Below are 54,947 nucleotides of genomic sequence, written 5' to 3'. Positions count from 1 at the left end.
CATTCGGTGCGCTCCTTGACATTTGTATTTTTAGAATTACAAATGATCGTAGGACGAAAAAGTTTGATGTCAAGTGCGCTACCGTTAATGAATCGGTTTGTGTACCTGGGCGCTGACTGTAGCGTGGCTTGTCCCGCGATCGACCGGGTACCGGTCGTAAAACCTGGCATCTCGGTACATCTGAAACACCGTGTTCACCGGTGTACTGGCGCTTCGCACCAGATCGCGGGACAAGCCGCGCTCCTACAGGATTTGCTTACGGTCATCCAACAACAATAATTTCAGGGGACACGATTTTGACTGAGCTCAGTTTGAGTGGCGTCGAGAAAGCCTACGGCGATATCAAGGTGTTGCATGACATCCACCTGAGCATCGAAAGCCGCGAATTCGTGGTGTTCGTCGGGCCTTCCGGGTGCGGCAAGTCGACCTTGCTGCGCTGCATCGCCGGTCTTGAAAGCATCACACAAGGGCAGATTCGCATCGGCGCGCGTGACGTCACGTTTCTGGAACCGGCCGATCGTGGTGTGGCGATGGTCTTCCAGTCCTATGCGCTGTACCCGCATATGTCGGTCTACGACAACATCGCCTTCGGCCTCAAGATGCAGAAACTCCCCAAGGATCAGATCGAAGCCAAGGTGCGTAATGCCGCGCGCATCCTGCAACTCGACCCCTTGCTCGATCGCAAACCCAAGGCGCTCTCCGGCGGGCAGCGGCAACGCGTGGCCATCGGCCGAGCGATCGTCCATGAGCCGGAGGTCTTTCTGTTCGACGAGCCGCTCTCCAATCTCGACGCCTCATTGCGGGTGCAGATGCGCATCGAGATCGCCAAACTGCACGCTGACCTGCAAGCGACCATGGTCTACGTGACCCATGACCAGGTCGAGGCCATGACCCTGGCCGACAAGATTGTGGTGCTCAACAAGGGCTGCATCGAGCAGGTCGGCTCGCCGCTGGAGTTATATCACCATCCGCGTAACCGCTTTGTGGCTGGCTTCATTGGCTCGCCGCAGATGAGCTTCTTGCAGGTCACAGCGGCTGCGGTCAGCGCGCAAGGTGTCGACGTCGTGCTGCCTGGTGGCGGGCGACTGTCGGTCCCGGTGCAGGGCGAGGGTGTCAAGGCAGGTGATTCGCTCACGCTGGGGTTGCGTCCTGAGCACCTGTCCGAACGTGGGCAGGGCGACGCGCAGATTCCGGCGAAGGCGTTGGTGGTGGAGCACCTGGGTGGGGAGACGTTTACCCACGCTGAGACCGCTGACGGCAGCGATCTGATGATCAAGGGCGACGGGCTGTCCCCCATCAAGGCCGGCCAGCAGCTGGCGATTGGGGTGTCGGGAGAACGATGCCATTTGTTCGATGCGCAAGGGCAGGCGTTGCCGCACCGGGTGCACTACACCGCGCGGCCGATTGAAGACTTCCTTCAAACACCCGGTTCAACTGCGGTGGCAGGATAGCGGGTACGCGCTCGGGACAGCTGAAAGCACCTGCGAACCCTGCAGGCCGTGGACGGGCCGTAACCTGCTGGTCAGGGAGGAGTCCTGACCGGCAGGTCACAAGGCTTCCCCCGGCAGACAATCCTGTGGCCACCGGTAGCCGCGCGACTCAAAGGCGTTTACTGCGCTTGAACCTGCGCCAGAGCCCCCAGTTGATCAGGCTTGCCCGCGACCACCACCAGGTAACGACGTTGCTCCGGCGTATCGCCCTGCACAATCTGGCGGATCGGGCCGATGGTGTTGACGATGGCCGAACCCGCCGGGTTGGTCATGAATGCCGACAACGGCTGCAGGTTGCCACTGCCATCCGGTTTGTCGGCCAGTGCCAGGGTGTAGGGCTGTTTGGGTTCAAGCCCTGTGACCGCCGCCTGTAAAACTTGAGTCAGCCCCTGGTTGAACAGCGTGACGCTGGTAGGGGACTGATCCGCCGGCTTGCCGACGGCATTCAGACTCAGGTGCGCGGCTTGCCCGGCCACGCCGAGCGGCTTGAGGTTATCGGTGCCTGCACCTTTCTCCACGGCATTGGGCACATAGGCGATGGCTTGCGGTGCCTGGCCAATCGGGATGTTGGCGATGACCTTGTTGCTCAACGTGTCGATCACCGCGAAAGCGTCCGCATTTTCCAGACCCACGTAGATGCGGCTGCCGTCACCCGACGGCCAGATGCCGTGAGGCAGATTGCCGACCGGAATCGTTGCGATTTTCTCGAACGTATCGGTGCGATAAACCTGAACCTGATTCAGTCCCCCCACGGTGATGTAGGCGAACGAGCCGTTGGCGTTGTTGACCAGGTTGACGTGGTTGGCGATGGGCCCGACGTCCAGCGTCTTGAGCAGCTTGAACGGCGGGGTGGCTTCAAATACCTGGGCCTTGCCGACATCCTTGAGGGTGAACCAGACCTGCTTGCCATCGGCTGACGCGGCGATATTCGGGCAGAACGGGCTGGCCTGTTGGACATGGCCAACGATCTTGTGATCGGCGACCGACACCACCACCGTGTCCGGGTTGAAAGACGAGCAGACGTAACCGTATTTGCCGTCCGGCGAGAAGATCTGCATGCCAGGACCTGCCGGTGTCTTGATGCGGGTCTTTTCCTTGAAGGTCTTGGCGTCGATCACCGACACATAATCCTCACCGCGCACCGTCACCCATACCTCTTTGCCGTTGGGCGTGAAGAACGCTTCATGGGGCGCCCGTCCAACGTAGGTCTTGTGCTTGACGGTATTGGTTTCCGTGTCGATGAACGACACCGAGTTGGTGCCGATGGACACCACCGCCAGGGTTTTGTGATCCGGTGAAAAGCCCAGTCCGTGCACCAGCACTTCGCCCTTGTACAGCGGACTCAGGTTACCGGGTTGCGGGTCGCCGAGGCTGATTACCCCGAGCAGCTTATTGTCGACCGGATCAGTGACCGAGACGGTGTTGGAGAATTGCTCGGCCGCGTACACGCGATCCTGGTGGGAGACAGGAATGTCCTTGGCGGACGCCTTGCCGGGAATCTGCCCGGCGAAGCTGGACATCGAAGCGGTCAGCAAGGCACAGCTCAGCAGCGTCATGGGAATGCGAGGGAGGTGCATGGGATTTCCTTCTTTTAGTGAAGTCAGGGATGGACGATCAGGGCTGTGTCACCCGCGGCGTCTGAGTTGGTGAGGCGACGGAGGGAGGCAAGGGATCGCCGATGGCCAGGCGCATCGCGGCAATTTCCTGTTGCTGTTCGACGATGATTTCCTGGGCCATGCGTTTGAGCTGTTCGTTGTGGCCGTACTTGAGCAAGGTGACGGCCATATCGATGGCGCCTTGGTGGTGCGCGCTCATCATCGCCACGAAGTCCCGGTCGATATCGCCGGTGGGTTTGCTGTCCATGCCGGCCATCATCGTTTCCATGGCCGCAGCGTTTTCCTGGATGAAGGGGGCTTCAGCGCTGACGGGGTCGGGGCTGTTCCCATGCTCATGACCTTCATGGGCAGAGGCGGCGGAGACCGCACTTGCCAGAAGCAGCGCAACGCCGAAGCGAAATGAAGAGCGGGTGAGAGGTGACATGTGCGTTTCTTCCTGTCTGAAGCGTTCAGAGGCAGGACGCATGGCGTGGCGGATTATTCCCTGTGCGAATGAATTATTCGTTTTCCAGCGCCATTAAACGCGCTGAAGAACGACGGTGCGCCCCAGGCCTAGCGCAGCGCCGTCCCCGGCGTGCAGTGGATGAACCTCGATGACCGCAGCCACTGCGTGTCCGGGTAGTAAATGAACACCAGTTGACCGTTCTTGAGCGTGTCGATCACCGGCCGCGCGGCCGCAGTCGGTACCGCTGGGCAGCCATGGCTTCGCCCGATTCGTCCGTTTGCACGGGCGAAGTCGTCGCTGACGTAGTCGGCACCATGGATAACCACATTACGCTCGAAGGCCCGGTCATTGACGTTCGGCTCCAGGCCGTCCATGCGCAATGAATAGCCGTTGCGTCCGACATAGGGCTCACGGGTGCTGTAGAGGCCAATGCTGGAGGCCAGGCTTTCGGGTTCGTTGGAAAACTGCGTTGCCAGGTTTTCACCGCTGTTGCGACCGTGGGCGACCAGCTCATGAAAGAGCAGGGTGCGGGTGGCGAGGTCGAATACCCACAGGCGCCGTTCGGTCGAGGGGCGGGAGTAATCGATGACGGCGAGTTTCGTGGCGGGCGTGACGGTCTTGGGCATCTGGCATTGCGCTGACTGAACCGCCAGTTCGATGACGTTGGGATTGGCATCCGGCGCAGCACGGCTCAACGCAGTGCTCAGCCCGTCGTCGCTTTCAGCGCAGGCCAGCGCCGGGCACAGCAACGCGATCATCATCCATACAATTCGCGGGGTGGTCATGTAACGCTCGCTGGGAAGGGGCATCGATACCCGTCAATATCGTTAACCGTGCGAGACGGCCGCAAGCACCATTCGTCCCGACGCTGAAACCATTGCAGAAAGTTAAAACGCCACTATGCTGCTTCCAGCGAGCAGTTCTCCACTCGCTGTTGTTCCGTGGTGGCTCGCAAAACACCCCAACCATGACCCGTCGACGACAGCTTGCGATGTCCCGATTCACCGCTGGGAAACACGCCCTGCCGTGGCGCGGATGCAGCCGTGATCGGCCTCGAACAGAAGGTTCGACGATGCGCCTTGTTGCCCTTTCAATCTGCCTGCTGATCACGGCGTTCGTTGTCCCGTCGCAGGCGGCCGACGCGACTCCTGAGCCGGAAGCCGTGGTCAGTAAAGCGCAATTGCTGGAGGAAAAAGCAGCTGACAAGGACGGTGCGACACCGGCCGTGCCCAAGAGCGAAATCATCACCCAGTCCGAAGCCCAGGCTGTGGACCCTGAGGGTGCGGCGTCGGTTGACGATGCCATCGTCTGCCTCTCGCGAACCCTCTACTGGGAAGCCAAGGGTGGCACCGATGCCGACATGACGGCAGTGGCCAACGTGGTGCTCAACCGGCTGGGCCATGAGGGATTTCCGGACACGATCTGTGGTGTGGTCAAGCAGGGCTCAGAGAAAAAAGCCTGTCAGTTTTCCTGGTGGTGCGATGGACGTTCCGATCAGGTAAAGGAGGACGAACGGTACGCCGCCTCCAAGGAAATCGCGCGCAAGGCCCTTAACCAGCAATTGGCAGACCGCACCAACGGCGCCATGTATTTCCACGACCGCAACGTCAAACCCGCCTGGGCCAGCGAGTACATCAAGACTGCCGAAACCGGGAAGTTTCTGTTCTACAAACCGAAGGCCGGGAAGCCGAAGTAGCGGCCGAGATCGCTGGCCAGTGCTTTTTTACGCTTGATAGTGATGTGGGTTGATCTGACGCCTCCGCGAGCAAGCGCGCGCCAGTATCCGCGTCGTGCTCAAATCCTTGGAACGACTCGGACTCTGTAGGAGACGTCCGAGGTTACGAGGGCCGCGAATGCGGTAGGTCATCCACCATCAATGCCGCTGACCCACCGCATTCGCGAGCAAGCTTGCTCCCACAGGTGTGTCACTCAATACCGTCAGCTCCAAGATGGCAGGGGGTGGTTACTGTTTCACCCCGAACATCGCGGTCCAGTAAATGCCAGCGTCGCTTTTGGGGTCGGTTGCGTAGGCGGCGCCCAGGTCGCGGAAGTCCGGGTTCATTATGTTGGCGCAGTGTCCAGGGCTGGCGAGCCAGCCTTCCACGACCTTGCGTGCGTTGTCTTGCCCGGCGGCGATGTTTTCGCCGATCTGCTGCCCGATATAACCTGCCAGCTCCGCACGGTCACCGGGCGTACCGCCGTTGCGGCCTTTGTGATCGAAGTAGTTGTTGTTGGCCATGGACCGCGCATGCCCTTCGGCAGCCGTGGCCAGGGCATCACTCCAGGCCAGCGGGGCAGTTGCCGGGAAGGATTGACCGCCACACTGATGCGGCACGCTGCGGGCGGCATTGATCAGCCCGAGTATTTTCTGCCCTTCGGCCTGAGAGTTGCCCAGCCCCCCGGCCAGCAGTGGCCGGGCCAGCACGATTCGCCAGTCACGATCATTGCGGCTGACTCCCACATCGACAAACTGTGGGTCCAGCACCACCTGACAAAAACTTTCCTGAATGGCCTTCATCGCCGAGGATGCGTCACGCGGCCCGGACAACGAGATCGCCTGTACGGTCACCATCGGGTATGACGCGCGGGCCAGCACCTGTTGCAGATCCACGCTGCCGGTGGGCGGCAGGTTAAGGCGCGGGTCGGCGGTCAGGGGAGGGAGTTCCTGAGAGACCACATTGGCGCAGGGCTGCGCCTGACTGCGAAAGGCGTTGATCGACTGCACCAGTTGCGTTTCTTCACTGGCCTGCGCGATGCCGGTGACCATCACCAGCGATGACAAGGCGGCGAGACCCATAAAAAATGATGTGAGGCGCATGAAGATCTCCCTTGAACTGATTGCGGCCATGATGCGCGATTTTGCCTGTATCGAAATAGTCTGAACGAAACATTCCATGGAGGTTGCAATCGAGTGTCCGCTTTTTGCAATCGTTGCGATGAAAATGGCGCCTGTACACCGCCAGGGCATGGAATCACATCAGCGCCTGAATCAGCCTGTTGAATGCGGGCAACGCCGGGTTGTCATTATCCCGCCGCGACACGCGGTATAACTCGGCATGTAATTGAGCGTCGCTGAGCGGACGGAACGTCAGGTTTTCGCTGTGCAGCCGGGTAGCGGAGGCGGGAACGATGGCCACCCCAAGTCCCGCCTTGACCATGCTGACCACGGTGTGGGTCTGGCCCAGATGATAGACGTAACGCGGGGTGACCCCGGTCATGGCGAATAACCCAGCGATGCAGTCGTAGAAATACCGACCTTCATCGGGCGCATACATCACGAACGGTTGCTGATCGAGGTCGCGTACAGCGATGGCGGCCTTTTGCGCAAGCGGGTGCTGCTGCGGCAGCGCAACCAGCAAGGGTTCACGACTGATCAATTGTGCGTCGAGGGCGTCGCGATCATTGACTTGCCGTACAAATCCGACATCGATGCGGTGGGCGGCCAACGCTTCGAGCTGTGCACCGGACACCATTTCCTTGAGCGTGAACTGCAGTTCCGGCAGTTCTTCGGCGGCGTGGGCCAGTAACGCCGGAATCATCTGGTAGGCGCTGACGGCCGTGAACCCCAGCGTCAGGTTGCCCGCTTCCCCACGTGCCAGACGCCGAGCGCCATCGGCCGCCTGATCGGAGAACGCCAGCAAGTGTCGCGCGTCCCGCAAGAACCCGTGACCGGCAGCCGTCAGTTTTACCGTGCGGTTATTGCGTTCCAGCAACCGGATTCCCAACCCGCGTTCAAGCAGTTGAACCTGTCGACTCAACGGCGGTTGAGTCATGTGCATCCGGGTGGCGGCCCGTCCGAAATGCAGCTCTTCGGCGACGGCGACAAAACAACGCAACTGGTGCAATTCCACGATTCAATATCCGCATCAATCCATTCAGTCTCTATGTTAGACCTGAATCGATGCGTGCTCCTATCATCGGCGCGAGAGTTGTACGACAACAAAAACAATATGCCCGCCAGAGCGGGTGGGAGGCACACCATGCTCAGTAAATCCCTTCCTGCGGATTTCGCCGAAGCGCAAGCAAAAGTCGGTCGCCACCGTTTTCTGATTCTTTCAATGATCTTCATCGTGACCGTGGTCAACTACGCCGACCGGGCAACCATGTCCATTGCCGGTACCGGCGTGGTCAAGGACCTCGGGCTGGACCCGATGATGCTCGGGATGATCTTTTCCGCCTTCGCCTGGGCGTATGCGCTTGGGCAGATTCCGGGCGGCTGGCTGCTCGATCGCTTTGGCGCACGCCGGGTGTATGGCTGGAGTCTGGTGCTGTGGTCCTGCTTCACCATGGCGCAGGGCACTGTCGGCTGGTTTGGGCTGATGGGCGCCTCCGCCGCGATGAGCCTGTTCGCCATGCGCTTCATGTTGGGACTGGTTGAATCACCCGCGTTTCCTGCCAACAACCGCATCGTGTCGTGCTGGTTCCCCACCAGTGAACGCGGCACCGCGTCAGCGTTGTTCAACTCAGCCCAGTACATGGCGGTGGTCCTGTTTACGCCGCTGATGGCCTGGCTGACCCACGCACTGGGTTGGGAGCATGTGTTTCTGTGGATGGGCGGATTGGGTCTGGTGCTGAGTCTGTTCTGGTTCGCGCTGTACCGCGAACCGCACAGCGACAAGCGCCTGAGTCGCAATGAGCTGGACTACATGCGCGAAGGCGGCGCCTTGGTGGATCTGGAGCTCAATCGCAAGGAGCAGAAGAACAAAGCGACTTTCAGGGAGATTAAACAACTGTTCACCCGTCGCACGCTGTGGGCCATTTATCTGGGGCAGTACTGCATCACGGCGCTGACGTATTTCTTCATCACCTGGTTTCCGATTTACCTGGTCAAAGGCCGCGGCATGACCATCATGGAAGCCGGCTGGGTCGCCGCACTTCCGGCGATCTGCGGTTTTTCAGGCGGCGTACTGGGCGGGATGTTCTCGGACATGCTGATTCGTCGCGGCGTGCACCCTTCGGTCGCACGCAAGACGCCGTTCCTGATCGGGATGGTGATGTCGACCGTGCTGGTGGTGGCCAACTTTGTCGACGCCAACTGGATCGTCATCGCGCTCATGGCCATCGCCTTCTTCGGCAAAGGCCTCGCTGCGGTGGGCTGGGCAGTGCTTTCGGACACCGCCCCCAAAAACATGGTCGGCCTGAGCGGCGGTGTGTTCAACGGCATCGGCAACATTGCCGGGATCATCACCCCCGTAGTGATCGGCTACATCGTGGCAACCACAGGGTCTTTCAACATCGCGCTGTGGTTCGTGGCGGCGCACGGGCTGCTGGGGGTGTTTGCGTACGGCGTGCTGGCGGGGCGGTTCGAGCGGGTCGAGTTGCACTGACCCTCGCTCGGCAAACACCTGCATCGCCGCGCCCGCTGCCGGAGGGGAAAGGGGAAACGGGACGGCGGCGTGCGGGGTCAGTCCTCGAAGACGTCATTGCCAACCGTGTGTTAGAGGCTTGAGGGTGAACAGGTCGCCGTCGAATGGCTCCAGAAGCGGGTATGATGCACGGGTTCGTCCCTCCACGTGATCGTCGCCGTGGAGCCTTTGCCCAGCGTCAGGATTCTCATGTACACCATTACCCGTCTTGAACATACACCGCCCGAATCGATCCAGAGTCAGATCATGCAGATGGTGGTCGATTACCTGACCGATATCAGCATGGTCGGCATCGTGGCGAGCAACCCGCTGTATCAGCTGTATCAGTACGGGGTCGGACACGAGGTCCATCAGTACCTGCAAGCGATGAATGGCTCCCGGGGTTTCCCGGTCGAGCTGATCGTTGCTCTGGATGACGAAGACCCCTCCGTGGTCGTTGGTTTTCTGCTTTACCTGCCGGTTCAGGACGACCCTGAGGCCTGCGCGGTGGCGTATATGGCGGTGCAGGCCAGCCAGCGTCGACGCGGAATCGCCCGAGCGATGCTGCACCAGATGGTCGAGCGCTACCCTCATGCCGAGCTGGCATGCTTCGCCGCCAAGGTGCCGTACTTCGAGGCCATGGGCTTTCAGGTTTTGGCGGCGCGCGGCCCGCAAGTCCTGATGAATACGCGCAATCGTCAGACGGAAGGTCTGCTTGCGGTGCTGGATGTAGCACCCATCTACAACTCGGTGGAAGTGCGCCAGATCCACGCGTATCTGCTTAAACAGCATGGGAAACGGGCCATGACCGATGCCGAAAAACAGCGGGATCGGCACCTCGATCAGATGACACGCCAGGCTCGGTTATTGGTACAAGACCGACTGGGCGAATGAGCTGGATGCCAGCGACGTTAATTTAAACACTCAGGTTCACATGTGCACTTCGACCGCCAAGGGCAAATGGTCGGACAAATGCGTCCACGGGCGGGTGCCAAGAATTTTCGGGTTGTGACTGGTGGCGTTGCGCAGGTAGACCCGATCAAGGCGCAGCAGCGGGAATCGCGCTGGGTACGTCTTTGCGAGGCGTCCATGACTGCGCTCAAAGGCCTCGTGCAGGTATTCACAACGCGCCAGGCGCTTGTTGCCGTGTAATTGCCAGTCGTTGAAGTCGCCCGCGATGACTACGGGCGCGTGTTCCGGCAACGAGTCGAGCAGCGCGCAAAGCAGGTCCAACTGCAGTTGCCGATGGCTTTCCAACAGGCTCAGATGGACGCAAATCGCATGCACTTCGTCATGCCCCGGGACCTGCAGGACGCAGTGCAACAGCCCGCGCCGCTCGGGTCCGGTGATCGACACGTCCAGATTGCGGTGATGCAGGATCGGGTATTTGGAGAGCAGGGCGTTACCGTGATGCCCGTCGGGGTACACCGCATTGCGGCCGTAAGCAAAATCGCTCCACATGCTGTCGGCGAGAAATTCGTATTGCGAAGTCACGGGCCAATCCGGGAACCGAGTGGCGTGCCGGTCGTGGCCGCCGAGCACTTCTTGCAGAAACACCAGGTCGGCCCCGGTACTGCGCACGGCCTCGCGCAGTTCCGGGAGGATGAAACGTCGGTTCAGCGCGGTGAAGCCCTTGTGCGTATTGACCGTCAGCACGCGAAGTCGGTGGACATCACGCATGCCAGCCGTAGGGACAACACGAGGGCCTGCAGGGTCGGGGTTCAAGCGCACGTTCCTGTTTCGGGGGATGTGCCAGTTCCGACCCGGCTGCGGCCCGGCAGTTCAGCTTTTTCCGCTGATGCCTGACCGGTGTGATTACACCCGGGTATCTACAGTGGGACGACGAGACAACAGCAACGTCAAGGCTAGCGCGAGGATCGACAGCAGGGCGGCGAAGAAGAAGATCCAGCCGTAACCCATGCCCAGCGCGATTGCTCCCATCAACGGACCGGCAATCGCCAACGCCAGGTCGAAAAACACCGCGTACGCACCCAACCCGGCACCGCGACTGCTGTTGGGCACCTGTTTGATCGCCTCGACACCGATGGCCGGGTACACCAGCGACAGGCCAAAGCCGGTAAGTCCCGCGCCGATCAGCGCCACGGTGGTGTTCGGCGAAAGCCACAACAACAGCAACCCGACGGTTTCAACGGACATGCAGGTAATGGCCGAGCTGAAGCCGCCAAACCGGCTGATCGCGTTGATGAAAAACAATCGGGCAACAATGAAGCAGATACCGAACACCGTCAGGCACCAGGCAGCGCCTTCCCAGCCTCGGTTCACGTAATACAGGGTGATGAAGGTGGTCAGGGTGCCGTAACCGATCGACGACAGGGTCAGGCTCAAACCATACGGTGCCACGCGGCCGAACACCGACCAGAACGCCATGCGCTCGCCTCGAACGACGGGCACTGGCGGCTTGTTGCGAATCAACAGCAGCGCGCCAGCGGCCAGCGCGGTAAGCACCAGGCCCAGGCTGACGAAGCCCAGTGCATCCACCATCACCACACCCAATGGCGCGCCAATCGCAATCGCACCGTAGGAGGCGATGCCGTTCCAGGAGATGGACCTCGCCGTATGCTCGGCCCCGACTTGTCCGATGCACCAACTGATGGTGCCGACCCCGATCAGCCCTTGAGACCCGCCGAGGATCAATCGGGCGATCACCAAGATGATCAGACTGACCTGCGCAAACGACGCCAGCAAGACTGCAACCAGCGTCAGCATGCCGCTTACGGCAATACCGGAAAGGCCATACACAATCGCCCGTTTGGTGCCGATGGTGTCGCAGACTCTGCCGGCCATTGGGCGACTGAGCAGGGTCGCCAGGTATTGCGAGCCAATCACCAGACCGGCCACCACCGCGCTGAATCCGAGCTGGTCATGCACGTAGCCCGGCATGACGGCGATGGGCAAGCCGATGCACAGGAAGGCGATGAACGTGTAAAGAACGATGGAGACGATTTGCAGCGTGATCGCCAGTGGGCTGGCGTTCTGAGCGGGGGTAGTGGGCGGCAGGGCTGCAGACATGGGACGCTTCGCTGGAGCGGTGGGAGTGCGTCATCATGGCGCGGGATGCGCGCAAATGAAAGCAGGCTAACGATTTAACCTCGTCTTGCCTTCGCGATGCTGTCGGAATGAGTGTGGGATGACGGGCATTTGCCGATCAGCAAATCGCTCACCCATAAAAAAGCCCCGTCGCGAGGACAGGGCTTCTGATCAAGCGTGCAGCTGTTTAGAGCACGACGCCCTGACTGCGCAGGTAGTCGTCGTAGGTGCCGCTGAAGTCGGTCACGCCATTTGGGCTCAGCTCGATGATGCGCGTGGCCAGCGACGATACGAACTCGCGGTCATGGCTGACGAAGATCAGCGTGCCTGGGTAGTTTTCCAGCGCCAGGTTCAGCGCTTCGATGGATTCCATGTCCAGGTGGTTGGTCGGTTCGTCCATGACCAGGACGTTCGGTTTCTGAAGGATCAGCTTGCCGAACAGCATGCGGCCTTGCTCACCACCGGAAATGACCTTCACTGATTTAAGGATTTCGTCGTTGGAGAACAGCATACGGCCCAGGGTGCCCCGGATGATCTGTTCGCCTTGCGTCCACTGGCCCATCCAGTCGAACAGGCTGACATCGTCTTCGAAGTCATGGGCGTGGTCCTGAGCGTAGTAGCCCAGTTCGGCGCTTTCTGTCCACTTCACTGAACCTGCATCCGGGGTCAGTTCGCCCATCAGCGTGCGCAGCAGCGTGGTCTTGCCGATACCGTTCGGACCGATGATCGCCACCCGCTCGCCGGCTTCAACCGTGAAGCTGAAGTTCTTGAACAGGGTCTTGCCGTCGAAGCCTTTGGACATGTGCTCGATCGTCACGGCCTGACGGTGCAGCTTTTTGGTCTGCTCGAAGCGGATGAACGGACTGACGCGGCTGGACGGTTTGACTTCGGCCAGCTGGATTTTGTCGATCTGCTTGGCGCGGGAAGTGGCCTGCTTGGCTTTCGAGGCGTTGGCCGAGAAACGGCTGACAAACGTCTGCAATTCGGCGATCTGGGCTTTCTTCTTGGCATTGTCCGACAGCAGTTGCTCACGCGACAGGGTCGCGGCGGTCATGTACTCGTCATAGTTGCCCGGGAACAGGCGGAGCTCGCCGTAATCCAGGTCAGCCATGTGGGTGCACACGCTGTTGAGAAAGTGACGGTCGTGGGAAATGATGATCATGGTGCTGTTACGCGCCGTGAGGACGGTTTCCAGCCAGCGAATTGTGTTGATGTCCAGGTGGTTGGTCGGCTCGTCGAGCAACAGCACTTCCGGATCGGAAAACAAGGCTTGGGCAAGCAACACACGAAGTTTCCAGCCTGGCGCCACTTCGGTCATCGGACCAAAGTGTTGTTCCAATGGAATGCCCAGACCCAGCAACAGCTCACCCGCGCGGGATTCTGCAGTGTAGCCATCCATCTCAGCGAACTCGGTTTCAAGCTCGGCCACGGCCATGCCGTCTTCTTCGCTCATTTCTGGCAGCGAATAGATGCGATCGCGCTCGGCTTTGACTTTCCACAGTTCTTCGTGGCCCATGATCACGGTATCGATCACGGTGAACTCTTCGTAGGCGAACTGATCCTGACGCAATTTACCCAGACGCACGTTCGGCTCGAGCATGACCTGGCCGCCAGACGGCTCCAGGTCACCGCCCAGAATCTTCATGAACGTGGATTTGCCACAGCCGTTGGCGCCGATGAGGCCGTAGCGATTGCCGTTGTTAAATTTGACCGAAACGTTCTCGAACAGCGGTTTGGCGCCGAACTGCATCGTGATATTTGCTGTGGAAATCAATTACCTTACCTTTCAATAGCTTGGAAGTGACCGAGCGCCGCGCGGGCACGCAAGGGCAGCGGATGGGCCGGTGAACGTGCGCCTGTCACGCTCTTTCAGTGAAGCCGGCAGGCAAAAAAACCACCTCAGCGTCGACCTTGTTCAGGGCGCTGGGCAGCTTGGATGCGGGATTCATGCCGGACAGTGGCGCGCATTGTCGCATAGCTGAGATGACAGATATACGGGGAGGGAGGTGGCTGACCCCACGAATTCAGGCCGAAGGCCTTTTCATCACGCCGATTTAATGCACAGCCGCTTCACGCAATCGCATCGTTCAGGAACGCCTTCACGATTGATTTGACGGAAGGGTTGACCTTCACGTCGCTCAGTTCTTTGGCCGTAAACCATTTGCAATCGGCAATTTCGTTTTTCGGTGAGGGCGTGACGATAAAATTGACGGAGACTTCGAACACATGATGCAGCACCGTCGCCGCTTCAAAGCGCGTGACATAGGACAAGTCTTCCAGGATCAGCCCCGTTTCTTCGCGTAATTCCCGCACTGCCGCTTGCGCAGGCGATTCTCCCGCCTCGACCTTCCCCCCTGGCAGATTCCAGCGTGCCTTCGGCTTGCGCACATACAGGATCTCGTTGTCCCGTCGGCAGATGACTGTGGCGCGTTCTTTCATCGAATATTCCCTCCACCGCGCAGCCAGTGAGATGCATCTGAGATGCGAATCGTCACGTAGCTGTCATAAAAGCTTCATAAATGCCTTAGAAGCATTAACGGTGCCAACGTTCCCTGTTTAATCGGCCTGTGCAGCCGATGCTTTAAAGCGTAGCAGTGCCGTGCATCACACGGCCCTACGCGCCTGCCCCTTGATTCATTCAGGCGCGGTAGCCGCTTTCTTCTGCGTCGAGTGCCTGCGGTCGGTCGTCGACGGTTTGGGGTGTTCGCCGGGCGACGGCGTGTCTGTCGCCTTTTTATGACTGCCTGTTGGTTCGGGGTTAACGGGCTTCTTCTCGTAGCCTTGCGCGTCACCGCCGTTGCCGCCTGCCGGTGAAGACGGGTTGACCCCGGGCGGTAACGCCGATCCTCCGGTTTGTGCGGACATCGCACTGGAAGCGAAGAGTGCACTGATACCCAGCGTAAAAAGCCCTGCCATTAGCAGATGTGACCGGTGCTGCGTGCTCATGGTGCATCTCCTGTCTGACTTTTTGGTGATTGACGGTTAGGCCTATTTGCCGCCACCAACGTGCGGTCAACACGACGAGCGGCCGTCAAATACGCGAGGGTGCACATTTGTAGCGCGCAGCGCACAACCTTGGGGCCTCGATACACACCGGGTAGGAAACCGTAGCAATGGCACCGGCTATGAACGCAACCAGGTAACCGAATTTTTACGGCTAGCTCATTGATATTGGGCATTTTTCCAGCGCAGTTGCTTCTTGTCGGTTCTGTGGCACACTTTCTGCTGTCTATTCCGCTGTTACATACCATGTTCCGCTATAGCGGAATAAACACCTTCTTGCGGAGTTCATCACATGCATCGCGGACCTTCTTTTTTGAAAGCTTGCGCATTTGTCCTGGCGGCTACGGCGACGCTGGTTACAACGGCTCAAGCGGCTGACAGCAAGCTCGACAGCGTGTTGCAACGCGGCCATCTGGTGGTGGGCACGGGCAGCACCAACGCTCCGTGGCACTTCCAGGGCGCCGACGGCAAATTGCAGGGTTTCGATATCGACATCGCGCGCATTGTTGCCAAAGGGCTGTTCAACGATCCGACGAAGGTCGAGTTTGTGGTGCAGTCGTCCGATGCACGGATTCCGAACCTGCTGACGGACAAGGTCGACATGAGCTGCCAGTTCATCACGGTCACCGCCAGCCGTGCACAGCAAGTCGCTTTCACCCTGCCGTACTACCGCGAAGGCGTGGCTTTGCTGCTGCCGGCCAACAGCAAGTACCAGGAGATCGACGATCTCAAGGCCGCCGGCGATGGCGTAACCGTGGCCGTGCTGCAAAACGTTTACGCAGAGGAACTGGTTCACCAGGCATTGCCCAAAGCCAAGGTGGACCAGTACGACAGCGTCGATCTGATGTACCAGGCCATCAACTCCGGCCGTGCCGATGCCGCCGCCACCGACCAGTCTTCGGTCAAATACCTGATGGTGCAGAACCCTGGCCGTTACCGTTCGCCGGCGTTCGCCTGGAGCCCGCAGACCTACGCATGCGCTGTGAAACGTGGCGATCAGGACTGGCTGAACTTCGTCAACACGGCGCTGCATGAAGCCATGACGGGCGTCGAATTCCCGACGTACGCGGAATCCTTCAAGAAGTGGTTTGGCGTCGACCTGCCAACCCCGGCGATCGGTTTCCCGATGGAATACAAGTAATCCGCACCACTTTACGGAACTGACGGGGCGGGGAAGGCCGTGGTGCCTTCCCGTCCCAGGTACTGCTGACCATGAATTATCAGTTGAACTTTGCAGCCGTCTGGCGGGACTTCCCCAGTCTGCTGGCAGGGCTGGGTCTGGGGCTTGAGCTGGCGCTGATCTCGATCGCCATCGGCTGCGTGATCGGCCTGATGGCGGCGTTTGCCATGCTTTCGCGTTACCGGGCGTTGCGCGTGCTGTCGTCGGTGTATGTCACCGTGATCCGCAATACACCCATCCTGGTGTTGATCCTGCTCATCTACTTCGCCTTGCCAAGTCTGGGCATTCGCATGGACAAAATTCCTTCGTTCATTGTCACCCTGTCGCTGTACGCGGGGGCGTATCTGACCGAGGTGTTCCGCGCCGGGCTGTTGAGCATTCACAAAGGCCAGCGCGAGGCCGGTCTGGCGATTGGCCTTGGCGAATGGCAGGTTCGGGCCTACATCATTGTGCCGGTGATGCTGCGCAACGTGCTGCCCGCGCTTTCCAACAATTTCATCTCACTGTTCAAGGACACCTCTCTGGCGGCGGCGATCGCCGTTCCGGAGCTGACCTATTACGCGCGAAAGATCAACGTCGAAAGCTACCGGGTCATCGAAACCTGGCTGGTGACCACGGCGTTGTATGTCGCGGCCTGTTACCTCATCGCCATGCTCTTGCGCTACCTCGAACAGCGCTTGGCGATTCGCCGCTAGGAGGCCCGAGACATGTACGAACAACCGACCTGGTTACATGAGCTGTGGATCGCCCGCGAAGCGCTGTGGGCGGGTTTCCTGACCAGCGTTCAGTGCGCAGGCCTGGCGATCCTGTTTGGCTCCATCCTGGGTGTGTTTGCCGGATTGATCCTGACGTACGGCAAGTTCTGGGCGCGCCTGCCGTTTCGTTGCTACGTCGACCTGATCCGTGGCACGCCCGTATTTGTGCTGGTGCTCGCCTGCTTTTATATGGCGCCGGCGCTGGGCTGGCAGATCAGTGCGTTTCAGGCCGGTGCGTTGGGCTTGACGCTGTTCTGCGGTTCGCACGTTGCGGAAATCGTTCGCGGTGCCTTGCAGGCCATCCCGCGCGGACAACTGGAGGCCGGCAAAGCCATCGGTCTGACGTTCAGCCAGTCGCTCAGCTACGTGCTGCTGCCGCAAGCGCTGCGGCAGATCCTGCCGACGTGGGTCAACTCGTCTACCGAGATCGTCAAAGCGTCGACCTTGCTGTCGGTGATCGGCGTCGCCGAACTGTTGCTCAGCACGCAACAGGTGATCGCGCGCAATTTCATGACCCTGCAGTTTTACCTGTTCGCGGGATTTCTCTTCTTCGTCATTAACTACGCCATCGAGCTTCTTGGGCGACAAATCGAAAAACGGGTGGCTTTGCCATGACACAGATTCAAACCGCGACCGCCGCACCGGCGTTACTGAGCATCGAAGGGCTGCACAAATCCTACGGCCCCGTCGAAGTCCTCAAGGGTGTGGACTTGAAGATGAACAAGGGCAATGTGGTGACCCTGATCGGTTCCAGTGGCTCAGGCAAAACCACGCTCCTGCGTTGCGTTAACCTGCTGGAAGAGTTTCAGGGCGGGCACATCCGCCTCGAAGGGCAGGACATTGGTTACAGCGACGTCAACGGCAAGCGAGTACGGCATCCTGAAAAAATCATCGCGCAGCACCGCGCCATGACTGGTATGGCGTTTCAGCAGTTCAACCTGTTTCCGCACCTGACCGCGTTGCAGAACGTGACCCTGGGTTTGCTCAAGGTCAAGAAGCTGCCGAAGGATCAGGCCGTCGCGCTCGCTGAAAAATGGCTGGAGCGGGTCGGGCTGCTGGAGCGGCGTAATCACTACCCTGGTCAGTTGTCCGGTGGGCAGCAACAGCGTGTGGCCATTGCCCGCGCCATTGCGATGAACCCCAGCCTCATGCTGTTCGACGAGGTCACTTCGGCCCTCGACCCGGAGCTGGTGGGCGAGGTGCTCAGCGTCATCAAAGGCCTGGCGGAAGAGGGCATGACCATGTTGCTGGTCACCCATGAAATGCGCTTTGCCTACGAAGTGTCCGATCAGATTGTCTTCATGAATCAGGGCCGTATCGAAGAGCAGGGCCCTCCCAAGACATTATTCGAGCAGCCGAAATCGGCGCGCTTGAGCGAATTCCTCAAGAACATCCGTTTTTAAACGCTCAATCAAAGGAGATTTTTCATGAGCATTACTCGTTACGGCGCAGGCAGCACCGCAGGTGGCGGCCAGCCACGCCCATTCGCCCGCGCGGTAGAAGCTGACGGTTGGTTGCACGTTTCCGGTCAGGTGCCGGCGGAAAATGGCGAGATCATCAACGGCGGCATCGTTGAGCAGACCCACAAAACGATGCAGAACCTGGTCGCGATTCTGACTGAGGCCGGTTATGGCCTGGAAGATGTGGTGCGTGTCGGTGTGTGGCTGGAGGACCCTCGGGATTTCTGGAGCTTCAACAAGGTTTTTGGCGAGTACTTCAAGCCAGAACACGCCCCGGCTCGCGCCTGTGTCCAAGCGAACATGATGGTCGACTGCAAGGTTGAGATCGACTGCATTGCTTACAAGAAAAAGGCGTAAGTAAAGTCAGGCGCGCAGTCCTGTAGGCGCGCGCTTGCCCGCGATTACGGTGCGTCAGGCGATCATTTTTCGCAGGCACACCGCAATCGCGGGCAAGCGCGCTCCTACAGTCTGTGTCGTGCTTGTAAACTGCGTGCCTATTTCAGGAACAACCGCCCCAATGGAAAGCACCGTCATGACCGAAGACACCATCAAACGCCGGGCCCGTGGTCTGGACCGGGCGTTCGATATTCTGGATTTCCTCAAGGAAAAAGGCACGCCGCTGCGCCCCAATGAAATTGCCAGCGGCATCGGCAGTCCGAAGTCGACGGTGTATGAATTGGTCAGCTCCCTGCTGGAGCGTCGCATCCTCGAAACCGTGGGCAAGGACGGCCATGTGTACCTGGGGCGTCAACTGTATTTCCTCGGCCAGGCGCATCTGCGGCATTTCGATTTCACGCGCGAGGCTGAAGTCAGTCTGTGTGAAATCGTCGACCAGACCCGGGAAACCGCGCAGATGTGCCTGCTTAACGGCCGCAAATACACCGTGGCCTTGATGAAAGAGGGCGCCCGGCATTTCCGGATCTCCTCCGACATCGGTGAAGACGCGCCGATTCCATGGACCGCTTCGGGACGTCTGCTGCTCGGGCACCTGAGTGATCAGGAAATCATCGACCTGATCGACCCTGAGGATTACATCCTTCCGGACGGTCAGCGACTGCCGCTGGAGACCTTCCTGGCCGAAATCCGAAAGGCACACGACGAAGGCTTTTTCTCCTTCAACAGCATTGCCGACACCTTCACCCACTGCTTCGCCGCACCTGTGAAGGACAAACAGGGCATCTGCATTGCGACCCTGTGCATCGTCGCCCCTCGCGCCGATGCGACCGCACACTACGACGATTACCGACGGGTACTGATCAACAGCGCCAACAGCCTGGCCCGTCGGGTGAACGACTGACGGGATCGCCGACCATGGGCGATCCTTAACGAACAAGAATTCCGGAGAACAGACATGACGATTGCCGCACTGGATAAGGGCGCCGCCAACCCGGGCGACCAGCTTGTACGGGATGTGAGCCTGCCCGCGCTGGTCATCCACGACAAGGCGTTGGAACACAACCTGCGCTGGATGCAGAAATTCGTCAGCGACAGCGGCGCGGAACTCGCACCCCATGGCAAAACCAGCATGGTGCCGGCGTTGTTTCACCGTCAGTTGCAGCACGGCGCCTGGGGCATGACCCTGGCGACCGCCGTGCAGACCCGCGCCGCATACGCGCATGGCGTTCGCCGCGTGCTGATGGCCAACCAGCTGGTCGGCGCGCCGAACATGGCGATCATCGCCGACATGCTCACGGATTCGATGTTCGACTTCCATTGCATGGTCGACCACCCGGACAACGTCAAGGCGCTGGGCGAGTTCTTCGCGCAGAAGGGCCAGCACCTGAACGTCATGATCGAATACGGCGTGGTCGGCGGCCGTTGCGGCTGCCGCAGCGAGGAAGAAGTCATGGCCCTCGCCGACGCTATCGCCGCACAACCGGCGTTGAAGCTGACCGGCATCGAGGGCTATGAAGGCGTGATTCACGGCGACCAGGCGGTCAGTGGTATTCGCCAGTTCGCGGCGTCGCTGGTGCGTCTGGCCGTGACCCTGCAAGACAAAGGCGCGTTTGCACTGGACCGTCCGATCGTGACTGCGTCGGGTTCGGCCTGGTACGACCTCATCGCCGAGGAATTCGACAAGCAACAGGTACGCGACCGTTTTCTCGGCGTCCTGCGCCCAGGCAGCTATGTGGTGCACGACCACGGTATCTACAAAGAAGCGCAATGCTGTGTGCTGGACCGTCGTCATGACCTGAACGAAGGGCTGCAGCCGGCCCTTGAAGTGTGGGCTCACGTGCAGTCGATGCCGGAGCCGGGATTTGCCGTGATCGCGATGGGCAAGCGTGATGTGGCGTTCGACGCCGGCATGCCTAACCCGATCAAGCGTTACAAAGCCGGTGTGGTACCTGCCGAAGGCGACGACGTGAGCGCCTGTAAGGTGACTGCCGTCATGGACCAGCATGCGTTCATGACGGTCGCGCCGGGCTGTGAGTTGAAGGTGGGCGACATCATTTCCTTCGGCACCTCACACCCGTGCCTGACGTTCGACAAGTGGCGTATGGGGTGCCTGGTCGGCGATGACCTGAGCGTTATCGAAACCTTCGACACCTGTTTCTGACGGGAGCCTGCGATGAGTGAACTTCTCAGCCACCGTCATCCGCGCGTGGCGCTGATCGGCGAATGCATGATCGAACTGCAGCAGCATGTCAGCGGCACGCTCAAGCAGAGTTTTGGCGGCGACACCCTGAACACGGCCGTGTATCTCTCACGCCTGTTGGGCTCGGCAGCGCAGGTGGATTACGTCACCGCGCTGGGCGACGACAGTTTCAGTGACGCCATGTGCGCGAGCTGGGCTGACGAGGGCATCGGTCTGAGTCGGGTGCAGCGGTTGCCGGGGCGTTTGCCAGGTCTGTATTGCATCCAGACCGATGCCAACGGCGAGCGCCGCTTTCTTTACTGGCGTAACGAAGCGGCCGTGCGTGAGTGTTTCACCACGCCGGCTGCCGATCCGATCCTGGCAGCGTTGCCGGAATACGACGTGCTGTATTTCAGCGGTATCACACTGGCCGTGCTGGGCGAAGTCGGCCGTGCCCGGTTGTTGTCGACGCTGGGCGACGCCCGGGATCGCGGTGCTCGCGTGGTCTTCGACAACAACTACCGGCCGCGCCTGTGGCGCAGCGTCGATCAGGCGCGACAGGCGTATCGCGCGGTCTTGCGCGAAGTCGACCTTGCGCTACTGACCGAGGATGACGAACTGGCGTTGTTCGATTACGCCGACAGTGAGGCGATCATGAGCGCTTACCGCGACATGGGGGTCAGTGAAGTGGTCATCAAGCGGGGGGCGCAAAGCTGTCTGGTGCGTGCGGACAATCGTCGTTACGAGGTGGCTGCGCATCCGGTGCATAACGTCATCGACACCACGGCCGCTGGCGATTCCTTCAGTGCGGGGTACCTGGCCCGGCGTCTGCGTGGAGGCAGCCCGCAGGAAGCGGCCGAAGCCGGCCACCGTCTGGCGAGCCTGGTGATTCAGCACCCGGGCGCGGTGATTCCGCGCAGTGTGATGCCGGTTTGAATGCCTGACGCAAAATCCTGTCGCCGCGCTTGCCCGCGATTGCGGTGTGTCATACCCCCTTGCGTGGTCAGGCCGAACGCAATCGCGGGCAAGCGCGCGCCTACAGGGTGGTTTTCCACTCAATCCCGGTAAAACACCTGCACCAGGTGATAACCGAACTTGCTCTTCACCGGCCCGTGCACGGTACGCAGGGGCTTTTTGAAAATGACCTGATCGATCGCTCCGACCATCTGGCCGGGGCGAACTTCACCCAGATCCCCACCGCGCTTGCCGGACGGGCAGGTGGAGTACTTCTTCGCCAGCACATCGAAGGCTTCGCCCTTGGCGATTCGCTGCTTGAGCTGCTCGGCTTCTTCAGCCGTCTTGACCAGAATATGGCGGGCTTGAGCTTTCATGATGAAAAATCGCCTCGATAAAAAAGCCGCGCATTATGCCTTTACGGCACGATTTCAGGTAGTTTCCTTCACCCTGGCCGGACAAGCGTACGCTAACCTTCGGCGAACGTTGGTGCGGGTCGAGGGTCGCACTTAAACAGTGCTGGTCTGCTGTCTTCTTACAAACCTTTATGTGCGGTGTGACTTATGGATTTCCCGGCGTTGTTGAAGGTTCTTGCCACCCAGGACGGATCGGATCTCTACCTCTCCACGGGAGCGCCGCCGTGCGCCAAGTTTAACGGGGTGCTCAAACCGTTGGGCACCGAAGCGCTGAAGCCCGGTGATGTGGCGCTGATTGCCAATGGCATCATGGACGCTGAGCAGCGTCTGGACTTCGAACGTGAGCTTGAGATGAATCTGGCCATTTCCCTGTCGGGCGTCGGCCGTTTCCGGATCAACATCTTCAAGCAGCGCAACGAAGTGTCCATTGTTGCGCGTAACATCAAACTCGACATCCCGAAATTCGAAGATTTGCACCTGCCACCGATCCTGCTCGATGTGGTCATGGAAAAGCATGGGCTGGTGCTGTTCGTCGGCGCTACGGGGTCCGGGAAATCAACGTCCCTGGCCGCGTTGATCGACCACCGTAACCGACATGCCAGCGGGCACATCATCACCATCGAAGACCCGGTAGAGTTCATTCACAAACACAAAAAGTCGATCATCAACCAGCGTGAAGTGGGCGTGGACACGCGTAGTTTTCACGCGGCCTTGAAGAACACCCTGCGTCAGGCACCGGACGTCATCCTGATTGGTGAGATCCGCGATCGCGAGACCATGGAGCACGCACTGGCGTTCGCCGACACCGGCCACCTGGCGATCTCGACGCTGCATGCGAACAACGCCAATCAGGCACTGGACCGTATCATCAATTTCTTTCCCGAAGAACGCCGTCCGCAGTTGCTTCACGACTTGGGTAACAACCTCAAGGCATTCGTGTCGCAGCGTCTGGTCAAGACCAGGGACGGCAAACGCCGGGCGGCCGTGGAAGTGATGCTGGGAACGCCGACCATTCGTGACTTGATCCACCGCAACGAGCTGACCGAGCTCAAGGGCATCATGGAAAAATCGACGAATCTGGGCATGCAGACCTTCGATAACGCGCTGTACGACCTGGCAGTCGAGGGGGCGATTTCGGAGGAAGAAGCGCTGAAGAATGCCGACTCGGCGAACAACGTGCGCTTGCGGTTGAAGCTGCACAGTGAAAGTGACGCCACCCACATCACGACGCCGCCCCCGGCGCCCCAGCCTGCCGCTCAGGTGGACATGAAGGATTGGGGGCTGGTGGATGAGCGGGACGAGCCGGGTTCCTGAAGTCACCCGATGGTCGACGTTACACACCTTTGTAGGAGCCGGCGTGCTGGCGAATGCGGTGGGTCAGCACCCTTAACAGTGGATTGACCCACCGCATCGCGGCCCTCGTAACCTCGGACGGCTCCTACAGGACCCGCGTCGTTCCGAAGACATGAGCACGACGCTAATACCGTACCGGCCGGATCCTACAAGAGCGGTGGAAAGCCCGGGTCTACCGCGCCAGCCAGCCTCCATCGATATTCCAGGCCGCGCCGCGCACCTGCGCCCCGGCTTCACTGCACAGGAACAGCGTCAGTTCGCCCAACTGCGAGGGCGTGACAAACTCCAGTGACGGCTGCTTCTCGGCCAGCAGGTCCTGTTTGGCTTGCTCGATGTCACCCGTTTCCGCGCCCCGGTCGTCGATCTGCTTTTGAACCAGCGGTGTCAGCACCCAGCCCGGGCAGATCGCATTGCAGGTGATCTGAGTGGTGGCGGTTTCCAGGCCGACGACCTTGGTCAGTCCGATCACCCCATGCTTGGCCGCCACATACGCGGCCTTGCCCGTGGAACCCACCAGACCGTGCACCGAGGCGATATTCACGATTCGTCCCCAGCCTTTGGCTCTCATGCCCGGGAGCGCCAGCCGGGTGCTGTGGAACACCGAAGACAGGTTGATCGCGATGATCTTGTCCCAGCTTTCCACCGGAAAGTCTTCCACCGCATCGACATGCTGGATGCCGGCGTTATTGACCAGTATGTCCACGCCGCCAAACTCGCGCTCGGCGTAGGCGATCATGTCGGCGATCTGTGCCACGTCGCTGACGTCCGCAGGATGATGCCCGACCTTGCCGCCATACTGCTTGACCTGTTCGAGCACGGCCGATGCATCGCCAAAGCCGTTCAGCACCAGATTCGCCCCGGCCTTGGCGAGGGTCAGCGCGATCCCCAGGCCGATGCCACTGGTGGAGCCGGTGACCAATGCGGTTTTACCTTGCAGACTCATGTTCGGTTCCTCATACGATACCGGTTGCATAGAAAGTGGCGATGACCACGAAGACCGCGAGGGTCTTGATGATGGTGATCCCGAAAATGTCCTTGTAGGCCTCCCGGTGGGTCAGCCCCGTCACGGCGAGCAACGTGATGACCGCGCCATTGTGCGGCAGCGTGTCCATGCCGCCGCTGGCCATGGCGGCGACCCGATGCAGGACCTCCAGCGGAATGTTCGCGGCGTGCGCAGCGGCAATGAAACTGTCGGACATCGCAGCCAGCGCGATGCTCATGCCGCCCGAGGCCGAGCCGGTAATGCCGGCGAGCAAGGTAACGGTGATGGCTTCGTTCACCAATGGGTTGGGGATGCTCTTCAGTCCGTCGGCCAGCACCAGAAAGCCTGGCAGGGAGGCGATGACCGCACCGAAGCCGTATTCCGATGCCGTGTTCATCGCCGCCAGTAGCGCGCCGCTCACCGCGCCTTTGCTGCCCTCAGCCAGTTTCGACTTCACGGCGCCAAAGGCGAACAGCAGCACAAAGACGATCCCCACGAGCAGGGCCGCTTCCACGGCCCAGATCGCGGTGATTTTGGAAATCTCGGTTTGCACTGGAGTGACCATGCCAGGCAGGGCCAGGGTATGCGTCTTGCCGTACCACTGCGGAATCCATTGGGTGAACAGCAGGTTCATCACGCCTACCAGCAGCAATGGCGCCAACGCGACCCATGGATTGGGTAATTTGATGTCGGCGGCGGTTTCCGGCTCGTTGCGCAATTCGGTGCCGTAGCCTTCGCCCGCGCGTTGCGCCTTGTTGCGCTGACGCTGCAGGAACAGCATGCCCGCGCAGAACACGAACACCGTGCCGATCAAACCGAGCCAGGGCGCCGCCCACGCGGTGGTGTTGAAGAAGGTTGAAGGGATGATGTTCTGAATCTGTGGCGTGCCGGGCAGGGCGTCCATGGTAAACGAGAAGGCGCCAAGCGCGATGGTCGCCGGGATCAGGCGTTTGGGGATGTTGCTCTGGCGGAACATTTCGGCGGCAAAGGGGTAGACCGCGAAGACCACCACGAACAGCGAGACGCCGCCGTAGGTGAGCAGGGCGCAAACGAGGACGATCACCAGCATGGCCTGACGCGTGCCGAGCAGACCAATGGCAGCAGCCACGATGGAGCGAGAGAACCCCGACAGCTCGATCAACTTGCCGAAGACCGCGCCCAGCAGGAAAACCGGAAAGTAGAGTTTGACGAAGCCGACCATCTTGTCCATGAACACGCCGGTGAACGCGGGAGCGACGGCCGATGGATCCGTCAACAGCACCGCGCCGAGCGCGGCGATGGGGGCAAAAAGGATAACGCTGTAACCACGGTATGCAGCAAGCATCAGCAGCGCGAGGGCTGCCAGAGCGATGATCACACTCATCGAGTGTCTCCTGTTGTTTTTGTTATGACGGCGGTCTAGCCGCGTACAGGAGGTATAGCTACTTTCGTGCCACTGCGCTAAGTGGTTGATATTGCGCTGTTTTATTCTCGGATTGGTGGGATGGTCGAGAAGTTTGTCTCGGATAAGAGACTTATTTGCGAATTATGTTGTTCAACCTCCCAAACACAGGGCGGGTGTTACGCCACCCCGCTAGAAAAAAGCGGGGATAACGCCCATTCCACCCTTAGAGACTCATTGTCTCGTTAATGAGACTCGGCAATGCCCAGCGCTGCCATTTTCTTGTATAACGTCGACCGGCCAAGGCCCAGTTGCCGCGCTGCGAGGATCACATTGCCCCGGCATTGCGTCAGTTTCGCCTGGATCAACTCGCGATCAAATCGCTCACGCGCCTCGCTGTACGTTTCGTCGGGCACCGGAGCTGACGGCTGAGCAGTGCCTTCGATGGGTACCATCGTGCCGATGGCCGCGCAGATCTCCTCCGCGCCAAGCTGCAAATCGTCACTGAGCAACGCCGCGCGTTCCAGCACGTTGCGCAACTCCCGGATGTTGCCCGGCCACGCGTGCCTGGCCAGCATCGCCATGGCGCTCGGTTGCAACTCATGCCGGCTGCGCAGTTCTTCCAGGATCGCCTCGCTCAACGCCGCGAGGTCGTCCAGACGTTCGCGCAGGGGCGGCACGGCGATGGGCAGCACACTGAGGCGGTAATACAGGTCCGCCCGAAACTCTCCTCGCTTGATCGCTGCTTCCAGGTCTGTCGACGTCGCCGCAATCAGGCGTACGTCGCTTTTGATCATTTCGTTGGAGCCCACAGGTTCGTATTCTTTTTCCTGCAGAACCCTTAACAGTTTGCTCTGCAAGGGCAGGGGCATGTCGCCGATCTCGTCCAGAAACAGCGTGCCGCCTTCGGCCAGGTAGAGTTTGCCCTGCCGTCCGCGCCGATCCGCGCCGGTAAACGCGCCCGGCGCGGTGCCGAAAAACTCTGCCTCCAGCAGTGTTTCGGGAATGGCCGCACTGTTGACGCTCACGAACGGCTTGTGCGCGCGGGGGGATGTATTGTGAATCGCGTGAGCGAGCAACTCCTTGCCTGTGCCGGTTTCGCCCAGCAGCAGCACGGGGGAGTCGGTGCTGGCGCTGCGTCGGGCGCGACGCTTGACCTCAAGGCTCGCGGCGCTGTTGCCGATGAAGTGCGCAAAACTGTACTTGGCCTGGCGAGCCCGCAACAGCGAACGGGTCGAGGCCAGTTCCTGCTGCATGCTCAGGTAACGCTTGAGCAACGGCGACAGCGCGTGCAGCTCATCGAAGAGGGCGAAACCGATCGCGCCGATCACGCCACCGCCATCGTCATGAATCGGCAGGCGCATGACCACCAGCGGGTCCTTGGCGGTGTCCATCATGTCCAGCAAAATAGGCTGGCCGTTACTGGCGACCTGTCGCAGCAGGCTGCCGGGAATCACTTTTTCGCACGGCTGGCCCACCGCCCGACTGGCGTCTTCCAGACCGAAGCGCCTGGCGTAGCGCTCGTTGATCCAGACGATTCGCGCTTCCTTGTCCACGATCACAGTACCTTCACTGGACTGCTCGATGATTTCGAACAACGAACGGATGGCGAGCTGCCGGACGCGTCGGTAATCCTTGAGGCTGTCACTGTCTTTCATGCACTGTTCCGTCGTTTCCGTCCCCGGCATCTGGCCGCTCAGACTGCTGGTCATTGCTCTTTTCAGTTGAAACCCGGATGTGCTGCCGCCAGCAGCTCCTTGGTATAGGGGTGCTGAGGCGTGTCGAAAACATCATGGCTGGCGCCTCGTTCGACGACTTTGCCGTCTTTGACCACAATCAGATCGTGGGCGAGGGCACGCACGACTGCCAGATCATGGCTGATGAACAGATAGGTCAGGCCATGTTTCTCCTGCAACTGGCGCAACAGCGCCACCACCTGCTTCTGCACCGTGCGATCCAGCGCAGAAGTCGGTTCGTCGAGCAAAATCAAGGCAGGTTTGAGAACAAGCGCACGAGCGATGGCAATGCGTTGCCGTTGCCCGCCAGAAAATTCATGGGGATACCGATGTCGGCTCAATGGGTCGATGCCGACTTCCTCCAGTACACGAACCACTTCGGCCTCACAGCAGACCTTGTCCAGTTCGCTGTGTACTTCCAGGCCCTCGCTGATGATCTGCGCCACCGACATGCGAGGACTCAGGCTGCCATAAGGGTCCTGAAAAACCACTTGCATTTGCTTGCGCCATGGCCGCATCTGCTTCTGGTTCAGGGTGTCCAGTGCGTGACCCTTGAAGCGGATACTGCCACGGGATTCCAGCAAGCGCAGGATTGCCTGACCAAGTGTCGACTTCCCCGATCCGGACTCGCCGACAATCCCAAGCGTTTTGCCGCGTTCGATGCTCAGGCTGATGTCATCGACCGCCTTGAGGTATTCCTGATGGCGATTGAATATGCCGCCGCCGAGCGAGAACCAGACCCGCAGGTTATCCACTTCCAGTACCTTTTCACGCGTGTCCCGCGGCAGAGGCTCACCCGCGGGCTCAGCGTCCAGCAGCAACCGGCTGTAAGGATGTTGAGGGTTCTTGAACAGCATCTGGCAGTTGGATTGCTCGACGATTTCGCCTGCGCGCATCACGCAGACCTTCTGCGCAATGCTGTGAACCAGGTTCAGATCATGGCTGATCAGTAAAAGTGACATGTTAAGACGTTGCTGCAAGGCTTTGAGCAACAACAGAATCTTCCGTTGAACGGTCACGTCCAGAGCGGTGGTGGGTTCATCGGCAATCAGCAGTTCCGGCTCACACGCGAGCGCCATGGCGATCATTACCCGCTGGCGCTGACCGCCAGAAAGTTCGTGCGGGTAAGCCTTCAGGCGCTTCTTGGGATGCTGAATGCCGACCATTTCAAGCAGCTCGAGAATGCGGACCTTGGCTTCTTTGCCGGTGAGCCCTTTGTGCAGAAGCAACGTTTCCCCGATCTGTTTGGCCACGGTGTGCAGGGGGTTCAGCGAGGTCATCGGTTCTTGAAAGATCATCGCGATCTGGTTGCCGCGTATACGCCGCATCAGCTTACCGTCCGCGCCCAGCAGTTCCTGACCACGATAGGTAATGCTCCCTGTACTGACCGTGCCCGATTGTGGCAGCAGTTGCAGGATCGAATGCGCGGTCACTGACTTGCCAGACCCTGACTCGCCGACCAGCGCCAGGCATTCACCCGCGGGAATGTCGAGACTGAGGTTCCTGACCACAGTATTTCCATTAAAAGATACCGACAAGTCTCGGATTTCAATGAGATTTTCAGACATGTCAGGACCTCGGGTCGAAAGCGTCACGCAACGCCTCGCCAATGAACACCAGTAACGACAGAATCAGCGCCAGCGTGAAGAAGGCGGTAAAGCCCAGCCAGGGCGCTTGCAGGTTTTGCTTGCCCTGAGCGATCAGTTCCCCCAGCGACGCACTGCCTGCCGGCATGCCGAAGCCCAGGAAGTCGAGGGCGGTCAGGGTTGAAATGGCGCCGGTCAATATGAACGGCAGGTAGCTCAGCGTTGCGTTCATGGCATTGGGCAGAATGTGCCGCATGATCACCTTGCGGTCGTCCAGTCCCAGGGCCCGCGCCGCTTTCACGTATTCCAGGTTGCGTCCGCGCAGGAATTCGGCGCGCACCACGTCCACCAGGGCAAGCCACGAAAACAGCGCCATGATCCCCAGCAGCCACCAGAAGTTGGGCTCGACGAATCCCGAAAGAATGATCAGCAGGTACAGCACCGGCAATCCCGACCAGACTTCCAGCAGTCGCTGGCCGAGCAGGTCCACCCAGCCGCCGTAATAGCCCTGCAGGGCGCCGGCGGCGATCCCGATCAACGCACTGATGACGGTCAACGCCAGCGCGAACAGGATCGACACCCGTGCGCCGAAAATGACCCGCGCCAGCACATCGCGCGCCTGGTCGTCGGTGCCCAGCCAGTTAATGGCGGAGGGCGGACTCGGCGCAGGCCTGTTCAGTTCATAGTTGGGGGTGTCGTCGCTGAACGGAATGGGCGGGAACAGCATCCAGCCGTCGCCCTTGCTGATCAGTTGCCGTACGTAGTCGCTGCGATAGTCCGGCTGGAAGGGCAGTTGCCCGCCAAATTCCTGTTCGGTGTAGCGTTTGAACGCAGGGAAGTACAACGTGTGTTGATAGCTGAGCACCAACGGCTTGTCGTTGGCGATCAACTCGCCGCCCAGGCTGATGAGGAAAAGGCCGCAAAACAGCCACAGCGACCACCAGCCACGGCGGTTATTGCGAAAGCGCTCGAAGCGTCGGCGAGCCACCGGAGACAGTCTGCGCATCAAGCATTCCTCGCGCTGAAGTCAATTCGGGGGTCGACCAGGGTGTAGCAGATGTCTCCGATCAGTTTTATCAGCAGTCCGAACAGCGTGAAGATAAACAGGGAGCCGAACACCACCGGGTAGTCCCGGGAGACTGCGGCCTCGTAACTCATGCGTCCCAGCCCGTCGAGGGAGAAAATCACCTCGATCATCAGCGAGCCGGCGAAGAACACGCTGATGAACGCCTGGGGAATGCCGGCCACGACCAGCAGCATGGCGTTACGGAACACATGCCCGTACAGCACCCGTCGCTCGCTGAGGCCTTTGGCCCGTGCGGTGACCACGTACTGGCGCGTGACTTCGTTGAGGAAGGAGTTCTTTGTCAGAATGGTGAGCGTCGCAAATCCGCCGATGACCAGCGACATCACCGGCAATACCAGGTGCCAGAAATAGTCGGCGATCTTGCCCAGCGTCGTCAGTTGATCGAAGTTTTCCGACACCAGACCGCGCACCGGGAACCAGTTCAGCGACGTGCCGCCTGCGAACACCACCACCAGCAACATGGCGAACAGGAACGCGGGCATCGCGTAGCCGATGATGATCGCCGTGCTGCTCCAGATATCGAAATGACTGCCGTGCTTGACCGCTTTTCGAATCCCCAGCGGGATCGACACCAGATACGTGATCAGGGTCGCCCATAAACCCAGGGAAATGGACACCGGCATCTTCTGCAATATCAGGTCAGTGACTTTGGCCCCGCGGAAAAAACTGTTGCCGAAGTCCAGTCGGGCGTAGTTCTTAAGCATCAGCCACAAGCGCTCGTGCAAAGGCTTGTCGAAGCCATACTGGTGTTCGATTTCCTTGATCAGTTTCGGGTCCAGACCGCGACTGGCACGCGATTGCCCTGCGTTCATGGTTTCGCTGTGTCCAGCGCCGATCGTGCCGCCGGCGACGCCTTGCAGCTTGGCGATGGCCTGCTCGACCGGACCGCCCGGCGCGGCCTGCACAATGAAGAAATTCACCAGCAAAATCGCCAGCAGAGTAGGGACGATCAGCAGCAGGCGCCGCATCAGGTAGCCGAGCATTATTTGACCTCCGAAGGGATGGCCGATGCACCCCGATGCTGCGCAAATTGCTCGTTGGTCAGGGCCTGTGGGCTGATTTCCCACCAGGTGTCGATGGCTTCACTGTTGCTGGCCTGGATTTTTGGAATGCCGAAACGGTTCCACCAAACGGTGGAGGAGCCTGGCGGATAGTAGTTGGGTATCCAGTAGAAACCCCATTGCAGCACACGATCAAGCGCATGGGCGTAGTCAATCATCGTGGGCTTGTTGTCAGCCTTGGCCAGGCCGGTGATCAGCGTGTCGACGGCCGGGTCGCGCAATACCATGTAATTGCTGGAGCCAGGGTCTTTTGCCACCTTGGAGCCGAAATTGTTGTACAGCTCCATGCCGGGCGAGGTGGACACGCCGTACCCGGTCACGATCATGTCGTAGTCACGCGCCATGACGCGGTTCAGGTATTGCGCCGAGTCAATCCGGCGGATTTCAAAGTCGATGCCGATCTGCGCGAGGTTGCGCTTGTAAGGCAGCAGGATCTTCTCGAAGCCGCTCTGGCCATTGAGAAACGTGAAACTCAAGGGTTCTCCGGCCGAGTTGACCAGTTTGTCACCCTTGGGCATCCAGCCGGCTTCCTCCAGCAACGCCAGCGCTTGCAGCTGTTTGTCGCGAATGAATCCGCTCCCGTCTGTCTTGGGGGCATGAAACACGGTGGTGAACACTTCAGGCGGCACCTGACCACGCAACGGCTCGAGAATCTTCAACTCGGACTCGGTGGGCAACTCCGTGGCCGCCAGGTCGCTGTTCGAAAAGTAGCTGTTCTGGCGAACATAGACGTTGCGCATCATCTGTTTGTTGGTCCACTCGAAGTCCCAGAGCATGGCCAGTGCCTGCCGCACGCGGCGGTCCTGAAACTTGGGTCGGTCCAGATTGAACACGAAACCTTGAGAACTTTGCACTGCGCCTTTCGCCAGATGGGCACGCTGTAGACGGCCGTCGGTCAACGCATCGCCGTCGTACCCGATGGAGTACCCGGTAGCGGAGTATTCACGGTTGTAATCGTAACCACCGCCGCGCAAGACCTGACGCGCAACGTCCGTGTCGCCAAAGTATTCCACTTTGAAATGATCGAAGTTGTACATGCCGCGATTGACCGGTAAATCTTTCGCCCACCAGTCGGCGTTGCGTTCAAAGGTGATGCTGCGGCCCGGGTCGACCTGGCCGATACGATAAGGGCCACTGCCGACCGGTGCTTCGAAACCGCCGCCGTTGGCAAAGTCACGGTCTTTCCACCAATGCTCCGGGAATACCGGAAGCGAAGCGAGGTCCAGCGGCAAGGTACGGCTCTCGTTGCTCTTGAAGTCAAAGCGGATTTGCGTGGGAGACTCGACTTCCACACCTTGCACGTCGCCGAACTCGGTGCGGTACGACAGACTGCCTTGGGTCATGAGCAGGTTGTAGGTGAAGCGTACGTCTTCAGCGGTAATGGGTGTACCGTCTGAAAAACGCGCCTTGGGGTTGAGATAGAACCGCAGCGACATGCCATCGGCTGCGCGCTCCATCTTTTCGGCGATCAGGCCGTACACCGTGTAAGGCTCATCCAGCGATTTGACGGCCAGAGGGGAGTAGAGCAGGCCGTTGACCTGGGACACGCCTGTGCCTTTGTCCAGGTACGGCATGATGTGGTCGAACTGACCGATTTCCTGCGCCGAGCGCCGCATGCTGCCGCCTTTTGGGGCGTCGGCGTTCACATAGTCGAAATGCCGGAAGTTGGCCGGATAGCGAGGGGCCTCGCCGTAGACGGTCAATGCGTGTTGAGGGGCGGCGGACAGGGCTTGAAAACCTGAAACTAGGACCAGTGTTGCAACCATCAGCGATGAAAAAACAAAACGCATTACACGAATCCTGACCGATGTCGTGGCACAACATCAGGGTTGAAGGTCATGAGCAGGCGATTGCGGCGTGCCCTTTGGTTTTTTATTCGTTACCTCCAGTGGCAAGGTACCGTAATGCCGGGATCTTTGTAACCTCGCAATAGAAGCTGTGACGACTTCGTTACCGCGCGTCCGCGGCCTGACGCGGTTCACGTCTTGCTCGCCGGGCCGAATCGCCAAAATAAAGCAATTTCTTTGCCGAAAACCTGACTGCGGCCATTTCCGGTGGGCTCAATGCAAACGGCCCGCTTTTCAGGGCGGGCCGTTCGAGGTGTTGCTGCGCCAGATCAGTCCTGACGGCTGGTCACTTCCAGCAGGTGATAACCGAATTGGGTTTTCACCGGGCCTTGCACAACGTTCACCGGGGCGCTGAATACCACGGTGTCGAATTCCTTGACCATCTGGCCTGGGCCGAAGGAGCCCAGATCGCCACCCTGACGGCTGGAAGGGCAGCTGGAGTTGGCTTTTGCCACTTCGGCAAAATTAGCGCCACCTTCGATCTGAGCTTTGAGTTCGTTGCATTTCTCTTCGCTGGACACAAGGATGTGGCGGGCAGTGGCTTTGGCCATTAGGAATACTCCTGTCAAAAAAAGGAAAGAGCGTACCGGATTCAGGAAGCGTTTTCCCGATAAAGTTCCAGTTCATTGGTCGAATCGATGAGTGCCCCTCAGCAAACGAAATCCATGTGTTAACGCGTCTAGAGTCCTTTGCGGAACAACAATCCCGCATGATCAACGTAAAGTTTCACGGGATCGATGCTTTTGCGCACCACCCCGGCAGTCTGGTTGATGGTGTCGACATGATCCATTGGGTAGTCGGAGCGGATGACTTTGCCCAGATGGGAGCTGAAGCGTCCCACTAGGCCGTCATTGAACGCAGTCTCCCTTTCGAACAGACGTGCGTAACTTCGAAGTGCCAGGTGCAGTGGGTCGAAGGCATTGCGTCCTTCATTGATCAGCGAATTCTGAATGCAGCCGCTCCAGGAATAATAGTGCACGCCGTTCACACGCTCGGCGCCTTCGCCGCCCCATTCCAGCGGCAGCCCTTGCGGATAAACGCGATTGAAGCGCGCCACGCCCTCAGTCGTGAGCGCATCCAGAGCCAGTAGCGGGTCCTGCGGCAGTGCGGGCCTGCCCCCGAGCAGTGCAAGAAAATGTGCAAAGCCTAACGTCAGTCGCGAAGCCACTCGTTCGGGCAGTTCGCCCGGGGAAAAGGCGCGCCGGACCCGATCTGCAACCTCCGACCCGTGGTTCGGACCGCTGACGGAGGTCACCGAAGCGACCCAGTCTGGCCTGGTGGCGGCGGCGTAACGGGCGGTCAGCGCCCCCTGACTGTGCCCGATCAGGTTGACTTTCAGATAGCCCGTCCGGTTGAGGAAACGCTCGATTTGTTCCAACAGTTGCTCTCCGCGTGTCTCGTTGTCATGAACGCCTGAGACGGCAGGCACATGAACCCGGCAACCGGCTTTTTCCAGTGCCGAAACAATGCCGTGGAACATGTCGAATTCGCCAATACGCTCAAACCCGAACAAACCGTGGACCAGAACGAGGGGGTATTTGGTGGTGACTTCCGTGTACATGAGATGACTCCCGCTTGCCTTTGAGGCGTACGAGAGTAAGGGGCATGATCCTGCGCGCAACGCCCTGTAGCGGGAGGGCGTCGAAGGTGACCAGGTCGTTGGTCAGTTGCCGGTCAAGGGTTCTGGCCCGGCCGAGGGGGCCTGTACGGCAGAGACGTATCGCGTGCAGCGAAAGTCCGAGAGACACGGAGCGGTTTTCCCACGAGGTCGATCAAGAATGTGACAGATGACCGCTGTCGTTACGACGCGTGCTCCGGGAAATCGGCCGTCTTTCTCCAGCCGACTTCCCATGTGCAGATATTACCTGTAGCGCAGTTTATTCACGGCGTCGCGAAGCAACTGTTCGGTGCCTTCCCAGCCCAGGCACCCATCCGTCACTGACACGCCGTAGCGCAGGGACTCACCCAGCGGCTGACAGCCTTCGAACAGGTGGCTCTCCAGCATCATGCCGATCAGCGTGTGATTTCCAGCCAGACGTCGCTGCAGTACGTCGTTGAAGACGTGAGGCTGACGCAACGGGTCCTTGCCACTGTTTGCATGACTGCAATCGACCATGATGCGGGCGGCGATCCGCTGTTTATCCAGGCTGGCGTTGACCCTGTCCACACTCTTCGCATCGTAGTTAGGTCCGCTGTGTCCGCCGCGCAACACGATGTGCGTGTCCGGATTGCCTTGAGTCTCGATGATCGCCGGATGACCGTGACGATCAATACCGAAATGACGGTGCGCGTGAGCGGCGGAGCGAATGGCGTCGCAGGCCACAGCAATGCCGCCGTCGGTGCCGTTCTTGAAACCGACCGGCATTTGGAGGCCGCTGGCCATTTCGCGGTGGATCTGTGATTCGGTGGTGCGCGCACCGATCGCCACCCAGCTCAACAGGTCGTCGAAATATCCGGCGGCCATCGGTTGCAGCAACTCAGTCGCAATCGGCAGGCCGAGTCGAATCATTTCGCGCATCAAGTGACGGGAGAGCGTGAGGCCGCCCGCCATGTCGTCGGTGCCGTCCAGATGCGGGTCGTAGGCAAGGCCCTTCCAGCCGACGGTCGTCCGGGGTTTTTCGACGTAGGCGCGCATCACCAGCAGCATCTGGTCGCTGATCTCGTTGGCGAGGCTGGCCAGACGCTCAGCGTATTCGAGTGCAGATTTCGGGTCATGGATCGAGCAGGGGCCGACGACCACTAAAAGACGGGTGTCTTCGCCGTTGAGAATGGCACGGACGGATCGGCGATGGGCTTCGACTTGTGCGATCAACGCAGGGTCCAGCGGCAGCTGATTCTTCAGCATCGAGGTGCTGGGCAAACGTTGCGGAGCAGGGTGGCTGTCGATCAAAGTCACCGGACTGGACGACAAGTCAGACGGGCATGTTGCAGCGACGGACGAATTCATGAGTAAGGCTTCCTGGTCGGCGGGCATCTTCCCGCGCGGACCTACTGGGGTGTTCGACAATGGGCCGTATGGGCCGAGTGTTTGGATTTGCCACCTGTCAGTGACCGATCGGAGGCGGCAGGCTGTCCCGAACGGAGGTTGCTAAATCGCCATGCAAAGTCGATGTCGTTGCGGTAATAGGTGCTGTAGTTCATGTCGTGTTCCTCGATTCGAAGCGTAAGTCAGATTTTTGAAGCGCTAAAAAAACGAAACCCCCGGTCGGGAGGCCGACCGGGGGTAGAGTTATCTCTGGTTGGCGTCCCGTGATTCGTGGGCGCCGTGTGGGTATCAGGCGCGCCAGTGGCTAAACCAATACCCATAAAAATAAGCAGCAGGCGACGCGATCGTCATTGTGTCCCGCACAGCCATCTCCACTGAGCGCGAGGCGTCAGCAGGGCGATGAAGCAGTGAAAGACTGGAAAGCAACATGTTCGGTCTCCGTTGAGTGACCGCGAGCTTACTTCAGCCGAACGCGATTATTCAATTGGAATATTCAATTGCATCGATTGCTGCGCGGCACGCGGCTGAAGTGAAGTGGTCATCGCTGCGCGTAACAGTAGAATGTCGCGACAGTCAGCCACAACGTCTATCGTCGTGGGCGGGGTAATGAGTAATCAGGGGAATGCGCAGTGTTCATATGTGGGCAGCACGGCGACGCAAGGACCCACCGAATGCCGGTCTTGATGGCTAATCATGCCGGAATCACCGGCGGCTGGCAGTCAGCAGGACGCAGTGCGTTGTGGGCTGACAGCGGGGAGCGGGTGGCGGAGATCGAGGGGGCGGGCGAGGGTTTGCTGATCGCCTCGCGCGACGGAAGTGACTGGGCGGCGCGCACCCTGACGATTTCTCTTTGAGTCGGGTGCTTCTATGATCGTAAAACACGCGAATCTGCGCCTGTCCCTTGCCACGCTCGATGATCTTCCATTTGCCCGGGAACTGACGCGCGTCAACATGCGATCGTATTACGCGCAGTACGGTCTGGTCTGGCAGCCTGCGGCATTTGACGCTGAATGGCCTCTGCGCGAGAGCTATCTGATTTGCAGGGAACGCAGTCTGATCGGCTTCCTGGGAATCACTGTCGAAAAAAACTACTTGTACCTGCGCGATCTTCAGTTGATTGAGGCGCACCGGGGCGAAGGTGTCGGGGCGTGGGCCATGGCGGGCATTGCACAGATGGCGGTTGAGAGGGGTTGTAATCGCATACGACTGAAGGTGTTCAAGAGCAATCCGGCCACCGCGCTGTATCGCCGGCTCGGCTACGCGAACGTCGGGGAGGAGGCGGCGCTGCTCTGGATGGAGCGCTTTGTAGACCAGCGCTGACAGGCGCCTCGTATCCGATTTTTTCCAACGGACGGCGGGCATTTTAGATATCGACTGCTGCATCAGTAGGCGATTAACAGCAACTTTGCGGAAATATCCTACAAATAGCAGGATTCAAATAAATTATTCTGCTTCCGCACTACCGTTATTACTCACCGGTGTTGTAGGTATCACACCGACTTTCATTCCCAGTAACACTGCGACTTTATGCGACTCGCCACGCCGGCCCTTTTTTCGGCCAGAAAGAATTTGATAAGTCGTGGCCGGGTCAACACAGTTTTCCCGTGCAAACTCTTGAACGGATTTACCTTGTTGTTCCAGCCAGGCCTTGGCTTGTGCTGCGGTGCGGATTCCGGGCATAGTTCAAAACCGTTCAAGTCTGTTTAAATTTATCTCGATTCTACCATTCGTAAGGATGGGGTCAACAAGGTTGTGCATTCAAATGAGTGGAATAGGTGCCCGTCTTAGGGAAGAACGCGAGCGCTTGGGGCTGTCGCAACGAGCTTTCGGAGAAATTGGTGGAGTGGAACCCAATGCGCAGGGCAAATACGAGAACGGAGACCGTACACCCAAGGCCGATTATCTGGCGGCGGTCGCGGCCAGGGGCGTCGATGTGCTTTACGTGTTGACGGGGACGCACACGCCGGCACCCGTCGACAACCTCAGTGAAGTGGAGGAGTGGGTGCTGGGCAGCTACCGATCCCTGGTTAAAGAAGATCAGGATGCGATTCTGCGGTTGACCACCACGCTGGCCGAGTACAAGGCGAGCTACGCACCAGAGAAGAAATCTGTTTCGGAGAAAAATTGATCGTCATCAACTGCTGTAGCGTGCGTTTGAAGATTTTTTGCAAGTTTTCTGGTCGATGGTGATAGGTTGTCTCGCTATTGTTATCGATCCTCCGGCACGGCCGCTCATGTGCTGTTTCGAGCTAGGTCCTGCACTTTCTTTTTTGCTAAGGTGACGACCAGTCGTCATAAATTGTTCGTGAGGTGTCTGCTTGATTAGGGTGCTGGTTGTCGATGACCACGATCTGGTTCGGACAGGTATCACGCGCATGCTCGCTGACATCGACGGTCTGCAGGTGGTCGGTCAGGCCGAATCCGGCGAAGAGTCGTTGAAGAAGGCTCGCGAACTCAAACCGGATGTGGTGCTGATGGATGTCAAGATGCCTGGCATCGGCGGTCTGGAAGCCACCCGCAAACTGCTGCGCAGTCATCCCGAGATCAAGGTCGTGGCGGTGACCGTGTGTGAGGAAGATCCATTTCCGACCCGTCTCCTGCAAGCCGGTGCGGCGGGATACATGACCAAAGGCGCGGGACTGACTGAAATGGTTCAGGCCATTCGCCTGGTATTCGCCGGTCAACGTTACATCAGCCCGCAAATTGCTCAGCAGCTGGCGCTTAAGTCGTTTCAGCCGCAGACCAGCCAATCGCCGTTCGATCTCCTCTCCGAGCGTGAGATCCAGATCGCCCTGATGATTGTCGGTTGTCAGAAAGTGCAGACCATTTCCGACAAGCTGTGCTTGTCTCCCAAAACTGTGAATACCTACCGTTACCGTATCTTCGAGAAGCTTTCGATCGGCAGCGACGTCGAGCTCGCGTTGCTGGCCGTACGTCACGGCATGGTCGATGCCAGCGCCTGAAAACAATGACCCAGCCGTTTGATCCCAGTGCATTCCTGTCCACGTGCAGCGGCCGTCCCGGTGTGTATCGCATGTTCGATACCGAAGGACGGCTGCTTTATGTCGGCAAAGCCAAAAACCTGAAGAAACGTCTCGCGAGCTATTTTCGCAAGACCGGCCATGCGCCTAAGACCCACGCGTTGGTCGCGCGGATCTCTCAGGTCGAAACCACCATTACCGCCAATGAAACCGAAGCGTTGCTGCTTGAGCAAACCCTGATCAAGGAGTCGCGGCCGCCGTACAACATTCTCCTGCGCGATGACAAATCCTATCCTTATGTGCATTTGTCCGACGGCGAGTTTCCGCGACTGAGCATCCATCGCGGCGCCAAAAAAGCCAAGGGGCGTTATTTCGGTCCCTATCCCAGCGCCGGTGCCATTCGTGAAAGCCTGAGTATTCTGCAAAAAACCTTTCATGTGCGTCAGTGCGAAGACAGCTTCTACAAGAACCGCACTCGGCCTTGCCTGCAGTATCAGATCAAGCGGTGCAAGGCACCTTGTGTCGGATTCGTCGAGCCGGAGGTCTACGCCGAGGATGTGCGTCACTCGGTGATGTTCCTTGAGGGGCGCAGCAACGCCTTGACCGACGAGTTGAACGCGCTGATGGAAAAGGCAGCGATGGACCTCAACTTCGAACACGCCGCTGAACTGCGCGATCAGATTGGCTTGCTTCGACGTGTGCAGGATCAGCAGAGCATGGAAAGCGGGACGGGCGATGTCGATGTCGTGGCCGCATTCGTCAACCCGGGCGGCGCGTGTGTGCACCTGATCAGTGTGCGCGGTGGTCGCGTCTTGGGCAGCAAGAACTTTTTCCCTCAGGTCGGCATCGAGGAGGAGGTCGGCGAGGTGATGTCGGCCTTTCTGGCTCAGTATTTCCTCGGGGGCGGCGAGCGAGAGCTGCCAGGTGAGGTGATCGTCAACGTGGTCAATGAAGACTTTCCTGCATTGATCGAAGCCATCGAGGCCTCGCGGGGGCGTGAAATAACCATCAGTCATCGGGTGCGGGGTACTCGTGCTCGCTGGCAGCAATTGGCGGTGACCAACGCCGAGCAGGCCCTGGCTGCACGCCTGGCGAACCGTCAGCACGTCGCGGCTCGCTTTGAAGCGCTGGCTGACGTCTTGAAACTGGACGAGCCGCCGCAACGGCTGGAGTGCTACGACATCAGTCATTCCAGTGGCGAAGCAACGGTGGCTTCCTGCGTGGTGTTCGGACCAGAAGGCCCGATCAAATCGGACTACCGTCGTTACAACATCGAGGGGGTCACGGCGGGTGATGACTATGCCGCCATGCACCAGGCCCTGACCCGGCGCTTCAGCAAGATCAAGGACGGTGAGGGTAAGCTGCCGGACATCCTGCTGGTCGACGGCGGCAAAGGCCAGTTGAACATGGCGCGCGATGTCATGAACGAGCTGGCGGTACCCGACCTTATCCTGCTCGGTGTGGCCAAAGGCACCACCCGCAAGGCCGGTTTTGAAACCTTGTACCTGAACGACGTTGCCCACGAATTCACCTTGCGCGGGGACTCGCCCGCCTTGCACCTGATACAACAAATCCGCGATGAAGCCCACCGCTTTGCAATCACCGGGCACCGTGCCCGCCGTGGCAAAACCCGACGCACCTCGACGCTGGAAGGGGTCGCAGGGGTGGGGCCGACGCGTCGTCGGGACTTGCTAAAACACTTTGGTGGGTTGCAGGAACTGTCCCGCGCCAGCGTTGAAGAAATTGCCAAAGCGCCGGGAATCAGCAAAAAGCTCGCAGAGTCGATTTATGCAAACCTGCACAGCGAGTAGAATGCCCGCTCACCTCGTAGCCAGTTGTGCCGATGAATATCCCTAATCTGATTACCGTATTACGTGTCCTGCTGATTCCGATCTTCATTTTGCTGTTCTACCTGCCTTATCACTGGAGCTACATGGCGGCCAGTTCGGTCTTCGCCATAGCAGCAGCCACTGACTGGCTCGACGGCTATCTCGCCCGACGCCTGGAGCAGAGCACACCGTTCGGTGCGTTCCTAGATCCGGTCGCGGACAAACTCATGGTGGCCGTCGCTCTGGTGTTACTGGTGCAGGCCCACGCCAATTTCTGGCTGACGTTGCCGGCGGCGGTCATTATCGGACGCGAAATCGTGATCTCGGCGCTTCGTGAATGGATGGCGGAGCTCGGCGCACGTGCGCAGGTGGCCGTCTCGAATCTGGGTAAATGGAAAACCGCCGCACAGATGCTTGCGTTGGTTATCCTCCTGGCCAACCCACCCGCGTTCACATTCTGGGTTGTGCTGGGTTACGTACTGCTGATGGTGGCTGCGGGACTGACCTTGTGGTCCATGGTGCAGTACCTCCGGGCCGCGTGGCCGCATCTGCGCACCACGACCGATGAAAAATAAGTTTTTTTAAATCAAGGGGTTGACGGGGTCATTTGAATCTATAGAATGGCGCCCACACCAAGCGGGAATAGCTCAGTTGGTAGAGCACGACCTTGCCAAGGTCGGGGTCGCGAGTTCGAGTCTCGTTTCCCGCTCCAGTTTGTACGCGTTGAGTGCTAGCAGTTTGAGCACTTTACGTTTGGGGCCGAGTAGCAAAATGGTTATGCCGCGGATTGCAAATCCGCTTACGCCGGTTCGATTCCGACCTCGGCCTCCACCCTTAGAAGCCCCGTAGACTCAGGTCTGCGGGGCTTTTTTTGTTTGCTGCGGACTCAAAAAAGCTCGGCATTTGGGACAAATCTGGGACAACGACTCAGTTTGCGTGTCCCGCGAAGCGCGGGCAGAATCCGCAGCATGGCAACTATCGAACAGCGTTCCAACGGAACATGGCGGGCAAAGATCCGCAAGAAAGGCTATCCACAATTGTCCGGCTCCTTTGACACAAAGGCGGAGGCACAGCGCTGGGCTGCCGAAATGGAAGGCGACATGTCGCGCAAGAGATTTGTCGACACTCGCGAGGCGGATCGTACCACGCTGAAAGAAGCGCTCGAGCGGTACAGGGAAGAGGTTACCGTCAACAAGAAAGGCGCCGTCCAAGAAAAGACCCGAATCAAAACCTGGTCTGAGAGCAAGTACGGATCCAAGTCCATCGCCGAAATCCGATCTGCCGATTTGGCGAAATACCGCGACGACCGGTTGGCCGAGGGGGTTTCGACCAACACCGTTCGCCTGGCGCTCGCGCTGATCAGCCACCTATACACAGTGGCGATCAAAGACTGGGGAATAGAAGGGCTGTCCAATCCGGTAACCAAGCTGAGAATGCCGAAGGGCAGTCGTGAGCGTGATCGCCGACCGACCAGCAAAGAGCTGAAGGAAGTGATCAAGGCATCCGCTGCGGTTCACAGTGAAATGCCGGTCATCATCGAGATCGCTGTAGAAACAGCAATGCGTCGTAGCGAATTGGTGTCGCTTCGGCGGGAGAACGTGCGCGGCAAGCACGCGGTGCTGGAGGACACGAAGAACGGATCACGCAGGCTGGTACCGCTTTCCGTACGCGCCCGCGAACTGCTAGATACGCTGCCCGCGCGGATCGACGGGAAGGTGTTCTCGCTGGCGCCGCACTCAGTCACACAATACTTTGTGAGGGCGTGCCGCGCAGCCAAGGTGGAGAACCTGCATTTCCATGATATGCGCCATGAGGGCACGTCGAGGCTTTTCGAGAAGGGCCTGTCGATGATGGAGGTGGCTTCCATCACCGGTCACAAGTCAATGAGCATGCTCCGCAGATACACCCACCTTTGTCCCGACTCGCTGGCCGACAAGCTCGGCTAACTCGCTCGGGCCAGCGTCGGCAACGGCTGGCGCTTTCTCCCAGGCCGCGCCGGCGTGTGGCGGCCTTCTTCGCACTCCTGCAAAAACCTCCGCACCGTGGACAGACGCCAGCAAATCCGGCTTCCCTGCTTGAAATACGGCGGCAGCCAGTACGCTCCGGCTTGCCGCGCGCTTCTGATTGACGATTCCGACCGACCCAGCAGTTTCGCCAGTTCGGGGATATGGATAATTTCCGGTTCCATGGGCTACCTCCGTCCCGGGTCTATGCGGGGTTGAGTGGTTGGGTTGCGCTGTCTATCGCAGCTCGCATCATCGAACACGTCTTCGGCGCGGCCTGCGCTTTGCACCAGTTCAACCCAACCTCGTCGAGAAACGTCGCGCTGATAAGTGGCCAGTTCTCAGCCAGCGCGGCCCACTCTTTGCCGTGCACGGCCATTTCTGCCATTCGCGGCGTCCACTCAGGGATGAGGTCGAGCAGCAAAAGGCAGCGATTCAAATCGTCTGGATCATGCGGGTGATTCCAGTGATCCTTGTCCGTGTTTCCGGTCATGTGGCAGTAGATCGCCTTCGATGACATGCCAACCCGGCCATTTAGGATCCACGCTTGAGCTCGTTGAGCGACCGTAGCCTCGGTACCTGGTATCGCGGTGTCATACCCCAGCCCGCAGCCGGCATCTTCAAGAGCTTTGACGCAGGCGGATTCGAATTTCTTTTGACTGACCTTCCCCTGCATAAGCAGGTTCATGACTGGCACGATTGCGTCCAACTGCAGCTGATTGAGGGTGTGGCCTTGTATATTGAAGGACATAGAATCTCCCGCCCGCCGTACACCGGCAGGCATGTGGATAGATGGGGAAGGGGTTACTTGTCAGATGCGCGTTTTCGCGCGGCTAGCACCAGAGCTTTCGAAGCCTTGGCGACACCACCGACTACGTCATCGGGAAGGATCGCGGTGTTGCAGTGCGGGCAGAGTGGCGCGGTCTTTGTGCTGCGCCATGCTTCGTCCATCACCTTCGCCGCCCGGCTGCGCGCTTGGAATTGTTCCGCCTCAGCCAGTTCAGCCTCGCGGCGCTTGATCCGCCCGGCCGCCGCGCTGAACATGCTCACCAGTCCCTCAAATGCATCGAAGGCCTCAACCTCGGTCTCGCAATCACTGCACCAGATGCGGCGCTCGTTGTGGTCGTAAACCAGTTTCCGGTGCTTGCAGGATGAGGTAGGTCGGCGAGTCAGTCCGCGAGAAACGCGCAGGTCCTCGATCTGAACGACGTTAACCCCGTAGATGTAGTTCTGCGGTTCAATTGGTGCGCTCATACCGCCTCCTTGATTCGGTCACACGCCGGCGCCGGCATGTACATCCCATTGCAGCGCCACACGCCGAAGTCATCGACAGTGCATTTAGCCCAATGCTCAGGGTTGCCGTACTGGGGCGGGAAGTAGACGAGGTAGGTCATGGCGTCACCCATGGGATGAGCTGAGTGTCGTAGCCAAGCATCAAGGGGTGTTTCGGTTGTCCTGACTTGGTGGTGCCGAAATGCAAGACCGGTTTGCCACTTTCCAGCAATGTGTTCAGGAGATCCTTCATGTACAGGACGTCCCCATGCTCAAGCTTGTCGCTACTGCCCCAGCACGGCACCAGAACGTCGGCTTCACGGATAATTTGGTCAAGGTGCTTGTGGTGGTCTGGCCCCATTGTGACGAGCGTCTTGCGCAGTACCTGGACGTCAGTTGCGCGAAACGAGAACACATTGCCCACGATGAAGCGATGGCCTCCATTTCGCACGGTGAAACCTCGCCACTTGCGAACGGTGGCGTCATCCAGTGTGGCGTCGGCTGTGGATGGGTTTATGCCGAAGTAGGCAAACACCTTGCTGCCTTCGAATGGCAAGCCGCAATCGCGGTCAAGCCGGTAGCGGTACAAGCCGCACTCACTGATTATCGCGGACACGATTTCTCCTCGCCGCATACGCAGCAGGCAATAGGGATAGGGTGGGGGGTGAAGGGGCGGCGGGGTTATTGCGGGGTGGCGGGATGCGTTGCGTTCCACTGCTCGAAGGCTTCCTGCGTCGTTGCCGCAGTGATCGTCTCGTCGCAGGTGTGACAGAAGGCCTTGCAGCCGCACGCGCCAACATCGCGATGCCCCTGCTTGCATGGGTTCATATGCCAGTCTTCGTCGCTCAGCGCCGAATCGAGTTCCGGGTATTCCGGCCGCGCTGGCGGGTAGGCATCTGCCGTCATCGCCTGGTCAATAGCGGCGCGCAGGTTCTCTTCGTAGTTCTCGCCGATCACGCGCTCATGCGGCTTGTCGCCCCAGTGCCCGACGATCTCAATGCTGGTGCTGTGGTCGCCGGTGTCTGCAATCGGGCTGCTGTGATGACGCACATCCCAAAATTCCGACTCCAGCGCGTCGAGCCTGCGCTTGTCTTTCTCAAGCTCATCAATCCGCTGATCCGCGACGTTCAAGCGCTGCTGGAGTGCGGCGTTCTCAGCCTGCAAGCGGTCTCGCTCATCGGCCGCTTTCACATAGTTTGCATGATGGCCTGCCTGCCATTCCTTGAACTGCTCTGCTTGGCGCTGGATTTCGGCACGCAACCCCGCTACGACTTGCGTGCACTGTTCGAGGCACGCGTTATGAGCATCTGCGTGTATGTCGTATTCATCACTGGACTGCTCAGTCTTGATCATCCGGTGAGGTAGAGACAACGACAACGGCTCGCCGGACACCCGCGCCTCAATCATCGCCCAAACAAGTTGGTATTCTGGCCAGTCGCTTTCGACCACGACAAATTCGCGCCGAGGAAGATGATTGAGCAGCGAGAACATCGGGTCGACCAAATGCCGGCGATAGTTGACCGGCACCTTCAGAAGATCTTTACGCTTGATGACGATGTAGCGGTCTTCGCGCTGAAATTCCTGACTCATAACCCCTCCTGAGGATACGTGCCCACTTCGCCCTGGTCGGCGGCGTTGGCGGCTTGGATGATTGCCTCCCGGCGAGATTTGATAAGCGCGACCAGTTCATGCCGGTCTATTTCCTTGGCGCCCAACTGGACGGCGCGGGCGCGCTTGGTCAGGCAAATGTCGTAGTGACTTTTTACCGTGCCGGGGAACTGGTGCCAGCGGCGGGCGACGCCGATCTTGTCGGCCATGGCATGCAACTCTTCCTCGGTGTCGGCGAGCATGTGGCACATCTTCATGTGCCGGTATGGGATCTGTTCGTTATCGACGTATACGGGCATGGCGATATCCCTGAAACCCCTACAGGTTACTTTTCGAGATGTAACCTCTGGAGGTTACTGTGAGGTTGGTCAGAGTTGTTTCAGAAGGCGGCGGCCAATCCAGCGCACGACCAGTACGGCCTTGCTGTTTCCGATCACCTTGTAGCGGGGGCCGTCTGCGTCACAGACGTACCAAGCCTTGCTCTTCTTGGCTTGGCGGACTTTCATGCCTTCTGCGATGCATTGCTCAATGGTTTCGGTTGGATCGAGCTTGCGCCAGCCATCCCATGGGATTTTTGTATAGTCATCGGGAAACCCTTGAAGGCGCTCGCACTCGGTGGGTGTGAGCCGGCGGACTGACGAGCCAGATGCCGAGAGCATGCCAATCGGTGTTCCCGCGCCTCGACTGCGGCCGGCAGTCGCTTCGAGTGTTGCGGCCACAATTGGCTGGCCGCGCCCGGTACCGTCCTCGCTTCCGTCGAAGCCCTCAGCTTTGAGCGTATGAGTCACCTCGCCAGTGATACACACGGCTACTTGCCCGCCGGCGTTTGCATGGCTCCCGCTATGGTTCATTGCCCGAAGCGTAGGTGAGAGTGCACCAGCATCGGCGCCATGATCCTTGCAGCTGAATGCGAGGATCGCGTTTTCTTGTCCGTGGTTGCGCCCGAGCGGGTGGGCCTTATCCTGGAGAACGTCGGGGTCCTGAGTGCCGTGCACAACCAAAAGGCCAGCTTCTGCATCCTGCTGAGTTGCGCTGCCGGCGGCCTTCCCGTTGGACTGGAGCGTTCCGGCAACAACGTAAGCCTCGGAGTCGGCTCGATGGCTGCTTTGTGCCTGAGCCCTGAGCGCAGGCGCTGTGATAGGAATATCGTCGAGCGAGTATCCTCCGGACTTTCGCCCGCCGCCAGCAAGTGTCGGCGCAACGAAGAACGTCTCGCTCTCGATGTCCAAGCGAGTGTCTTTCGCCGTGAGCGTGGCAGATCGCTCGATGGACCCTCCCAGGCCGTGCCCGCCAAATGCCGGAATGCCGCCGAACATAGTGACTGCTGGGCCTTCTTCGCCCTCGCAGTTCATGCAGCCGTAGTGTCCAAGCTCTTCAGGGAAGACATGTCCGCATCCGCACTGGAGCGCAGGGCCGAAAGGAGCTGTTCCGGTAACGTCTTGCCCCTCGCCTCGGCGCGGCGCAGTATCCCGGCGCACGCCTTCGCGCTCAAAAAGTACCTCAAGGGGATCGAACCCTCTTCGAGCACTTGCGACAACGAACACACGGCGCCGTCGTTGGGCCAGGCCGAAATATTGGGCGTCCAGGATCCGCCACGCGATTGTTCTTTTGGGTCCATACACACAACCAGCGTCCGTCCATCGCTTCCCTGAAGGCTGCAGTTCGCAGTCTTCCCCAGCAAGCGCACCAAGAAAGCATCCGAAGGCGTTTTGCTTGTCGGAAAGGACTCCGGGGACGTTTTCCCAGACGACGACACACTCGTCATCGCCGCGGGCTGTTCGAACATGGTCAACTGCATCTGCGAGCTCCACATATTTGATGGTGAGTGCGCCGCGCGGGTCCAGCAGGCCTTGGCGCATGCCGGCCACGCTGAACGCTTGGCAGGGTGTACCGCCGACGAGCACGGGCGGCGCCTTGATCTTCCCGGCGAGTACCAAGGCGGCAAGCTTGGTCATGTCGCCGTGGTTCTTCACCTTCGGGTAGTGGTGAGCCAGCACGGCGGAGGGGAAGGGCTCAATCTCGGCGAACCAGACCGGGTTCATGCCCAGAGGCTCCCAGGCAGCCGAAGCCGCCTCGATCCCCGAACAAACGGAGCCGTAGTCGATTTGCATAGCGGGATCCTCGCCGTTGGCGTGATTCAAAGTTAGGAAGGGGATGTTTCAGGCAGCGGGCGTGGCGTCGTGGAAAACATCCATCTGCGCCGCGCCATCCAGCCAGGCAGCGTCGATTCGCGCTCGAGCCATGACTGCGTATTCGGGGTTCAGCTCACACAGGATCGACCGACGGCCTTCCTGCATTGAAACCAGCGCCGTGGTACCGGCACCGCCGAACGGATCAAGCACAGTTCCGCCCCGCGGCGCGCCGGCAAGAATGCAGGGCCTGATCAGGTCAGGCGGGAATGTGGCGAAGTGGGCGCCCTTGAAACTGTGTGTGGCTACAGTCCAGACGCTGCGCTTGTTACGGGTCAGAACATCCCAGTTGCTCGGTTCCCGATCTGGGCGGTGCGTGCCTTTGCTCTGGCCGGGTATCGCCTGCTCGCGCTTCGAGCCTTCGCGCTGAAAGCTGTCACGATTGCTTCTGGCTGACCCTTCCTTGTGGAATGTTCCGTGTCCGCCTTCGCCCGTAGAGGTGTCCCATCCGGCGGGGACAGTCACTCGCGGCTTCGGTACCGCGTCAAAGCCGTGGCCGAATCCCACACCGGTAGGCGTCGGCCCATAAGCCGCCGGCTCACGAATCGCTTGCATATCGCAGTGGTACCGGCGCGACTTGCTGAGCAGGAAGATGTATTCATGGGCCTTCGTGCATCGGTCCCGCGTCGACTCAGGCATGGGGTTTGGCTTGTGCCAGATTATGTCCTGGCGCAGATACCAGCCGTCATCCTGGAGCGCGAACGCCAAACGCCAAGGCATACCCATCAGATCCTTCGGCTTGTACTCGGCATGAGTCGTCGCCTTGGCCTTCCGCTGGCTTGCCATGACCTGCCGCTGGCTGATCGTCGAAACGCCCACGCCCATATCATCCCGTCCGTGCGCGCCCCAGCTCCCCGCGTAGCTGTCACCCATGTTCACCCAGATCGTGCCGTCGTCGCGAAGTACCCGGCGCACCTCGCGGAATACGGCGACCAGTCGCGCGATGAACTCAGCGGGCGTTTCCTCCAGTCCGATCTGGCCATCGACGCCGTAATCCCGCAGGCCGAAGTAAGGCGGGCTTGTCACGCAGGTGTGAACTGACTTGTCCGGCAGCGTCCGCATCATCTCGATGCAGTCGCCAACCAGAATCTGGTGCTGCTGGCTCATGGTTCGATTCCATGCGAAAGCCTCCGACGGGTCGGTGGCGAATAGGTTTTAGGGGGGGATGAAAGGCGTTATGCCTGCGTGACAAGATCGGCCTGGTGTTATGCGACCGTTACGTCACGGCTATGCGTCACGCAATGCGAATGTGATCGTTGAGCTGATCATCCGGCATGCGGTCAGCGCCGCGAATCAGCCGTGTGATGATGTCCTGCGGTTCGTCGATGTAGGTCCGAGCCATGATTCGCTTCAACGCCGCATCATCGTTGTGATAAAGGTCCGTTACGATGCGGCGTGACAGAAGACGAGCTTCCCGGTCTTCCTTCGACATCTTGTCCCGATCGCGTTTGTCCTGCTGGCGCTGCTTTGGCGTCTTCGCTGTCATCAGCGCTTCCTCCGTTTTTTCTGCCCGCGACCATGCGCTGTCCAGCCAGCACTGCGAATCTCGTTGCCCATCTCGGCAATCATCGCGTCCACCTGCTCATTTACCAGCGGCACCAGGTCAAACATCAGCGCGTTTGGTACGGTCATGCTACGAATGGTCTTTTCGCCGTCCGGCATGAGAAACCAGAGGCTTACATCCCAGCGCACAGGTTTTGATGGTCGCGTGCCTTTCGGGAGTGTGTGGCCGCCATTTGGGCCGATCGTGTGAATAACTGAACACGTCATGGCTTATTCCGCTCGGTGGCAAGTGGTGTTGCGCCGCTCGCTTGCGGCGCTGTGGCACAGATCGTTTCATCGGCCAGCCAGCATTTCTGCCTTTTCGCGCTCGATCTGCTTTTCCAGCTTCAGAATGGTTGCTTCACCGCGCACGGCATCGGCCGGCTTCCATTTCTTCGAAGCAGCCAACAGTCGTTCGATGCTGTCGCGCATGTGCTGGATGTTCCAGTAGTGGTTGATGGTGCTCATGATCAGGCTCCTGCGAGGTAGTGGGGCGGGCTAAAAGGGAATGTCGTCGTCGAAGCTGTCGAAGTCGGGGACCGGCTTGCCTTGCTGGCTTTGAGGCTGACGCGCCTGTTGCTGCGTGCGCTGCGGAGACTGCTCCCGGTTCTGCTGCTGAGGTGCTGGTTGCGACTGCTGTTGCGGAGGACTGCTGGCGAACTTGATGATGATTACCCGGCCTGTCAGCTTGACGCCCTTGCTGCCATCGGCCTTGTCGAATGTCTCGACGTGAGCATCATCAATGGTGAAATGCAGTTGCTGACCTTTGAGCAGGTAGGGCGCCATAGCTTCGGCCTGCTTTCCCCAGAGGGTGGCATCGACCCATTGAGTAGGGCGTTTGCCATCTTGTCCCTTGCGGCCGTACTCGCAGGCGAGAGGCAGGTTGCACACGGCGTCGCCGGCGGCGGTGTAACGCAGTTCGGCGTCGCGACCGAGGCGGCCGATATCGGTAAGTGTTGGCATCGTGATTCCTTAAGTTATGCGGCTAGTCCGAGCACCTTGTTCATGCGCTCTTCGAGGATTTCGTAGAAGGTGGTCACGCGCTCGCCCAGCTTCCTAATCATCACTTCGTCGCGGTACGCGCGCTTGATGAACAGAGGCATGCCGGGCCAGTAGCACACGAAGTCGATCCACTCACGTTCAGATACCCACAGGCCACCCTGGCACTGGGCGACGTGTTCTTTGGGAATCTCGCCTGCCAGGATCACCTCAACCTGCAGCTTTGGCAGCTTGGTTTTGATCTCGGTCAGGCCAGCGGCACCGATCAGCGAGTCTGGCGAGTAGCCGATGCCATGGTTCAGGATGATGCCTACCTGCTCAGCCTTCACATCCTCGCGCGCTTCGTAAAGGCTGCGCGCGACTCCTTCATATTCGTGGCCGCGCTCGGTGTGCCGGTTGCCTTGGAAAGGGTCCGCAGCCTCGCCGGTGATGCGCTCACCGATCAGCGTGTTCATGTAGGTGAAGGCGCCGGCGCCGAAACCGGCTTCGCCTTTGCCGTTGACCAGCAGACTATCCAGCTCACTGCAGGTGATGATGCCCAGACGCAGATCTAGCCACGCCTGAGTGCCTTGTTCGACGTCACTGATTATCTTCATTGCCTTCTCCTTCGGGGTTCTTCGCGTTCTGGGCGGCCGACTTGGTGAGCATTGCCAGCACCTGGTCGAACACGGCTTTCTCGACCGCTGATGGCGTACCGTGGATACCGGCGAACGCTTTCTTCGCCTTGTCGCTGCACTTCTCCAGCAGCATCGCCAGCTGCGCAGCTTGGGCAGAAGTGACACGCGGGGTTACAGTGGCGACGCCGCCATGCCCGTCATCATCTTCGCCCGTAGTGGTGATGTTCAGCAGCAGGCCGGCGGTGTACCGCTTGCCGTAGCTGACGCTGGACGCCACGGCCTGTACGCCGTTCTTGCTGCCAGAGGTGTCGACGGGCAAAACGATGGAAGTAGTTTCGCGGTGGCCGGCGCGATGACTCAGCACGCCTTCGACCTCAATGCCTTTCTCGTTGCGCGGGGTTCGAAAGGTCAGGCCAAAGCCGTGACGGGCAAGCACCGGCTTGATCATCTCGTTGATATCTTCCCAGAGGGCATACGTGCTTTGGATGCGGCCGTTTTTGTCCTTAATGCCGCCGCGCTCGCCGATAACAGGCATTTCTTCCTGCATCTGCGAGAGCGCATCGTCGTATTGCTGTTTGGCCTGCTGAGCCTGGAAGCGCTCATGCATCGCCATCAAACGCTCCATCTTGTCGATGTCAGCGTCCGGAGACATTGCCACCTGCTGGATAATCGACATGATGGTTGTCGATTCGGTTTGCACGGCCGGCACGCGGGCGACCGGATCTTTCACGGCGATATTGCTCATGTCGACCTCAGTATTGAATGGAAATGGCAGGGATTTTGCGCTGAGCGATCAGGGTGACCGCCTGCTTCGCGCACTCCTCGGTCATGCCGCCAGCGACAAATGCTTCCAGCGCGGCACGGTTGATCGACTTCTTGTGTTCGAGGTCGGCTTCTCGTGCCTGCGCCTGCTGGAGTTCGAAGGCCACGGCGGCCGCTTGACGATCCAGTTCTTCTTGGCGAGCGCGCTCAACCGCTTCCGCCTGGCGTTTCTCGGCGGCGATTCGGTCTTGCTCGGCCTGCTGAATGGCGGCGAGACGGTTCGCTTCAGCCTGGGCGGCGATGCGTTCTGCCTGTTCAGCGGCAAGCTTCAGTTGCAGAGCCTGATGCGCGGCGGCGGCTTCGGCATCACGGGCAGCTTGTTCGGCTGCGCGCTGTTGGGCAGCGGCTTGATCCTTCAGATCCTGCTCACGCTTTGCGGCAGCCGCCAATTCTGCAGCTGCACGTTCATCAGCTTCGCGCCTGGCTCTCTCAGCTGCCTCGCGGGCAATGGCAGCGTCACGCTCTTGCTGCTCGCGGATGGCCTTCTCAGCGTTGAACTTGGCGATCTCAGCCAGCTCCGCTTCGTGCTTCTTCCGATCAGCCAGGAGCGCCCTAAGCGTGGCGAGCGCCCGGTCCTTAACCTGCGCAGCCTCGGGCAAGAACTCTTCCCAGCTATCGCCCAGCTCGACCAGTTCCAGATCGGCAATGACATTGGCGACGTGAGCTGCGGTAGGCGTTTCGGCGAACACTGCAAGGTCTTTCATCCGTTGGATGGCGTCATTGTGCGCATCCACCCGGGCGTCCTCAGCCTTCTCCCAGTCTGTAAGCGGCTGGCGGGTGGCATCACGCAGCGCGTCCATGGCGTTCACGAACTCGCGAAGCTCGGTCTCAACAACCTTCGGCATTTCCTTTAGGCGCTTCAGGTAGTCCCGCCCCGGCTTTTCCACTGCAGCTTTCGACTTGCTCACCTTGGCGGCCAGGCTTGCGATGCGCTCGCGGCCCTTGCGAGTTTTCAGGTCCGGTACTTCGCCGGTGACCTCAGCCTTCACCGCCTCGAGGAACTGGTTAAGGCCGCCGGCCACGTAAATCACCGGCGCGTTCTCGGCGCTGATGTCGTCGATCGTGATGACTTGTTGAGTTGCAGACACGGTAGCTCCTTGCGCCATGCCGTTACCGGGGCGCTGCGATTGAATGGGGTAGGGGTTACTGCGGTTCAGCGAATGGATCGAAGCCCAGGCACTCGATGCAGATGGCCGGGCCCTCACCTATTGGTGAAGGGCACAGCAGTTCGTAGTCGACGTTCTTGCCGCACTCCATGCAGGTGTTCTCATCGATATATTGATCTGCCAAGCGCTCGGCGCGGCTTCGCGATATTTCGGTTGGGTCAGGAATTATCATAATGTCACCTGGTCAGCGAGTGCGCTCAGCAGCATCAGTGCCGTGCAGAACAGGAGGGTGGCGAAGCTCCCGCGCCAGTAAGCAGCGCGTCTTGCCTGTAGGCGGGTCATGGCTTATTTTCATCCAACGACAAAAGACGTTCGCCGAGCAGTTGAAGCGCTCTTACCTGCTCGCGGCCGCACCCAACCTCGAGCGCAGTCTCTTTGACTGTCAGCCCTGCACTACGCAGCTTTGCAACGCGTTTTGCCCGCTGCTTACGCTGGATGTCGTATCGCTCTTGACTACGGGTCATCCTCTCACTCTCACAGCAATCCGCCGCCCCTTCTTGATCATCGACAACTGTCTGCGAAGGTCACAGACACGAGTATCACGAGGCAGGCCGATCAATTCGTTGAATGGAATGCCGTAGCCTATGATTGGCATGGCGATGGGTTGGGTGTTTGCCATTGGTTGAGTGGTCATGACTTACTGCCCCACTGATTAACCTTTATTCCGTGAGCCCAAAGAGCCTCAGTTACGCCTTCCCGGTAATGCGGGAATAGGTGGGGTAGGTCGACTCGGATTGCTGATCGCGATGCTAGCCATGCAGACCAGGCGTCATGCGTGCGCGGGTCTTCGTAAAATCCATTTACCTGCGCATTGCTCCAGCCGCGATCAGCTGCCCAGATTTCGAACTGTATTCTGCTGCTATCCATCATAATCCTCCTTGCTTGGCCGCTATCTTGGCCTCACGTTCTTGTCGTAGGCGCTCACCTTGGATAGCGAGAACCGCCTCCATCTGCCCCATGGCGATACGCAGGCGACCGGGCAGCTCAGCGAGACGCTTTGCCTCGGAAGCCCTGCGGAGCTCTTGGAGTGGATCAGGACCGTAGTTGAACCAGTTGTCTTCGGCGCCACCGAGCGATGATCCAGACATTCGTTCATCGAGCAATCGTGCCTGCGCACTGTCTGCGTAACTGGTGCTCATGACGCCATACTCAATCGAGCCATGTCGCGGTCGAAGATCGTCCGGCTGGCTGCCATGATCTGGCGGTGGTAGTGGGAAAACTCTTCTGGAGACAGAACATCTCCCTCCATCAACCCCATGATGTAGCCTCTGGCTTCGGCCAGATCCTTTTCAGCGATGAGGCGACCCGGTTGGAGGGAGTCGTAGATGAGACGGTCAATCTTGGATCTTTGGTGGTCGTTCATGATCGCCTCCTGGGCGCTTATCAACCGCATGGATCAGATGCCCGCGCAGGTGACCAAGCCCGTGCCGTGAAGCACGCGGGCACCTGTCTAATGCAGTCGTGTATGGTGTTTATGTGGAACGGGCGGCTAGCACGGCATCGGCCATTCGGTAGGCCTTTTGAGCCCACTTCCGATATGAATCGGCCGTCTCTCTTTGTCCAACGTAGTCATCTGGCGGCTCAAGGACGGTAATGGCCTTGGCTGCCAAGTA

The 54,947-nt window shown here is 59.4% G+C and carries 62 protein-coding genes and 2 tRNA genes (2 of these 64 cut by a window edge); 22 read left to right on the top strand and 42 right to left on the bottom strand.

Features of this window, described 5'->3' with window-relative positions; translation table 11 throughout:
• Positions 1–3, bottom strand: partial view of a zinc-dependent alcohol dehydrogenase gene (locus BMY73_RS00935; protein ID WP_092404349.1) — the beginning only. The gene continues 1,041 nt to the left of window position 1, outside the view; only the first 3 of its 1,044 coding nucleotides appear in the window; the start codon lies at positions 1–3; the stop codon falls past the left edge of the window.
• Positions 4–296: 293 nt separating this feature from the next.
• Between BMY73_RS00935 and BMY73_RS00930 the strand changes: the two genes are divergently transcribed.
• Entirely contained in the window at positions 297–1,451 is a 1,155-nt protein-coding gene (locus BMY73_RS00930; protein ID WP_092404347.1) for an ABC transporter ATP-binding protein, read from the top strand.
• 158 nt (positions 1,452–1,609) lie between these two features.
• On the opposite strand, the gene BMY73_RS00925 is transcribed toward BMY73_RS00930, so the two are convergent.
• The 3 genes from BMY73_RS00925 to BMY73_RS00915 form a co-directional block, all read right to left on the bottom strand.
• Positions 1,610–3,067 (bottom strand): YncE family protein, encoded by a 1,458-nt coding sequence (locus BMY73_RS00925; RefSeq protein WP_092404345.1) that lies wholly within the window; start codon positions 3,065–3,067, stop codon positions 1,610–1,612.
• 37 nt (positions 3,068–3,104) lie between these two features.
• Positions 3,105–3,530 (bottom strand): DUF305 domain-containing protein, encoded by a 426-nt coding sequence (locus tag BMY73_RS00920; RefSeq protein WP_092404343.1) that lies wholly within the window; start codon positions 3,528–3,530, stop codon positions 3,105–3,107.
• Between the two features lie 128 nt (positions 3,531–3,658).
• Positions 3,659–4,336 (bottom strand): murein L,D-transpeptidase catalytic domain family protein, encoded by a 678-nt coding sequence (locus BMY73_RS00915; protein ID WP_092404712.1) that lies wholly within the window; start codon positions 4,334–4,336, stop codon positions 3,659–3,661.
• Positions 4,337–4,623: 287 nt separating this feature from the next.
• Between BMY73_RS00915 and BMY73_RS00910 the strand changes: the two genes are divergently transcribed.
• Complete coding sequence (locus tag BMY73_RS00910) at positions 4,624–5,247, top strand: cell wall hydrolase (protein WP_092404341.1); 624 nt, start codon at positions 4,624–4,626, stop codon at positions 5,245–5,247.
• Between the two features lie 267 nt (positions 5,248–5,514).
• Here BMY73_RS00910 and BMY73_RS00905 read toward each other — a convergent pair whose 3' ends face one another.
• Both BMY73_RS00905 and BMY73_RS00900 read right to left on the bottom strand, forming a co-directional pair.
• Positions 5,515–6,369, bottom strand: a complete 855-nt coding sequence (locus BMY73_RS00905; protein ID WP_092404339.1) for a CAP domain-containing protein — start codon at positions 6,367–6,369, stop codon at positions 5,515–5,517.
• A 154-nt stretch (positions 6,370–6,523) separates the two neighbouring features.
• A complete protein-coding gene (locus BMY73_RS00900; protein ID WP_202967440.1) occupies positions 6,524–7,402 on the bottom strand; it encodes a LysR family transcriptional regulator in 879 nt (292 codons plus the stop codon).
• Between the two features lie 129 nt (positions 7,403–7,531).
• On the opposite strand from BMY73_RS00900, the gene BMY73_RS00895 reads away from it, so the two are divergent.
• Positions 7,532–8,878, top strand: a complete 1,347-nt coding sequence (locus BMY73_RS00895) for an MFS transporter (RefSeq protein WP_218190138.1) — start codon at positions 7,532–7,534, stop codon at positions 8,876–8,878.
• A gap of 228 nt (positions 8,879–9,106) precedes the next feature.
• Entirely contained in the window at positions 9,107–9,790 is a 684-nt protein-coding gene (locus BMY73_RS00890) for a GNAT family N-acetyltransferase (RefSeq protein WP_062381382.1), read from the top strand.
• A 36-nt stretch (positions 9,791–9,826) separates the two neighbouring features.
• On the opposite strand, the gene BMY73_RS00885 is transcribed toward BMY73_RS00890, so the two are convergent.
• From BMY73_RS00885 to BMY73_RS27735, 5 genes are all read right to left on the bottom strand, one after another.
• Positions 9,827–10,576: an endonuclease/exonuclease/phosphatase family protein gene (locus BMY73_RS00885; protein ID WP_062381384.1), complete on the bottom strand. Its 750-nt coding sequence runs from the start codon at positions 10,574–10,576 to the stop codon at positions 9,827–9,829.
• A gap of 135 nt (positions 10,577–10,711) precedes the next feature.
• Complete coding sequence (locus BMY73_RS00880; RefSeq protein WP_092404337.1) at positions 10,712–11,926, bottom strand: MFS transporter; 1,215 nt, start codon at positions 11,924–11,926, stop codon at positions 10,712–10,714.
• A gap of 205 nt (positions 11,927–12,131) precedes the next feature.
• Positions 12,132–13,718 carry an ABC-F family ATPase gene (locus tag BMY73_RS00875; RefSeq protein ID WP_062381390.1) on the bottom strand — a complete coding sequence of 529 codons (1,587 nt, stop codon included), beginning with the start codon at positions 13,716–13,718 and terminating at the stop codon, positions 12,132–12,134.
• A 296-nt stretch (positions 13,719–14,014) separates the two neighbouring features.
• Positions 14,015–14,383 carry an NUDIX hydrolase gene (locus BMY73_RS00870; RefSeq protein ID WP_062381392.1) on the bottom strand — a complete coding sequence of 123 codons (369 nt, stop codon included), beginning with the start codon at positions 14,381–14,383 and terminating at the stop codon, positions 14,015–14,017.
• 195 nt (positions 14,384–14,578) lie between these two features.
• Complete coding sequence (locus BMY73_RS27735; protein WP_139214055.1) at positions 14,579–14,890, bottom strand: hypothetical protein; 312 nt, start codon at positions 14,888–14,890, stop codon at positions 14,579–14,581.
• A gap of 349 nt (positions 14,891–15,239) precedes the next feature.
• Here BMY73_RS27735 and BMY73_RS00865 point away from each other — a divergent pair, with 349 nt between their 5' ends.
• The 8 genes from BMY73_RS00865 (at position 15,240) to BMY73_RS00830 (ending at position 21,853) form a co-directional block, all read left to right on the top strand.
• Positions 15,240–16,088 (top strand): transporter substrate-binding domain-containing protein, encoded by an 849-nt coding sequence (locus tag BMY73_RS00865; protein ID WP_092404335.1) that lies wholly within the window; start codon positions 15,240–15,242, stop codon positions 16,086–16,088.
• Positions 16,089–16,159: 71 nt separating this feature from the next.
• A complete protein-coding gene (locus BMY73_RS00860; protein WP_092404333.1) occupies positions 16,160–16,822 on the top strand; it encodes an amino acid ABC transporter permease in 663 nt (220 codons plus the stop codon).
• Between the two features lie 12 nt (positions 16,823–16,834).
• On the top strand, positions 16,835–17,497 hold the full coding sequence (locus tag BMY73_RS00855) for an amino acid ABC transporter permease (protein ID WP_062381400.1): 663 nt from the start codon (positions 16,835–16,837) through the stop codon (positions 17,495–17,497).
• Positions 17,494–18,285 carry an amino acid ABC transporter ATP-binding protein gene (locus BMY73_RS00850; RefSeq protein WP_062381401.1) on the top strand — a complete coding sequence of 264 codons (792 nt, stop codon included), beginning with the start codon at positions 17,494–17,496 and terminating at the stop codon, positions 18,283–18,285. The genes BMY73_RS00855 and BMY73_RS00850 overlap by 4 nt, the downstream gene beginning before the upstream one ends.
• Before the next feature lie 24 nt (positions 18,286–18,309).
• Positions 18,310–18,699, top strand: coding sequence for a RidA family protein (locus BMY73_RS00845; protein ID WP_062381403.1), 390 nt, complete (start codon positions 18,310–18,312; stop codon positions 18,697–18,699).
• A gap of 175 nt (positions 18,700–18,874) precedes the next feature.
• The gene (locus BMY73_RS00840) at positions 18,875–19,639 is read left to right on the top strand and encodes an IclR family transcriptional regulator (RefSeq protein WP_062382025.1); all 765 of its coding nucleotides are present in this window, start codon (positions 18,875–18,877) and stop codon (positions 19,637–19,639) included.
• 54 nt (positions 19,640–19,693) lie between these two features.
• A complete protein-coding gene (locus tag BMY73_RS00835) occupies positions 19,694–20,899 on the top strand; it encodes an amino acid deaminase (protein ID WP_092404331.1) in 1,206 nt (401 codons plus the stop codon).
• A 12-nt stretch (positions 20,900–20,911) separates the two neighbouring features.
• Positions 20,912–21,853, top strand: a complete 942-nt coding sequence (locus BMY73_RS00830) for a 2-dehydro-3-deoxygluconokinase (protein WP_092404329.1) — start codon at positions 20,912–20,914, stop codon at positions 21,851–21,853.
• Between the two features lie 119 nt (positions 21,854–21,972).
• On the opposite strand, the gene BMY73_RS00825 is transcribed toward BMY73_RS00830, so the two are convergent.
• The gene (locus tag BMY73_RS00825; protein WP_037009819.1) at positions 21,973–22,248 is read right to left on the bottom strand and encodes a peptidylprolyl isomerase; all 276 of its coding nucleotides are present in this window, start codon (positions 22,246–22,248) and stop codon (positions 21,973–21,975) included.
• A gap of 186 nt (positions 22,249–22,434) precedes the next feature.
• Between BMY73_RS00825 and BMY73_RS00820 the strand changes: the two genes are divergently transcribed.
• Positions 22,435–23,601, top strand: coding sequence for a PilT/PilU family type 4a pilus ATPase (locus BMY73_RS00820; RefSeq protein ID WP_092404327.1), 1,167 nt, complete (start codon positions 22,435–22,437; stop codon positions 23,599–23,601).
• A 211-nt stretch (positions 23,602–23,812) separates the two neighbouring features.
• Here BMY73_RS00820 and BMY73_RS00815 read toward each other — a convergent pair whose 3' ends face one another.
• The 10 genes from BMY73_RS00815 to BMY73_RS00770 form a co-directional block, all read right to left on the bottom strand.
• Positions 23,813–24,583 (bottom strand): 3-hydroxybutyrate dehydrogenase, encoded by a 771-nt coding sequence (locus BMY73_RS00815; RefSeq protein ID WP_092404325.1) that lies wholly within the window; start codon positions 24,581–24,583, stop codon positions 23,813–23,815.
• A gap of 10 nt (positions 24,584–24,593) precedes the next feature.
• On the bottom strand, positions 24,594–25,985 hold the full coding sequence (locus BMY73_RS00810) for a GntP family permease (RefSeq protein WP_092404323.1): 1,392 nt from the start codon (positions 25,983–25,985) through the stop codon (positions 24,594–24,596).
• Between the two features lie 263 nt (positions 25,986–26,248).
• Positions 26,249–27,661 carry a sigma-54 interaction domain-containing protein gene (locus BMY73_RS00805; RefSeq protein ID WP_092404708.1) on the bottom strand — a complete coding sequence of 471 codons (1,413 nt, stop codon included), beginning with the start codon at positions 27,659–27,661 and terminating at the stop codon, positions 26,249–26,251.
• Positions 27,662–27,723: 62 nt separating this feature from the next.
• Positions 27,724–29,307, bottom strand: a complete 1,584-nt coding sequence (locus tag BMY73_RS00800) for an ABC transporter ATP-binding protein (protein ID WP_092404321.1) — start codon at positions 29,305–29,307, stop codon at positions 27,724–27,726.
• 1 nt (position 29,308) lies between these two features.
• On the bottom strand, positions 29,309–30,331 hold the full coding sequence (locus BMY73_RS00795) for an ABC transporter permease (protein WP_062381414.1): 1,023 nt from the start codon (positions 30,329–30,331) through the stop codon (positions 29,309–29,311).
• Complete coding sequence (locus BMY73_RS00790; RefSeq protein WP_092404319.1) at positions 30,331–31,395, bottom strand: microcin C ABC transporter permease YejB; 1,065 nt, start codon at positions 31,393–31,395, stop codon at positions 30,331–30,333. The genes BMY73_RS00795 and BMY73_RS00790 overlap by 1 nt, the downstream gene beginning before the upstream one ends.
• Positions 31,395–33,263, bottom strand: a complete 1,869-nt coding sequence (locus BMY73_RS00785; RefSeq protein ID WP_092404317.1) for an extracellular solute-binding protein — start codon at positions 33,261–33,263, stop codon at positions 31,395–31,397. Before BMY73_RS00785 ends, BMY73_RS00790 begins: the two co-directional genes overlap by 1 nt.
• Positions 33,264–33,589: 326 nt before the next feature.
• Positions 33,590–33,871 (bottom strand): peptidylprolyl isomerase, encoded by a 282-nt coding sequence (locus BMY73_RS00780; protein WP_092404315.1) that lies wholly within the window; start codon positions 33,869–33,871, stop codon positions 33,590–33,592.
• A 128-nt stretch (positions 33,872–33,999) separates the two neighbouring features.
• Complete coding sequence (locus tag BMY73_RS00775) at positions 34,000–34,881, bottom strand: triacylglycerol lipase (protein WP_092404313.1); 882 nt, start codon at positions 34,879–34,881, stop codon at positions 34,000–34,002.
• A gap of 300 nt (positions 34,882–35,181) precedes the next feature.
• Positions 35,182–36,267, bottom strand: coding sequence for a 3-deoxy-7-phosphoheptulonate synthase (locus tag BMY73_RS00770; RefSeq protein ID WP_092404311.1), 1,086 nt, complete (start codon positions 36,265–36,267; stop codon positions 35,182–35,184).
• Between the two features lie 710 nt (positions 36,268–36,977).
• Between BMY73_RS00770 and BMY73_RS00765 the strand changes: the two genes are divergently transcribed.
• Together BMY73_RS00765 and BMY73_RS00760 are read left to right on the top strand one after the other, a co-directional pair.
• The gene (locus tag BMY73_RS00765; protein WP_092404309.1) at positions 36,978–37,160 is read left to right on the top strand and encodes a hypothetical protein; all 183 of its coding nucleotides are present in this window, start codon (positions 36,978–36,980) and stop codon (positions 37,158–37,160) included.
• Positions 37,161–37,173: 13 nt separating this feature from the next.
• Positions 37,174–37,626 carry a GNAT family N-acetyltransferase gene (locus tag BMY73_RS00760; protein WP_092404307.1) on the top strand — a complete coding sequence of 151 codons (453 nt, stop codon included), beginning with the start codon at positions 37,174–37,176 and terminating at the stop codon, positions 37,624–37,626.
• Positions 37,627–37,749: 123 nt separating this feature from the next.
• On the opposite strand, the gene BMY73_RS00755 is transcribed toward BMY73_RS00760, so the two are convergent.
• Positions 37,750–37,986, bottom strand: a complete 237-nt coding sequence (locus BMY73_RS00755; protein WP_082060783.1) for a DNA-binding protein — start codon at positions 37,984–37,986, stop codon at positions 37,750–37,752.
• An 82-nt stretch (positions 37,987–38,068) separates the two neighbouring features.
• On the opposite strand from BMY73_RS00755, the gene BMY73_RS00750 reads away from it, so the two are divergent.
• The 7 genes from BMY73_RS00750 to BMY73_RS00720 all read left to right on the top strand — a co-directional run bounded on the left by BMY73_RS00750 (position 38,069) and on the right by BMY73_RS00720 (position 43,062).
• Positions 38,069–38,434: a helix-turn-helix domain-containing protein gene (locus tag BMY73_RS00750; protein WP_082060784.1), complete on the top strand. Its 366-nt coding sequence runs from the start codon at positions 38,069–38,071 to the stop codon at positions 38,432–38,434.
• Positions 38,435–38,624: 190 nt separating this feature from the next.
• Positions 38,625–39,269: a response regulator transcription factor GacA gene (gene uvrY, locus BMY73_RS00745; protein WP_062381426.1), complete on the top strand. Its 645-nt coding sequence runs from the start codon at positions 38,625–38,627 to the stop codon at positions 39,267–39,269.
• A 5-nt stretch (positions 39,270–39,274) separates the two neighbouring features.
• Positions 39,275–41,098: an excinuclease ABC subunit UvrC gene (gene uvrC, locus BMY73_RS00740; RefSeq protein ID WP_062381427.1), complete on the top strand. Its 1,824-nt coding sequence runs from the start codon at positions 39,275–39,277 to the stop codon at positions 41,096–41,098.
• 32 nt (positions 41,099–41,130) lie between these two features.
• The gene (gene pgsA, locus BMY73_RS00735) at positions 41,131–41,691 is read left to right on the top strand and encodes a CDP-diacylglycerol--glycerol-3-phosphate 3-phosphatidyltransferase (protein ID WP_062381429.1); all 561 of its coding nucleotides are present in this window, start codon (positions 41,131–41,133) and stop codon (positions 41,689–41,691) included.
• A gap of 61 nt (positions 41,692–41,752) precedes the next feature.
• Positions 41,753–41,828, top strand: a tRNA-Gly gene (locus BMY73_RS00730).
• Between the two features lie 45 nt (positions 41,829–41,873).
• A tRNA-Cys gene (locus BMY73_RS00725) sits at positions 41,874–41,947 on the top strand.
• A 137-nt stretch (positions 41,948–42,084) separates the two neighbouring features.
• Positions 42,085–43,062 carry a tyrosine-type recombinase/integrase gene (locus BMY73_RS00720; protein WP_092404305.1) on the top strand — a complete coding sequence of 326 codons (978 nt, stop codon included), beginning with the start codon at positions 42,085–42,087 and terminating at the stop codon, positions 43,060–43,062.
• Here BMY73_RS00720 and BMY73_RS00715 read toward each other — a convergent pair.
• The 19 genes from BMY73_RS00715 to BMY73_RS00625 all read right to left on the bottom strand — a co-directional run.
• Complete coding sequence (locus tag BMY73_RS00715) at positions 43,059–43,304, bottom strand: helix-turn-helix transcriptional regulator (protein ID WP_092404303.1); 246 nt, start codon at positions 43,302–43,304, stop codon at positions 43,059–43,061. The genes BMY73_RS00720 and BMY73_RS00715 overlap by 4 nt on opposite strands.
• Positions 43,305–43,324: 20 nt before the next feature.
• Positions 43,325–43,870 (bottom strand): hypothetical protein, encoded by a 546-nt coding sequence (locus tag BMY73_RS00710; RefSeq protein WP_092404301.1) that lies wholly within the window; start codon positions 43,868–43,870, stop codon positions 43,325–43,327.
• Between the two features lie 53 nt (positions 43,871–43,923).
• Entirely contained in the window at positions 43,924–44,373 is a 450-nt protein-coding gene (locus tag BMY73_RS00705) for a hypothetical protein (RefSeq protein ID WP_092404299.1), read from the bottom strand.
• Between the two features lie 136 nt (positions 44,374–44,509).
• Positions 44,510–45,007 (bottom strand): DUF1643 domain-containing protein, encoded by a 498-nt coding sequence (locus BMY73_RS00700; RefSeq protein ID WP_092404297.1) that lies wholly within the window; start codon positions 45,005–45,007, stop codon positions 44,510–44,512.
• A gap of 65 nt (positions 45,008–45,072) precedes the next feature.
• The gene (locus BMY73_RS28460; RefSeq protein WP_256570759.1) at positions 45,073–45,981 is read right to left on the bottom strand and encodes a hypothetical protein; all 909 of its coding nucleotides are present in this window, start codon (positions 45,979–45,981) and stop codon (positions 45,073–45,075) included.
• Complete coding sequence (locus BMY73_RS00690; protein ID WP_092404295.1) at positions 45,978–46,298, bottom strand: DUF4031 domain-containing protein; 321 nt, start codon at positions 46,296–46,298, stop codon at positions 45,978–45,980. The genes BMY73_RS28460 and BMY73_RS00690 overlap by 4 nt, the downstream gene beginning before the upstream one ends.
• A 69-nt stretch (positions 46,299–46,367) precedes the next feature.
• Positions 46,368–48,110, bottom strand: coding sequence for a DNA cytosine methyltransferase (locus tag BMY73_RS00685; protein WP_092404293.1), 1,743 nt, complete (start codon positions 48,108–48,110; stop codon positions 46,368–46,370).
• A 48-nt stretch (positions 48,111–48,158) separates the two neighbouring features.
• Positions 48,159–49,295, bottom strand: a complete 1,137-nt coding sequence (locus BMY73_RS00680) for a DNA-methyltransferase (protein ID WP_092404291.1) — start codon at positions 49,293–49,295, stop codon at positions 48,159–48,161.
• Positions 49,296–49,422: 127 nt separating this feature from the next.
• The gene (locus tag BMY73_RS00675; protein ID WP_092404289.1) at positions 49,423–49,674 is read right to left on the bottom strand and encodes a hypothetical protein; all 252 of its coding nucleotides are present in this window, start codon (positions 49,672–49,674) and stop codon (positions 49,423–49,425) included.
• Entirely contained in the window at positions 49,674–49,958 is a 285-nt protein-coding gene (locus BMY73_RS27730) for a hypothetical protein (protein WP_139214053.1), read from the bottom strand. Before BMY73_RS27730 ends, BMY73_RS00675 begins: the two co-directional genes overlap by 1 nt.
• Positions 49,959–50,024: 66 nt before the next feature.
• Positions 50,025–50,198 carry a hypothetical protein gene (locus BMY73_RS28225; protein WP_175500107.1) on the bottom strand — a complete coding sequence of 58 codons (174 nt, stop codon included), beginning with the start codon at positions 50,196–50,198 and terminating at the stop codon, positions 50,025–50,027.
• Positions 50,199–50,228: 30 nt separating this feature from the next.
• Positions 50,229–50,693, bottom strand: coding sequence for a single-stranded DNA-binding protein (locus tag BMY73_RS00670; protein WP_092404287.1), 465 nt, complete (start codon positions 50,691–50,693; stop codon positions 50,229–50,231).
• Between the two features lie 14 nt (positions 50,694–50,707).
• Entirely contained in the window at positions 50,708–51,325 is a 618-nt protein-coding gene (locus BMY73_RS00665) for a lambda exonuclease family protein (protein WP_092404285.1), read from the bottom strand.
• Positions 51,309–52,091, bottom strand: a complete 783-nt coding sequence (locus BMY73_RS00660) for an ERF family protein (RefSeq protein WP_092404283.1) — start codon at positions 52,089–52,091, stop codon at positions 51,309–51,311. The genes BMY73_RS00665 and BMY73_RS00660 overlap by 17 nt, the downstream gene beginning before the upstream one ends.
• Positions 52,092–52,098: 7 nt before the next feature.
• On the bottom strand, positions 52,099–53,256 hold the full coding sequence (locus BMY73_RS00655) for a hypothetical protein (RefSeq protein WP_092404281.1): 1,158 nt from the start codon (positions 53,254–53,256) through the stop codon (positions 52,099–52,101).
• A 55-nt stretch (positions 53,257–53,311) separates the two neighbouring features.
• Positions 53,312–53,506 carry a hypothetical protein gene (locus BMY73_RS00650; protein ID WP_092404279.1) on the bottom strand — a complete coding sequence of 65 codons (195 nt, stop codon included), beginning with the start codon at positions 53,504–53,506 and terminating at the stop codon, positions 53,312–53,314.
• A 694-nt stretch (positions 53,507–54,200) separates the two neighbouring features.
• Positions 54,201–54,473 (bottom strand): hypothetical protein, encoded by a 273-nt coding sequence (locus BMY73_RS00635; RefSeq protein ID WP_092404273.1) that lies wholly within the window; start codon positions 54,471–54,473, stop codon positions 54,201–54,203.
• Positions 54,470–54,697, bottom strand: coding sequence for a hypothetical protein (locus BMY73_RS00630; protein ID WP_092404271.1), 228 nt, complete (start codon positions 54,695–54,697; stop codon positions 54,470–54,472). The genes BMY73_RS00635 and BMY73_RS00630 overlap by 4 nt, the downstream gene beginning before the upstream one ends.
• 109 nt (positions 54,698–54,806) lie before the next feature.
• Positions 54,807–54,947, bottom strand: partial view of a hypothetical protein gene (locus BMY73_RS00625; RefSeq protein WP_092404269.1) — the 3' portion only. It continues 84 nt past the right edge of the window; only the last 141 of its 225 coding nucleotides appear in the window; the start codon falls outside the window, past its right edge; it ends in the stop codon at positions 54,807–54,809.

It is taken from the genome of Pseudomonas sp. NFACC02 (assembly GCF_900110765.1).
In the GTDB taxonomy this organism is placed as follows: Bacteria; Pseudomonadota; Gammaproteobacteria; order Pseudomonadales; family Pseudomonadaceae; genus Aquipseudomonas.
Note: the sequence above shows the minus strand (reverse complement) of the source record. Positions and strands in the feature narration are given on the sequence as shown.

Bases quoted from the DNA above. Each gene is read 5' to 3' on its own strand.
- BMY73_RS00925 (WP_092404345.1), bottom strand. From the start codon at position 3,067: ATGCACCTCCCTCGCATTCCCATGACGCTGCTGAGCTGTGCCTTGCTG.
- BMY73_RS00920 (WP_092404343.1), bottom strand. From the start codon at position 3,530: ATGTCACCTCTCACCCGCTCTTCATTTCGCTTCGGCGTTGCGCTGCTT.
- BMY73_RS00915 (WP_092404712.1), bottom strand. From the start codon at position 4,336: ATGACCACCCCGCGAATTGTATGGATGATGATCGCGTTGCTGTGCCCG.
- BMY73_RS00910 (WP_092404341.1), top strand. From the start codon at position 4,624: ATGCGCCTTGTTGCCCTTTCAATCTGCCTGCTGATCACGGCGTTCGTT.
- BMY73_RS00905 (WP_092404339.1), bottom strand. From the start codon at position 6,369: ATGCGCCTCACATCATTTTTTATGGGTCTCGCCGCCTTGTCATCGCTG.
- BMY73_RS00895 (WP_218190138.1), top strand. From the start codon at position 7,532: ATGCTCAGTAAATCCCTTCCTGCGGATTTCGCCGAAGCGCAAGCAAAA.
- BMY73_RS00890 (WP_062381382.1), top strand. From the start codon at position 9,107: ATGTACACCATTACCCGTCTTGAACATACACCGCCCGAATCGATCCAG.
- BMY73_RS00885 (WP_062381384.1), bottom strand. From the start codon at position 10,576: ATGCGTGATGTCCACCGACTTCGCGTGCTGACGGTCAATACGCACAAG.
- BMY73_RS00880 (WP_092404337.1), bottom strand. From the start codon at position 11,926: ATGTCTGCAGCCCTGCCGCCCACTACCCCCGCTCAGAACGCCAGCCCA.
- BMY73_RS00870 (WP_062381392.1), bottom strand. From the start codon at position 14,383: ATGAAAGAACGCGCCACAGTCATCTGCCGACGGGACAACGAGATCCTG.
- BMY73_RS27735 (WP_139214055.1), bottom strand. From the start codon at position 14,890: ATGAGCACGCAGCACCGGTCACATCTGCTAATGGCAGGGCTTTTTACG.
- BMY73_RS00865 (WP_092404335.1), top strand. From the start codon at position 15,240: ATGCATCGCGGACCTTCTTTTTTGAAAGCTTGCGCATTTGTCCTGGCG.
- BMY73_RS00860 (WP_092404333.1), top strand. From the start codon at position 16,160: ATGAATTATCAGTTGAACTTTGCAGCCGTCTGGCGGGACTTCCCCAGT.
- BMY73_RS00855 (WP_062381400.1), top strand. From the start codon at position 16,835: ATGTACGAACAACCGACCTGGTTACATGAGCTGTGGATCGCCCGCGAA.
- BMY73_RS00850 (WP_062381401.1), top strand. From the start codon at position 17,494: ATGACACAGATTCAAACCGCGACCGCCGCACCGGCGTTACTGAGCATC.
- BMY73_RS00845 (WP_062381403.1), top strand. From the start codon at position 18,310: ATGAGCATTACTCGTTACGGCGCAGGCAGCACCGCAGGTGGCGGCCAG.
- BMY73_RS00840 (WP_062382025.1), top strand. From the start codon at position 18,875: ATGACCGAAGACACCATCAAACGCCGGGCCCGTGGTCTGGACCGGGCG.
- BMY73_RS00835 (WP_092404331.1), top strand. From the start codon at position 19,694: ATGACGATTGCCGCACTGGATAAGGGCGCCGCCAACCCGGGCGACCAG.
- BMY73_RS00830 (WP_092404329.1), top strand. From the start codon at position 20,912: ATGAGTGAACTTCTCAGCCACCGTCATCCGCGCGTGGCGCTGATCGGC.
- BMY73_RS00825 (WP_037009819.1), bottom strand. From the start codon at position 22,248: ATGAAAGCTCAAGCCCGCCATATTCTGGTCAAGACGGCTGAAGAAGCC.
- BMY73_RS00820 (WP_092404327.1), top strand. From the start codon at position 22,435: ATGGATTTCCCGGCGTTGTTGAAGGTTCTTGCCACCCAGGACGGATCG.
- BMY73_RS00815 (WP_092404325.1), bottom strand. From the start codon at position 24,583: ATGAGTCTGCAAGGTAAAACCGCATTGGTCACCGGCTCCACCAGTGGC.
- BMY73_RS00810 (WP_092404323.1), bottom strand. From the start codon at position 25,985: ATGAGTGTGATCATCGCTCTGGCAGCCCTCGCGCTGCTGATGCTTGCT.
- BMY73_RS00805 (WP_092404708.1), bottom strand. From the start codon at position 27,661: ATGAAAGACAGTGACAGCCTCAAGGATTACCGACGCGTCCGGCAGCTC.
- BMY73_RS00800 (WP_092404321.1), bottom strand. From the start codon at position 29,307: ATGTCTGAAAATCTCATTGAAATCCGAGACTTGTCGGTATCTTTTAAT.
- BMY73_RS00795 (WP_062381414.1), bottom strand. From the start codon at position 30,331: ATGCGCAGACTGTCTCCGGTGGCTCGCCGACGCTTCGAGCGCTTTCGC.
- BMY73_RS00790 (WP_092404319.1), bottom strand. From the start codon at position 31,395: ATGCTCGGCTACCTGATGCGGCGCCTGCTGCTGATCGTCCCTACTCTG.
- BMY73_RS00785 (WP_092404317.1), bottom strand. From the start codon at position 33,263: ATGCGTTTTGTTTTTTCATCGCTGATGGTTGCAACACTGGTCCTAGTT.
- BMY73_RS00780 (WP_092404315.1), bottom strand. From the start codon at position 33,871: ATGGCCAAAGCCACTGCCCGCCACATCCTTGTGTCCAGCGAAGAGAAA.
- BMY73_RS00775 (WP_092404313.1), bottom strand. From the start codon at position 34,881: ATGTACACGGAAGTCACCACCAAATACCCCCTCGTTCTGGTCCACGGT.
- BMY73_RS00770 (WP_092404311.1), bottom strand. From the start codon at position 36,267: ATGAATTCGTCCGTCGCTGCAACATGCCCGTCTGACTTGTCGTCCAGT.
- BMY73_RS00765 (WP_092404309.1), top strand. From the start codon at position 36,978: ATGCCGGTCTTGATGGCTAATCATGCCGGAATCACCGGCGGCTGGCAG.
- BMY73_RS00760 (WP_092404307.1), top strand. From the start codon at position 37,174: ATGATCGTAAAACACGCGAATCTGCGCCTGTCCCTTGCCACGCTCGAT.
- BMY73_RS00755 (WP_082060783.1), bottom strand. From the start codon at position 37,986: ATGCCCGGAATCCGCACCGCAGCACAAGCCAAGGCCTGGCTGGAACAA.
- BMY73_RS00750 (WP_082060784.1), top strand. From the start codon at position 38,069: ATGAGTGGAATAGGTGCCCGTCTTAGGGAAGAACGCGAGCGCTTGGGG.
- uvrC (WP_062381427.1), top strand. From the start codon at position 39,275: ATGACCCAGCCGTTTGATCCCAGTGCATTCCTGTCCACGTGCAGCGGC.
- pgsA (WP_062381429.1), top strand. From the start codon at position 41,131: ATGAATATCCCTAATCTGATTACCGTATTACGTGTCCTGCTGATTCCG.
- BMY73_RS00720 (WP_092404305.1), top strand. From the start codon at position 42,085: ATGGCAACTATCGAACAGCGTTCCAACGGAACATGGCGGGCAAAGATC.
- BMY73_RS00715 (WP_092404303.1), bottom strand. From the start codon at position 43,304: ATGGAACCGGAAATTATCCATATCCCCGAACTGGCGAAACTGCTGGGT.
- BMY73_RS00710 (WP_092404301.1), bottom strand. From the start codon at position 43,870: ATGTCCTTCAATATACAAGGCCACACCCTCAATCAGCTGCAGTTGGAC.
- BMY73_RS00705 (WP_092404299.1), bottom strand. From the start codon at position 44,373: ATGAGCGCACCAATTGAACCGCAGAACTACATCTACGGGGTTAACGTC.
- BMY73_RS28460 (WP_256570759.1), bottom strand. From the start codon at position 45,981: ATGAGTCAGGAATTTCAGCGCGAAGACCGCTACATCGTCATCAAGCGT.
- BMY73_RS00690 (WP_092404295.1), bottom strand. From the start codon at position 46,298: ATGCCCGTATACGTCGATAACGAACAGATCCCATACCGGCACATGAAG.
- BMY73_RS00685 (WP_092404293.1), bottom strand. From the start codon at position 48,110: ATGCAAATCGACTACGGCTCCGTTTGTTCGGGGATCGAGGCGGCTTCG.
- BMY73_RS00680 (WP_092404291.1), bottom strand. From the start codon at position 49,295: ATGAGCCAGCAGCACCAGATTCTGGTTGGCGACTGCATCGAGATGATG.
- BMY73_RS00675 (WP_092404289.1), bottom strand. From the start codon at position 49,674: ATGACAGCGAAGACGCCAAAGCAGCGCCAGCAGGACAAACGCGATCGG.
- BMY73_RS27730 (WP_139214053.1), bottom strand. From the start codon at position 49,958: ATGACGTGTTCAGTTATTCACACGATCGGCCCAAATGGCGGCCACACA.
- BMY73_RS28225 (WP_175500107.1), bottom strand. From the start codon at position 50,198: ATGAGCACCATCAACCACTACTGGAACATCCAGCACATGCGCGACAGC.
- BMY73_RS00670 (WP_092404287.1), bottom strand. From the start codon at position 50,693: ATGCCAACACTTACCGATATCGGCCGCCTCGGTCGCGACGCCGAACTG.
- BMY73_RS00665 (WP_092404285.1), bottom strand. From the start codon at position 51,325: ATGAAGATAATCAGTGACGTCGAACAAGGCACTCAGGCGTGGCTAGAT.
- BMY73_RS00660 (WP_092404283.1), bottom strand. From the start codon at position 52,091: ATGAGCAATATCGCCGTGAAAGATCCGGTCGCCCGCGTGCCGGCCGTG.
- BMY73_RS00650 (WP_092404279.1), bottom strand. From the start codon at position 53,506: ATGATAATTCCTGACCCAACCGAAATATCGCGAAGCCGCGCCGAGCGC.
- BMY73_RS00635 (WP_092404273.1), bottom strand. From the start codon at position 54,473: ATGAGCACCAGTTACGCAGACAGTGCGCAGGCACGATTGCTCGATGAA.
- BMY73_RS00630 (WP_092404271.1), bottom strand. From the start codon at position 54,697: ATGAACGACCACCAAAGATCCAAGATTGACCGTCTCATCTACGACTCC.